This window comes from Streptomyces sp. SCUT-3 (assembly GCF_014083985.1).
Taxonomy (GTDB): domain Bacteria; phylum Actinomycetota; class Actinomycetes; order Streptomycetales; family Streptomycetaceae; genus Streptomyces_H; species Streptomyces_H thermolineatus.
On record NZ_CP046907.1, the window covers coordinates 785,448 to 841,447 of the forward strand.

Genomic DNA, 56,000 nt, shown 5'->3' on the forward strand with positions numbered 1-56,000 from the left:
CCACCCTTGCAGTGCGTTCTGATACATCCGTTGCCACTCTTCGGGACTATGCTGATCGGCATAACCGACGCCTCGATAGAGATACGGCTCCTCTTCGGGATCCCAACTTCCTCCGTTCTCACATGGTGTGAGCCCCAGCGGGTCGGTCCAGGTGTGGGGGTTGTGGACGTAGGTGGTGGGGTTAGGAGCGGGGGTGAGGCCGAGGAGGTCGGGGGTGAGGTAGCGGGCGGTTTCGGGGTCGTAGTGGCGGAAGTAGTTGTGGTGGAGGCCGGTTTCGGGGTCGAAGTACTGGCCGGGGAAGCGTAAGGGGGTGTAGGCGGTGGCGGTGCGGTTCCAGACGGTGGTGCCCCACAGGGTGGTGCGGGTGCGCCAGGCGATCTCGCCGTCCTCGTCGACGAGTTCGGTGGGGGTGCCGACCAGGTCGGTGACGATGGCGTAGAAGCGGGAGTCGATCTCAGCCTGGGAGGCGGTCGCGGCGGGAGCGGGCACGCCCGGGTCGGCGGCGGGGTCGGGGGCGTGTTCGGGGCCACGGCCCAAGGCGGCGGGGCCGGTTTTGCGTTCGGTCTGGGTGAGGGGGCGCAGGCCCTGGTGGTCCCAGGTGAGGGTGGTGGCGGGGCGGTCGGTGCCGGGGGTGTGGGTGGTCTGTTCGGCGAGGGTGGTGCCGTCCCAGGTGAAGTCGGTCTGCTCGGTGACGGTCTCGCCGTCGGGGGCGAGGCGCTGTTTGGCGATGCGGCGGCCCAGGGGGTCGTACAGGTAGCGCCAGACGGTGCCGTCGGGGGTGGTGCAGGTGGTGAGGCGGTCCTCGGCGTCCCAGGTGTAGCGCCAGGTGTCGGGCCTGCGGGACAGGCGGGTCTTCTGGCGCAGGGTGACGCGTCCGGCGGTGTCGTGCTCGTAGCGGACGCCGCCCGCGGTGCGGATGCGGGTGCCGGTGTAGGTGCGGGGGCCGACGGCCTCCTGGCCGGGCATGCCGGCGGGCCAGGCCGCCTGGGTCTGGTTGCCGGCCTCGTCGTAGGCGTAGGTCTCGGTCCAGCCGGCGGCGTGGACTGCGGTGACGCGGCCCGCTGCGTCGAGGTCGAAGCGGCGGGCGCCGTTGAGCTGATCGTCGACGCCGACGAGGTTGCCGTCGGCACGGTAGGTGTAGGCGCGGTGCTGGAGGCGGCGGTCGGCGGGGCCGGTGAGTTCCTGCTTGGTGAGGCGGCCCAGGGGGTCGAAGGCCTGGGTGAGGGTGAGTGCGTCGCCGATGTGGCGGGCGAGTTCGCGGCCGGCGGCGTCGTGGGTGAAGGTGAGGGTGCGGCCGGAGGTGGTCAGTGCGGTGCGATTGCCGGCCGCGTCGTACGTCCAGGTGCTGGTGGCGCCGGTGGGGGTGGTGCGGGCGGTGCGGCGGCCGAGGGTGTCGTAGGCGTGGGTGAGGGTGCGGCCGTTGACGGTTTCGGCGACCGGGCGGCCGAGCGCGTCGCGCTGCACGGTCAGGACGGCGTCGGGGCCGGTCGCCCGGAGGAGGGCCCCGGCCGGGTCGTGGTCGAAGGTGGTGACGGCCCCGGCGGCGTCCTTGCGGACGGTGCGGCCGAGGAGGTCCCGCTCGAAGCGGACGGTCTCGCCGGTGGGGGTGGTGCGGGCGGTGAGCTGCCCGGCGGCGTCGTGCTCGTAGGTGACCGTGCGGTCGTCGAAGTCGGTCTCGGCGACGAGGCGTCCGGCCGGGTCGTAGGTGTAGGTCCAGGTCAGGCCCTGGGGGTTGGTGACCTTGGTGAGGCGCAGCTCGGTGTCGTGCTCGAAGGCGTACCGGACGCCGTCGGGGCCGGTGCGGGCGGCGAGCAGGTCGAAGTGGGTGTACTCGAAGCGGGTGACGGCGCCCGCGGCGTCGGTGTGGCTGGTGCAGTTGCCCTCGCCGTCGTAGGTCCAGCTCTGGGTGGTGCCGTCGGGGGCGGTGCGGCGGGCGAGCCTGCCCTCGACCGTCCACTCCAGGCGGGTGACGGCGCCGAGCGGGTCGGTGACGGTGACCGGGCGGCCGAAGGCGTCGCGCTCGTAGCGGGTGACGGCGCCGAGGGGGTCGGTGATCTCCACGGGCAGGCCGGCCGCGTTGCAGCGGATCGAGATGGTGGCGCCGAGCGCGTCGGTGACGGACGCGAGGTGGCCGGTGTCGTCGTAGGTGAAGCGGGTGGTGGCTCCGGTGGGGTCGGTGACGGCGGTGCGGTTGCCGTGCTCGTCGAAGTACTGGACGGTCCGCGTGCCGTCGGGCCCGGTGACGGAGACGGGCAGGCCCTGGTGGTTGTAGCCGATGCTGGTGTAGCGGCCGTCGGGCCGGACGATCATCACCGGGCGGCTGCAGCCGTCGTAGACGTAACCGACCGTGCGGCCGAGGGGGTCGGTGACGGTCAGCGGGCGGTCGCGGTCGTCGCGGGTGGTGCGGGTGGTGGAGCCGTCCGGGGCGGTCTCGGCGACCACCTGAAGGCGGTCGTTGACCAAGTAGCGGGTGGTGTGGCCGAGGGAGTCGGTGCGGGTGGTGACCTTGTGGCCGGTCGCCGGGTCGGTGCCGTCGTAGGTGTAGGCGTTGCGCAGGTGGCCGGCTTCGCCGGTCTGGTGGACGCAGCGGTCCCGGTCGTCGTAGGCGTAGGTGTAGGACGAGCCGTTGGTGTCGGTCCAGGCGGTGATCCGGCCCGTCGCGTCGTTGGTGTAGCGGGTGGGGACGCCGGAGGAGTTGGTGACGGCGGCCAGGTGGCCGTGCTCGTCGTAGCCGAAGCGGCGGATTTCCCGGTCGCCGCCGTCGGCCGCGGCACCGGCCAGGTGCAGGGCGGTGATCCGGTCGCCCTCGGTGGTGATCCGCAGGTGGTAGCCGGCCGAGTGGACGATGCCGGTGGGGGCGCCCCGGTCGTCGTAGGTGAAGGTGAGCCACTGGGTGGAGCGGTCGGTGATCTGCTCCAGCAGGGCGATGCCGTCGCCGTCGCCGCCGGGGGCCGCGAAGTGCCAATTGCGGCCGGTCTCGGGGTCGGTGACGGTGTAGTCGCCGTACTCGTCGACGGTCAGCGGGTGCCGGTCGCCGTCCAGGGGCAGGACGGGCACGCCGGGCGCCGGGTGCGGGTAGGCGAGCAGCGAGCCGTCCTCGCGGACGAGGACGACGCCCTCCGCGTCGATCTCCAGGCGCTGGTCGGCGGTGGAGGCCCAGGTGGGGCCGAACCAGCGGCCGGTGCGGTAGGAGGACTCGAAGCAGCGGGAGAAGACCAGGGGCAGCACGGCGGGCAGGGTGAGGTCCGTCTGCGGGAGCGACATGCGGCCGGTGGCCATGTCGATCGGGTCGCCGCCGAAGAGCCTGCACCGCCACTTGCGGGCGAAGTCGCGGATCGAGGAGGCGATGCTCCTGCGGGCGGCGCCCGTCGCAGCGCCGCGGGCGGCACCGCGGGCCGCGCCCCGGGCGAGCCCGCCGGCGCCCTTGCCGCCGATGAGGTTGGAGGCGAGGAAGCCCAATGCGTCGCCGGGGTCGCTGCTCCAGCCGCTGCCGAGGACCGCCATGGGCAGGCGCTCGGGGTGGGCGGCGGTGCTCACCAGTCCGGCCAGCAGCATGGACTGGTTCTTCATCCACTCGCCGGGATGGGTGAGGTTGTAGGGGTCCATCGGGTTGAACGTGCGGATCATCTTGAGCAGTTCCGCGCCGCCCTTGAGGAAGCCGCCGGCCATGTGGAAGGTGTTGAGCTGCATGCCGACGAAGGCGTCCGTGGCGTTGGCGCCGAGGCGGTCGGTGAACTCCGGTTTGGGCGGGGCCTTGTCCAGGGCGGCCCGCACCTTGGCCTGCGCGTCGCGGGCGGCGCCGGTGCGCTGGCGGCGCGCCTCGGCGAGGAGCGCCTCGGCCTCCTCGCGGCCGGCGGTCCCGGGGTCGGTGAACCTGCCCGGCTCGGTGGGCTTGGGGCCGGGGTCCTTGCCGGCCTGCGCCTCCCGGTTGTACGTGTCGGCGGCCTTGTTGTAGGCGTCGACCTTGGCGTTGTGCGCGTCGGCGGCCTGTTTGCTGGCCTGCTGGGCCCTGTTCCAGGTGTCGATCGCGGTCTGCGCCTGGCCCTGGGCCCAGCGCACCGTGTCCGCGTAGGCGTCCAGGGCGCGGGCGGCCTCCTCGCAGGCGTCGGACGCCTTCAGCCACTCCTTGGGCTGGACGTCGAACTTGTCGCGGAAGGAGTCGGCGGCCCTGCCCTGCCAGGTGCTGGCGTCCAAGGACTTCATCCCCTGGCCGACGTTCTCGAAGGCCCGCTGGAAGTCGCGCAGGTGCTTGGCACGCGACTCGATCGCCTCCGGGCTGCCGTGGAGCAGTTCCTTGGGGTCGTCGCTCTCGCCGAGCTGCCGTTCCCGGACGTCGCCGCCCAGGCGGTTGCTGACGCCCTCGCCGAAGTCGCGGACGCCCTCCGCCAGGCTGTCGGCGCCGAGCCTCGACAGTCCGTCGGCCGCCTTGTCCGCGGTCCGGTCGACGGCCTCGCCGACGTTCCGCTTCGCCGACTCGACGGCGCCCTCGAGACTGTTCCCGAGCGAGTTGACCGTGTCGCCGAAGCCCATCAGCGCCCACCGCCCCCGTGCGCCCCGGTGCCCGGGCTCCCTGCCACGCCCTGCCCCTTGCCGGCCTGCGCGTCCGCGCCCTGGGCGCCCCCGCCCGGCACGTCCGCGACCGGCACGTCCGCGGGGGCCTCGCCCCCGGCCTGCGGCGGTCCGCTCCACTGCCATTCGGTGTCGGGGTCGAACAGCGCGTCGGGGGTGACCGTCGACGACTGGACGTCCTGCCAGGTCTGCTGCCAGGCCTGGGCGACCTCGGGCGCACCCTGCATGACGGACTCCGGGCTGTAGTCGGGATTCGCCATGTGGGAGAAGGAGTTGTCCTTCAAGGTCTCCTCCCAGGAGCGGCCCTCGATCTCCTCCTTGGACAGGTACGGGTTGCCCGCCGCGACCGTCCACACGCCCTTGAGGGTGTTCGAGGCGTACTGCTCCTGCTCGTGGTAGAGCCCCGCCGAGAGGTTGAGCCGGCCCGCGAACTCGTTGGCGTCCTGCATCAGGGAGCGCACGCCCCAGCCCCACCGGTCGCAGAAGTCGGCGAAGGTCTGCCGCAGGCCGGAGTCGCCCACCTCCAGGTCCGCCAGCTCCAGGTCGTCGAAGCCGCGCCCCAGGTTCGCCTCGATGTCGAAGCCCAGTTCCTTCAGCTCCGACATGGCCTGGTTGATGCCCTTGGTGATCCGGGCCAGCGCCTCCGGATCGACCCTGTAGCTGTCGCCGCTCACGCGCCCGCCCCCCGGATGCCCGCGTTCCGTGCGCCCGCGTCCGCGCCTTGTGCGTCCGGTGCCGCCCCGCCCGTGTCCGGTTCCGTCCCGCCGGTGTCCGGTTCCGTTCCGCCCGGGTCCAGTACAGCCCCGTCCGGCACGATGCCCGTCACCGGCGGCAGCACCATGCCGGCCGGGCTGCCCGCGTCCACCGCGATGCCGGTCGGCCCTCCGGTGCGCGGGGCCACCTGGTCGAGCAGCCGCGCGCCGTGCACGGGGACGCGGTCGGGGACGGCCTCGCCGCGGGCCTGGGCGAACCGCTCCAGCGCCGCGTCGTCGGTGAAGGCGAACAGCCAGCGGACATCGCCCGTCCGCGTGGACAGCAGTGACCCGTCGACCACCGGCACCAGCACCTCGCTGCGCCGGAACTCCCCCACCAGCGCACGCAGATCGCCCTGCCCGGTCGCTGCCAGGTCCGCCAGCCGCAGCCTCAACGCCTCGGCACTCACACCGGCCACCCCCGTAGTCCGTTGCTGCTCTTCGCACAAGCAGCTGACCACACTAGTCAGGTGACGAAGAGTCACACCACAAATTCCGTCCGTTAAAACGATCACAATCGCCGAGGCGCCGCGTCCGGCGGTGACGCGGCCCGCGGCGGAGGGGCCGCTTGGCGGTCCCTCCGACGTCCGAGGCTGCCCGGTGACCGGATCGCGCTCTTGCGGACGATTTGCGGGCGTGGGAAACAAGGGGCACACGGCGGGTGGCGGCGCGGGGACGAGGAGGTGCCGTGGGCGGTGGCGGGCGGATCGGTGGGGGCGGCGGGGGCAGATCGGCGGGGCCTTCGCCGTGGGCCCGGGAGCGGTTCGGGGAGCACGCGGCGGCGTTGGCGGCCACCGTGCCGGTGCGGCTGGCCCGCGCGCACGCGCGGGCCCGGACCACGCACGAGGCCGCCGGGCTGAGGAAACGCGGCCCCTACGGGGACGTGCTCGCCGAGGCCGTCCGCGAGGAGCTGGCCGAGCAGTCCCTCGCGCTGGGCGGTGCCGTGCGCGAGTTGCGCGGGTTCTCCTACGCAGTGATTAATGACCACGCCCTGTTCCCGTACCGGTACGCGAACCGCCCGCTGCCGCTGGGACGGGCCCGGCTGCCCGCGAGGACGTCGCAGCTGCGCAGGCGGATGTTCGCCGCGCACGGCCCGGAGCCGGACGAGGGGCTGTTCCCGCTGGACGAGACCCTGACCGGCGACGCCTACGAGCAACTGCACGAGGCGTTCGAGGAACTGGGCAGCTCCACCACCCTGGTGTCCGTCTTCTACACCGCGGATGTCGAACACGGCGTCCACACTGCTTACTGGGGCGACGCCCGCCTGGAACCGGACCGGACCTTCACCTGGTCGCACGTGGAACGGCTGCCGAACGTTGCGGCGTGACGGCTCCGGGCACGGAGCCGGCCGGGGCGGCCCGGGCCGGCTGACGGTCCGCGCATCCCCCAGCCGTTCCGGTTGTCCCCCAGCCGTTCCGGCGCGCCGCCGGGGCCGCCACGGCCACCGCTCCGGCGCTCAGACCCTGAGCGCGGGCCGCCGGTCCGCCCACGGCTGCGCCTGCTCGAGCTGCGCCGCCAGCCGCAGCATCCGGCCCTCCTCCCCCAGCCGTCCGACGAACTGGACGCCGAGGGGCAGTCCGTCCGCCGTCCAGTGGAGCGGCACGCTCATCGCGGGGCGTCCGGTGATGTTGGCGAGCTGGGTGTACGGGACCCAGCCGAGGTTGTCGTCGATGAGCCGTTCGACGATCGGGGAGAACCTGAGCAACCCGGCGCCACGGACCCTCAGCAGCGCCTCCTGTGCCGTCCGGACGGCCCGGGGCAGCTCGAACGCCCCGATGCGGGGCGGGGGCGTCGCGGTGGTCGGGGTGAGGAGGAAGTCGTAGGAGGCGTGGAACGCGGACAGCCGCCGGACGTGCAGGTGGCGGTGCTCGACGGCGCGGATCAGCTCGACGGGGCGGGTCGCGCGGCCGAGGGCGGCCATGACCAGGGTGTCGGGCTCGAAGGCGGAGTCCCCGGCCCCGGTCAGCGCCTTCGCCGCGTCGACGAAGTACGCGACGTGGGCGAACCAGGTCGTCAGGAAGTCCCGGGCGAGCGCCGCGTCGTCGTAGGGCGCCCGGTCGAGCCGTTCGACCTCGTGGCCGAGGCCGGTCAGCACCTCGGCCGCCCGGTCCGCCGCGGCGACCGCCTCGGGGTGGGGTGCGGGATTGATGGAGCTGGCGGTGCACAGGCCGATCCGGAGCCGCCCGGGATCGCGCCCGACCTCGTCCGCGAAGGGCGTGGCCTGCCGCGCCCCGAGATAGGGGGCCTCGGGGGCCGGGCCGGCCAGCACGTCCAGCATCGCCGCGGTGTCGCGGACCGAGCGGGAGATCACGCCGTCGGTCGCCGTGCCGCCGAGCGCCTCGCCGGCCGCGGGGCCGGCCGGGACCAGGCCGCGGGACGGCTTGAGGCCGAAGAGGCCGCAGGCGGAGGCGGGGATGCGGATGGACCCGCCCCCGTCGCTCGCGGCTGCGCACGGCACGATGCCGGCCGCGACCGCCGCCGCGGACCCCCCGGACGAGCCCCCGGGGGTGTGGTCGGTGTTCCAGGGGTTGCGTGCCGGGCCGAACAGGGCGGGCTCGGTGATGCCCTTGGCCCCGAACTCCGGGGTGTTGGTCTTCCCGAAGACCACGAGGCCGGCGTCCAGCCAGCGCTGCACCACGGTGGCGTTCTCCGCGGCCGGCACGGAGGCGAACGCCCGGGAGCCGTTGCTCGTCGGGTGACCGGCCAGGTCCTGCTGGAGGTCCTTCAGCAGGAAGGGGACACCCCTGAGCGGTGCGTCCGACGCCGCTCCCGGTTCCGGCTCCGGCGGCTCGACCTCGGCGACGATCGCGTTGATCGTCGGGTTGACCTCCGCCGCCCGCGCGCGGGCAGCGGCCAGGAGCTCGGCCGGCTTCACCTCGCCGGACCGGACCAGCTGCGCCAGGCCCACGGCGTCGTAGCCCGGGTAGTCGTCCATCGCTCGTCCCCTCCCGCGGCGCCGGGCCGCAGTGGCCCGCCCCGCTGACGCGTGCGCCCCGGTGCTCGCCCGGGGACGAGGAGAAACGTAGCCCATCCGGCGGTACTACCGGACGGGGTGCGGCCGGACGGGGTGCGGCCGGACGGGGTGGCCGCTGGGCGAGTGGCGAGCACGGGCGGGCGAGTGCGGGTGGGCGGATCCGGGCGGGCGGTTGCTGCGCCCGGCTCAGCGTCCCGTTCCCCCCGGGTCCCCGCCCGGGCGCACGTCGAAGCCGCCCCTGCCGTCGAAGCGCACCTCGAGGACGTCGTCGAGCCCGTCCGAGCGCTGCGGGCGGCGCAGGCGCCGGAGCGTGTCGTACACGCCCACCTCGGGCACCCGGTCCGCACCCTGCCGGGCCGCGTTGCGCCGCAGGGAACCCGGCACGTCCGGGGGGAACCAGTACGCCACCGCCCGCGCGCCGTACGCGCGGGCCGCGGCGATCAGCGGCGCCCACTCCAGCGGCGACGGGTTGGTGTTGTCCACCACCACCGACCGCCCCTGCGCGAGCGCCTCCTCCACCAGCCGCATCTGCCGGCGCTGCCGGTTGCGGGCCCGGCGGAACAGGTCCTTGCTGACCACCGCGTGCCCCGCGGAGAAGTGCCGGGCGCGGAAGGTCGACTTGCCCGACGCCTGCAGCCCGACGAGCATCGCCAGCTCCAACTGCCCCGGTCCCACCGCTGCACCGCCTCCCGCCGCACCCGCCTGCCTGCCTTCCTGCCTGCCCGCCTGCCTGCCTGCCTGCCTGCCTGCACCCATTGTCCCGCTTGCCGCACTCGCCCCGGGCCGCCGGACCGGACGGGCAAGCGCCGCCTCGATGGCCGCCCGCGGGCGGCGGACGTAGCGTGGTTCCCGGATCGCACCACCGGGACGGACGGACGCGCCCCGTCCCGGCACCCGGTTCCCGGCACGGAGGAGGTCCCATGTCCGACAGTGCCTCTCCGGCCCGCGAGGGCGCGCGGATCGTGGTCACGGGCGCGACCGGGAACGTGGGCACCGAAGTGGTGCGGGCGCTCGGCGCGGACCCCCGGGTCGCCTCGGTGCTGGGCCTGGCCCGGCGCGTGCCGCGCTGGGACCCGCCGAAGACCCGGTGGGCGGGCGCGGACATCACCCACGACGACCTGGCCGGGCACTTCCTCGGCGCCGACGCGGTGATCCACCTCGCCTGGACCTTCCAGCCCACCCACGATCCGGTCGCCACCTGGCGGAACAACGTCCTCGGGGGCGTCCGCGTCCTCGACGCCGTCGTCGCCGCCGGCGTCCCGGCGCTGGTCCACGCCTCCTCTGTGGGCGCCTACTCCCCCGGCCCCGGTGGGATCCCCGTGGACGAGTCGTGGCCCACCCACGGCTGGCCGGACACCGCCTACTGCCGGGAGAAGGCGTACCTGGAACGGGTCCTGGACTGCTTCGAGTGCGAGAACCGGGGCGTGCGGGTGGTGCGGCTGCGTCCCGGTTTCGTCTTCAAGCGGGAGGCGGCCTCCCACCAGCTGCGGCTGTTCGCGGGCCGCCTGCTGCCGCCGGGCGCCGTGCGCCCGGAACTGCTCCCCGTCCTGCCGGCCTTCGCCGGGCTGCGGTTCCAGGCCCTGCACGCGTCCGACGCCGCCGAGGCGTACCGGCTGGCCGCGCTCGGGCGGGCCCGGGGCGCGTTCAACGTCGCGGCCGGTCCCGTCGTCGACGCGGACGTGCTGGCCGACGTCCTGAACGCCCGCGCCGTCCCGTTCCCCCGCGGGCCGCTGCGCACGGCCCTGTCCGCAGCCTGGCGCCTGCGCCTGCTGCCCGCCTCGCCCCACCTGTTCGACGCGGTCGTGCACCTCCCCGTGATGGACACGGCCCGGGCCCGGGAGGAGCTGGGCTGGTCGCCCCGGTACGGCGCGCGCGAGGCCGTGGCGGAGTTCCTGGACGGGCTGCGCGGGGGCGACAGGCTGCCGACCGACCCGCTGTCCGTGGCCCGGTGACACCTGGTCCCGGCCCGGAGACACCGGGCCGGGACGGCGGCGCGCCGGCCGTGGGGCGGTGTCCCGGCCGGGGGCGGCGCGCCGGTCCCCCAGCGGTGTGCGGCGGCCCGGTCGTGGACCGGCACCGGCAGGGCGAGGCGGCGCCAGGAGCGCGGATGAACCGCTGCGGGCTGCGCCGTCTGCCCGGCAGGTTCAGTGGGCGTGGCCGTCGCCGTGGTCGTTCCCGTCCTTCTCCGTCCCCTTCTCGGCCTCTGCCGCGGGCTTCGCCCCGGCGTGGGCGGTGAACGCGGCCGTGCGGACCTTGCCGTCGTGCTTGAAGTCCAGGTAGAGGCGGTAGGTGCCGGCGGAGGGCGCCTCGACGTGGAAGGCGACGGCCGGGCCGGGCGGGGTGGTCCCGTCGCCGGGGGCGCCGTCGGGGTGGACGTGCAGGTAGGCCAGGTCCCCGGCGCGGAGCGCCACGAGGTGCCCGTAGGCGCCCAGGTACGGCTCCAGGTCGGTGACCGGCTCGCCGTCCTTCGAGACCGACAGCCGCACCTTGCCGGAGGCGCCGGGCTCCAGATCGCCGGTGAGCGTGACCTCGTAGCCGTCGACGGTGGCGGTGCGGGAGGCGGCGGGGACCGCCTTCGGCTCGTAGTCGCCGGTCACGGCCAGGTCGGCCCCCAGCGTGAGCGGCTCCGCCCCGGGTGCGTCGGGGGTGAAGTCGGCGAAGACCCGGTAGTCGCCCGCTTTCACCAGGTCCGCCGAGGTGCTCCACGTGCCGTCCTCGTCGAGGGAGGGGTGCAGGTGGCGGTAGGTGGACAGGTCGCGGGTGGTGAGGACGAGGTGCAGCTGCTTGTCGTGCACGGTCTCGAACCGGGTGACCGGCTCGCCGTCGGGCCCCAGGACGCGGAGGCTCAGGGTCCGGTCGCGTCCCGCGTCCAGGCGGTTCTCGTCCAGGGCGAGGGTGTAGCCGTTCTCGGAGACCTGCAGTCCGCCGGGGGGCTCGGTGTCCGTCTTTTTCCCTCCCTTCCCGCTCCCGGGTTCGTGGGCGGGGGCCCCGTCGGCGGTGTGGCCGGCGGGGGCCGGGGCGCCGACCGGGCCGACGGCGTTTCCGACGCCGAAGGCGCCGGCGAAGACGACGGCCACGGCGGCGCCGAAGACGCCCAGCTTCGCAGGGGTGTTCATCAGGACCTCCGGGGATTCGGGGATTCGGGGATGCGGGGTGCGGCCGTCCGGTGGGCCGCGTGGTTGCGGTGGACAGCCGGGTGCGGACGGGCGCGCACAGGGCGGTGACGGCATGCGGGGCACGGCGGGCCCGGCCCGCGGCCCATGCGGCCGAACGAGGAACACCATACCCCCCCTGGGTATGCGGGCAACCTCTTGCGCGGCATCTCCGGCCACTTGGGGAGAGGGCCCCTCCCGCCGCCCTGCGAAGTCGCGCCGACTCTCCCTCCCCGGAACGCCGTTCCGCTCCTCCTGCTTGCGGCATACCCCCGGGGGGTAATACTGTTCTCGACATACCCCCAGGGGGTACCTGTCCATCGCCACGCCCAGGAGGAACCCATGTCGTCCTGCTGTACTCCCGACGGAAGCTGCAGCACCGGTGCGACCACCACCGTCGCCCCCGGCCCCACCACCGTCTACAACGTCGCCGGCATGACCTGCGGCCACTGCAAGTCCACGCTCACCGAGGCGATCGGCGGACTGGACGGCGTCCTCGCCGTCGACGTCGAGCTCTCCACCGGCCGGGTCACCGTGACCACCGCGGGCGAGCCCGACGACGCGAGGATCGCCGCGGTCGTCGACGACGCCGGCTACGAACTCACCGGCCGGGCCTGACCCCTACCGCCCCGCGGCGTGCGGGCCCCGGCCCGTCCGGGTCCCGCACGCCGCCGTCATCCAGCCCGAGGAGCAGTGATGACCACCACCGCGACCCCCTCCACCAGCGAGGTCGAACTCGCCATCGGCGGCATGACCTGTGCCTCGTGCGCCGCCCGCATCGAGAAGAAGCTCAACCGCATGGACGGGGTGGAGGCCACCGTCAACTACGCCACCGAGAAGGCCAAGGTCACCTACCGCGAGGACATCGCGGTGGACGACCTGATCGCCACGGTGGAGGCCACCGGCTACACCGCCGCCCCGCCCGCCCCCTCCGGAGCCGACGGCCGCGAGGGCCCGGCCGGGGACGCCGCGGACCGGGAGGACGCGGAGCTGCAGCCGCTGCGCCGGCGCCTCGTCACCGCCGTGGCGCTGGCCGTGCCGGTGATCGCCCTGGCGATGGTGCCCGCCTGGCAGTTCGAGTACTGGCAGTGGCTCTCGCTGACCCTGACCGCGCCGGTGGTCACCTACGCGGCCTGGCCCTTCCACCGCGCGGCGTTCACCAACGCCCGCCACGGCGCCGCCACCATGGACACCCTGATCTCGGTGGGTACCGGCGCCGCGTTCCTGTGGTCGCTGTGGGCGCTGTTCTTCGGCACCGCGGGCGTCCCGGGAATGACCCACGGCTTCGAGTTCACCGTCGCACGCAGCGACGGGGCGGGGAACATCTACCTCGAGGCCGCCGCAGGCGTGACCGCGTTCATCCTGGCCGGGCGGTACTTCGAGGCCCGGTCCAAGCGGAAGGCCGGGGCCGCGCTGAAGGCGCTGCTGGAGCTGGGCGCCAAGGAGGTCACCGTGCTGCGCGGTGGCCGCGAGGAGCGGATCCCCACCGCGGAGCTGGCCGTCGGCGACCGGTTCGTGGTCCGGCCCGGGGAGAAGATCGCCACCGACGGCACCGTCGTCGAGGGCAGCTCGGCGGTGGACGCCTCGATGCTCACCGGCGAGTCCGTCCCCGTGGAGGTCGCGGTCGGCGACACCGTCACCGGCGCCACCCTCAACGCCGGCGGACGCCTCGTCGTCGAGGCCACCCGGGTCGGCTCGGACACCCAGCTGGCGCGGATGGCCAAGCTGGTGGAGGACGCCCAGAACGGCAAGGCCGCCGCCCAGCGGCTGGCCGACCGCATCTCCGCCGTCTTCGTGCCCGTCGTCATCGCCCTGGCCGTCGCCACCCTCGGCTTCTGGCTCGGCAGCGGCGCCGGCTGGACGGCCGCCTTCACCGCCGCCGTCGCTGTCCTGATCATCGCCTGCCCGTGCGCCCTGGGCCTGGCCACCCCGACCGCCCTGATGGTCGGCACCGGCCGCGGCGCCCAGCTGGGCATCCTCATCAAGGGCCCCGAGGTCCTGGAGACCACCCGCCGGGTGGACACCGTCGTGCTGGACAAGACCGGCACCGTCACCACCGGCCGGATGACCCTGCTGGCCGTGCACACCGCCGACGGCCAGGACGAGACCGAGGTCCTGCGGCTGGCCGGCGCCCTCGAGCACGCCTCCGAGCACCCCATCGCCCGGGCGGTGGCCGCCGGTGCCGCCGAGCGCGTCGGCGCCCTGCCCTCCCCGGAGGACTTCGCCAACGTCCCCGGGCTCGGCGTCCAGGGCGTCGTCGACGGCCACGCCGTCCTCGTCGGACGCGAGGCGCTGCTGGCCGAGTGGGCGATGGAACTGCCCGCCGCGCTGAAGCGCGCCAAGCGCGAGGCCGAGGCCGCCGGCCGGACCGTCGTCACGGTGGCCTGGGACGGGGAGGCGCGGGCCGTGCTGGAGGTCGCCGACGCCGTCAAGCCCACCAGCGCCGAGGCCGTCGCACGGCTGCGGGAACTGGGGCTGACCCCGATCCTGCTCACCGGCGACAACACCGCCGTGGCCGAGGCCGTCGCCGCCGAGGTCGGCATCGACGAGGTGATCGCCGAGGTCATGCCGCAGGACAAGGTCGACGTCGTCAAGCGCCTCCAGGCCGAAGGGCGTTCGGTGGCCATGGTCGGCGACGGCGTCAACGACGCCGCGGCCCTGGCCCAGGCCGACCTCGGCCTGGCCATGGGCACCGGCACCGACGCCGCCATCGAGGCCGGCGACCTGACCCTGGTCCGCGGCGACCTGCGCGCCGCAGCCGACGCCGTCCGGCTGGCCCGCCGCACCCTGGCCACCATCAAGTCCAACCTGTTCTGGGCCTTCGCCTACAACGTGGCCGCCCTGCCGCTGGCCGCCGCCGGGCTGCTCAACCCCATGATCGCCGGAGCCGCCATGGCGTTCTCCTCGGTCTTCGTCGTCGGCAACAGCCTGCGCCTGCGCGGCTTCCGCGCCGCCGCCTGAGCCGGGGAACGGGGCCCGGGCCCGCCACCGCCCCGACCCGATAACGGGCCGGGGCGGCCGGCCGGTCCTCCCGTGCCGTCAGGAACCGGCCCAGGAGAGGCACCGGGAGGGCGCGGGGAGGGGACGGGGCCCCGGGGGAAGCGGGCCGCGCACGGGTCCGGCACGAACGTCCCAGGTACGCGTCACCGGGCCGCGGGAACGCCTCAGGTGCGGAACCGCTTGTTCAAGTAGGCCAGGACGGCCAGGACGCGGCGGTGGCCGCTGTCGCTCGGCGTCAGGCCCAGCTTGAGGAACACGTTCCCGATGTGCTTGCTGACGGCCCGCTCCGTGACCACCAGGTGAGCCGCGATCGTGGCGTTGTCCCGCCCCTCCGCCATGAGCCGGAGCACCTCCCGCTCCCGCGGGGTGAGGCTGTCGACGGGGTCGTCCTTGCGGGCGGCGAGCAGTTCGGACACCACCTCGGGGTCCAGGGCGGTGCCCCCGGCCGCCACGCGCTCGAGGGCGTCGAGGAACTCGTCGACCCGGCCGACCCGGTCCTTGAGCAGGTAGCCGACCCCGCTCGCGCCGCCGCCCAGCAGTTCGGCGGCGTACGTCTCCTCCACGTACTGGGAGAGCACCAGGACCGGCAGCCCGGGGATCTCCGCGCGCGCCGCGAGCGCGGCCCGCAGCCCCTCGTCGCGGAAGCCCGGGGGCATCCGCACATCCAGTACGGCGACGTCGGGGCGGTGCTCCAGCAGGACGGGCAGCACCTCCGGACCGCTGGCGGCCACCGCCGCCACCTCGTGCCCGGCGGAGGTGAGGAGCAGGACGAGCCCCTCCCTCAGCAGCGCGTTGTCCTCGGCGATCACCACACGCACGGAAGCTCCACTTCGATCACGGTCGGCCCCCCGGCGGGGCTGGACATCTGCACGATGCCGTCGAGAGCGGCCGTCCGCCGCCGCACACCGAGCAGCCCGCTGCCGCGCGACTCGTCGGCGCCGCCCTTCCCCTCGTCACGCACCGAGACCCTCAACGCACGCGGAGTGCGCGCGAGTTCCACCCGAGCGCGCCGCGACCCGCTGTGCTTGGCGGCGTTGGTCAGCGACTCCGCCACCGCGAAGTAGGCGGCGGCCTCCACGGCCGCGGGCGGACGGGGACCGTCCTCGACGCCCTCCTCGGTCACCTCGACGTCCAGGCCGCTGCCGGCCGCCAGCGCCCGGACCGCGCCGACCAGCCCCCGGTCGGTCAGAATCGGCGGGTGGATCCCGCGGACCACGTGCCGGAGCTCGACGAGCGCCTCCTCGACCTGCTCCTGGGCGTCGTCGAGGAGCCTGCGGGCGGCGTCCGGGTCGGTCTCGTACGCCCGGCGGGCCAGGCCCACGCGCATGGACAGGGCGACCAGACGGGCCTGGGTGCCGTCGTGCAGGTCGCGTTCGATACGGCGCAGCTCGGCGCCGTGCGCGGCGACGGCGTCGGCGCGGGTGGCGGTCAGCTCCTCGACGCGGTCCGCGAGTTCGGCGCTGCGCCGGGCGTCCGCGGAGGGTTCCAGCAGCGCCCGCGACCAAGCGGAGTCCAGGTCGGCGAGCCGGCCGACGAGCGGCAGCACCACGGCCCGGCGCCCCAGCACCCCGCACCACACGCCGTCCACCAGGACGCCGAAGACCCACACGACGAGGGCCGCGCACGCCAGCAGCCAGCCGTACAGGAAGTGCACGGCCAGCCAGCGCAGATCGCGGTAGGTGCCCGGGTCCCCGACCGCGGTACGCACCCGCACACCGAGGTCGCCGACGAGCGGCACGTACAGCTCGGGGACGGCTTCACCGGTCCACCGCTCGACCTCGCGGCGCTTGAACCCCGCGACCCTGCGCAGCAGCAGGACGGTCTCGGGCAGCGCCCCGGCCCCGACCACCATGAGGGTTGCGACCGCGGTGAACACCAGAAGGGGCAGGAACAGCAGCGAGGCCAGCGCCAGTCCGGCCGTTCTCAACAACTGTTCCGTCGCACGCCGCTCGAGCCACGGCCTCTCATCCATGACGATCAGACTAAGCGGCCCGTTCGGAACGGGGAGGTGTGTGCGCCACCGGCAGGGGGTGTAGCCCGCTACACCCCGGATCGGGGACAGTGCCCCATCGATCCGCCCCGGCCCGGGAAGGCATCGTGGTGCCGGCGGGGCCGCCGGGCCCCACCGCACCGCACCGCACCGATGAAGGGAACGTCATGAAGGCTCTGCTCTGGGTCCTGCTCGTGGCCGCCGTCGCCGTCAACGCCTCCACCAGCTTCGCCTTCGACGGCGGCAAGCAGATCGCCATCAGCGTCGGCACCGGCATCATCGCGCTGGCCTCTGCCGCAGCCCTCTTCCTCCTGCGCCCGAAGCGCGCAAAGGCCTGACCCCGCACCACCGGAGCGCCCCCGCACCGGGACCAAGCCCCGACCCCGGCCCCGGGCGGGCGCAGATCCTGGGCAGGTTCCGGCCCCGGGCGGGCACAGGCCCCCGCCCGGCCCGCAGGCCCCGTCCCCGCAGGCCCGCCCGGCGGCCCGGCACGCCGGCACCCGCACCGCCCGCCCGCCCATCCGGTACGGGATCCGCGAGGTCAGCGCCACGCTCGGCGAGACACGGAAACGGCGCGCCGGGACCGCGGCACCCCGCGCCGGTGCCCACCACTGGACCTTCGCCCACCTGCGTGCCCCGGCCTCCGTTCCGGCTCCTCCACCGGCCACTCAAGCCACTCGGGCCACTCCGGCCGGACCACGACCGCCGTCCTGCGGGACGCCGCGCACCGGGGCGAGGCGGCGACCGAACTCGGTCACGAACGCCTGCAGAGGCACAACCCGCGGCACACGGATCTCACTCGGACAGCGGATACCGGGGGCCCGCTGCATGTGCTGCGGAAGACCGCCGGGTACGGCTCGCCCACCACCGCTCGGCGGTACCTCCGCCCGGACCGCCGCTCGTCCGAGCCGGCGAGGGCCGCGCTCAACGCACATCCCCCGGCCGGACGGGAGATGCCTGGTCCCGAGATGGTCCCGGAGGAGAAGCCTCGGCGGCATCCGCGACTCGTCAGCCGATCCGGCCTCCGGACACGCGAAAGCCCGCTGATCTGGAGTTTCCCTCCAGCCCAGCGGGCTTCCTGCACCGTCGGGACGACAGGATTTGAACCTGCGACCCCTTGACCCCCAGTCAAGTGCGCTACCAAGCTGCGCCACGTCCCGGTGCTCGTTCCCCCGGGGCTTTCCCCGGTTGACCGCGCACGAGAACAATAGCGCACTTGAGGGGGTGCTCGCAGACACCACCCGTCCGGACCGGCCACGACACCCGCCGGAGCCGGTCCGGGCGGTGCCCGCCGGCGGATCGGCCGCACCTTGCCGGCGGACCGGCGGACCCGGCCGGCGGCCCCGGGGCACGGCCGGCCGCGGCGGAAGATGAGTAGCCGTACTCATGTGTCCCGCACCGTGCCGGTGGATCCTTCCGGACATGACTGGAGCCCCTGTGCGGCAGCAGAACACCGGCGCCTTCTTCGCCCAGGCCGCGATTTCGTTCGCCGTGTCGGCGACGGCGGTGGCCGTCGGCATCTTCTTCCTCGACGTGAACGTGTGGGTCAGGGCCTTCCTCGGGCTCGGGCTGCTCTACGTGATCACGTCGGCGTTCACCCTCGCCAAGGTCGTGCGGGACAAGGAGGAGGCGCACCAGGTGGTCAGCAGGGTCGACCAGGCGAGGCTCGACAAGCTGCTCGCCGAGCACGATCCGTTCAAGGTGGACGGCTGATCCCTGCCCAGCCCTCCGACGGGGGCGCTGCGGTGCCCGGGCCGGCACCCCGGGCCGGGCCGGCCCCCGGGCCCGGCGGGGTCCGGGCACCCGCTTGACCTCAACCTTGCTTGAGGTTGAACGCTGTCGTCATGACTCCGAACACGATCACCGCCAAGGGCGTGAGCGCCCACGAGCGCACCCCTGGCAACGCTGCCCCGTCCCGCTCCTACGAGGACCTGCCGCGCCTGATGGCGCTGATGACGGGCGACGAGAAGCACGATTCCGCCGCGACCTCGACGCTGGACGTCCTGTGGGTCCTGTACGACCGCGTGCTGCGCGTGTCGCCGCAGACCGTCGACGCCCCCGACCGGGACCGCTTCCTGCTCTCGAAGGGCCACGGCCCCATGGCGTACTACGCGGTGCTCGCCGCGAAGGGATTCCTCGACGAGGAGACCCTGTCCGGCTTCGGCGCCTTCGACTCCCCGCTGGGCCACCACCCCGACCGGCTGCTGGTGCCCGGTGTCGAGATCGGGTCCGGCTCGCTCGGCCACGGCCTGGGACTGGCCGTGGGCACGGCCCTGGGACTGCGGGCCCAGGGCCTGACCGACCCACGGGTGTGGGTGCTGGCCGGCGACGCCGAGATGGACGAGGGCAGCAACCACGAGGCCGTCGCCTACGCCGGGGCGGCCGGGCTGGAGAACCTGCGCGCCGTGGTCGTCGACAACGACTCCGCGACCCACGGCTGGCGCGGCGGCCTGGCCTCCCGCTTCGAGGCCGAGGGCTGGTCCGCGGTGACCGTGGACGGCCGCGACCACGAGGCCCTGTACTCGGCGTTCACCGCCGCCCGCCCGGGCCGGCCGCACGCCGTCGTCGCCCGCGTCGAGCCGAAGCCCTCCGCGCACTGATCCCCGTCACGGCCGACCCGCGCACTCCGCCCCCTTCCGTCCCGCAGTACCCCGAGGAGAGACCTGTCATGACTACAACCGCAACCGCCCCTGCTCCCGCTGCCCCCGCCGCGTCCGCCCGTGACACCGCGCGCGAGCGGTTCGCCGCCGTGACCGGCGCGCTGCTGGACGAGGAACCGCGCCTGGCCGTCGTCCTCGCCGACATCAGCGCCGCCGCCTTCCGCGACGCCATGGAGAAGCACCCGGACCGGGTGGTCAACGTCGGCATCCGGGAGCAGTTGATGATCGGTGTCGCCGGAGGGCTGGCGCTGACCGGGATGCGGCCGGTCGTGCACACCTTCTCCAGCTTCCTGGTGGAGCGGCCCTTCGAGCAGGTCAAGCTGGACCTGAACCACCAGGGCGTGGGGGCGGTGCTGGTGAGCGCGGGCGGCTCCTACGACATGCCGACGGCCGGCCGCACCCACATGGCGCCCGGCGACGTGGCCCTGCTGGACACCCTCGACGGGTGGACGGTGCACGTACCGGGCCACCCGGACGAGGCGGAGGCGCTGCTGCGTCACGCCGTGAACGACGGAGGGGGCGACGGCCGGGTGTACCTGCGGCTGTCGCTGCAGGAGAACGCGCGGCCTCGGAGGGTGGTGCCGGGAGTCTTCGAGCCGGTGCGGGAGGGGCGCGGCGGGGTGGTCGTGGCCGTCGGGCCGATGCTCGACCCGGTGCTGGAGGCCGTGGAGGGGCTGGACGTGTCCGTGCTGTACGCCGCCACCGTCCGGCCGTTCGACGCGGCCGGCCTGCGTGCGGCGGCGGCCGGGGCGGACGCGGCCGACGTGGTGCTGGTCGAGCCCTACCTGGCGGGCACCTCCACCCGGTGGGCCGCCGCCGCGCTGGAGGACGTGCCGCACCGGGTCCTGGGGCTGGGCACGGCCCAGGAGGAGCTGCGGCACTACGGCACGATGCAGGACCACCTGGCCGCGCACGGACTGGACCCGCGCGGGCTGCGCGAACGGATCGGCGCCTTCCTGCGGCTGCGGCGGGCGTGAGGGTGTCCGCCGCCCCTAACCGCCGTACGCCCCGGCGTCGCCGTACGCGGACCATGTCCCGCCGTACGGGGTTCCTCCGGGGCCGTACGGTGCTTGCGCGGGGCCGTACGGTGCTTGCGCGAGGCCGTACGGTGCTTGCGCGGGGGCGGCGCCCCGGGGCGGCGGGGAGATCCCGTCGGCCAGTTCGCGCGCCATCGCCTTGATGGTCCCGAGCCCCTGCCTGCCCCACGGCCGGGGTTCGTGGTCCATGACCGCCGCGCTCCCGAGGACCTGCCCGTGGTGGTCGACGAGCGGCGCGCCCATGTAGGACCTGATGCCCAGCTCGTCGACGACCGGGTTCCCGGCGAAGCGCGGGTAGTCGCGGACGTCGTCCAGCACCAGGGCTTTCCGGCGCACCACGACGTACGGGCAGAATCCGTGGTCCAGGGGCACGCGCCGGCCCCGGTCCGCGGCACGCCCGGCCTGCGGGAGGCCTCCGTCGTACGGGAGGCCCGCAGGTGCCAGGATGCCGGCGAAGTACTGGTGCCGTTCGCCGACGAAGGTGACCATCGCCCAGGGCGTGCGGGCGGTCCGGGCGAGGGTGCGGGCGAAGTCGTCGAGGGCGGGGGCGGGGCGGTCCCCGAGGCCGAGCCGCCGCAGTCTCCGGGCGCGGCAGGACGCGTCGGGGTCGGCGGGGGTGAGCAGAATGTGGCCGACGGGGTCGTAGTCGGTCATGGTCGGTCGGTTCCCCCCATCGGCCGGGTGGCGTTGTCGATCAGGTGCTGGACGAGGGCTGCGAGCACGCCGGTGGCCGGGCCGGTCCGCCGCGCGTCGCAGGTCACGACGGGCACCTCGGGCCGCAGGTCCATGGCGGCGCTGACCTCCTCCGGCGTGTAGTCGTACGACCCGTCGAACCGGTTGACCGCGACGACGAAGGCGACGCCCCGGCGCTCGAAGAAGTCGACGGCGGCGAAGGAGTCCGCCAGGCGCCGGGTGTCGGCGACCACCACCGCGCCCAGGGCTCCCTCGAAGAGCTCGTCCCACATGAACCGGAAGCGTTCCTGGCCCGGTGTGCCGAACAGGTAGAGCACGTAGTGGGTGTCCAGGGTGATCCGGCCGAAGTCCATCGCCACGGTGGTGGTGGCCTTGGACTCGACCCCGGCCAGGCTGTCGGTGCCTTCGCTCGTCCGGGTCACCAGTTCCTCGGTCCGCAGGGGCTCGATCTCGCTGACCGCGCCGACGAAGGTGGTCTTGCCGACGCCGAACCCGCCGGCGACCAGGACCTTCAGCGGTGTCGGGAAGACCGTGCGGGAGGGGCCGGGAGGGGTCCGGTCGCAACGGGTCTCAGAGCCGTCGGCGAAGGCCACGAAGCACCGCCTCCAGCAGTGGTCGGTCGTCGGCGGGGGCCGTCACCGCCGGGGTCCGGGCGGTCAGCGCGCCGCAGTCCACCAGGTCGGACAGCAGGACCTTGGCGACGGCGGCGGGCAGCCTCAGGTGGGCCGCGACCTCGGCCACCGTGATGGGCCCCGCGCACAGGTCCAGCGTCCGGTCGTGGTCGGGGCCCAGGTGGGCGCGGGGCGGCCGGCCGGTGGCCATGACGAGGGTGAGCAGGTCGAAGCGGTTGGTCGGCCGGGTCCGGCCGTCGCTGACCGTGTAGGGGCGGACCAGGCGGCCGGCGTCGTCGTCGAGCCAGGGTTTCTCCTGCACGAGGGCCACGCTCACAACCCCGGTTCGTGGTGCGGGAAGGGTCCCTCGTGGGGAAGGGGCTCCTCGTGGGGGAACGGCCCCTGGCGCGGCGGGATCGACAGGTACGGCCTGACGCTCTTGACCAGCATCGCCATCTCGTAGCCGAGCACCGCGGCGTCGGCCTGCCTGGCGGCCAGCACGGCGAGGCAGGCGCCCGACCCCGCGGTGGAGACGAACAGCAGGCTGGTGTCGAGTTCCACCACCACCTGGCGCACCTCTCCCCCGCTGCCGAAGCGGGTGCCGGCGCTGCGGGCCAGCGAGTACAGGCCGGAGGCGAGGGCCGCCAGGTGGTCGGCGCCGTCGACGTCCAGGCCGTGCGCCGACCTGACGAGGCCGTCGGAGGAGAGCAGCAGGACGCTGCGGGTGTGGGGGACCCGGTGGGCCAGGCCGCTCAGCAGCCAGGTCAGGTCGGTCGCCTGCCCGGTGTGCATGTCGGTCGCCATGATGGACGTGGGTCTCCTCGGTGTAGGGGGCGGTTCGGCCGGTTCTCGGCTGCCCTGACGGGGCCCTGACGGGGCCGGGGTGCGGCCGGCCGCGGGACGCGGGTGCGGCCGGGCGCGGGGGACTCGCGGGAGCGCGGGGTGCGGGTGCGGGGTGGGGGTGTGGGGTGCGGGGTGCGGCGGGTCAAGGGGTGTCGGTGTCGGGTTCGTCGGCGAGGCTGACCCCCCTGCGGAAGGCCGCCATGAGGCCGGGGTCGTGCCCGACGTACTCCTCCGCCGGCCGGGCGGCGGGCAGTTGGTGCCGCGGCTGCGGGGCGGGGTGCTCCTGGCGCCTGCGGCGCGGCAGCCGGGGGCGGTCCCCCGTCCCCGTCCCCCGGACGGTCTCGGCGACGGGGCGGGGGGCCGGGGAGACGGCCGGGGGCCGCGGCGGGACGACGGACGGGAGCGGCCCGGGCCGGTGCGGGAGGGGCGGCGGGCCGTCGGCGGGACGGCCGCCGGTGGAGCGGCCGCCGTGCACCGGGCCGTGTTCCGGGTCCGGGTCGCCGCGCAGGACGGTGTGGAGGGTGGTGTCGTCCGGTGCGTCCAGGTGCCCGTGCCGCCCACCGGGCGGAGGCTCGAGGGTCCGGCGGCGGGAACGGCCGGTGCGGGAGGGGCGGGAAACGGCCGGTCCGGGGGCGTCCGTGCCACCGGTGGCGTCGTCGGCCGGAATGGCCCCCCTGTGCGCGGACGGCGTGTGGGGCGTGAGCGGCGCAGGCGCGGAAGGTGCGTGCCGGGGCCGGGGGCGTTCCGGGGAGGGCGGCGGTGGAGGCCGTGGCCTGCCCGGTGGTGGCCGCGGGGGCTTGTGCGGCGGTCCCGGTGTCCGTTCCCAGGAGTTCCGTCGGCAGGACCAGCACCGCCTGGGTCCCTCCGTAGATGTTGCTCTGGAGCCGTACGACCACTCCGTGGCGGCGGCCAGGGTCGCCACCACGAACAGGCCGATGCGGCCGTCCTGCACGAGTTCCGCGACGTCGACCCGGTCGGGGTCGGCCAGGAGGGCGTTCATCGTCATCCGGTCGGCGGCCGACATGCCCAGGCCCCGGTCCTCGACCTCGACGGCGAGGCCGGCGCGACCGCTTCGGTCCGCAGGAGCACCTGGGTGTGCGGGGCCGAGAACACCGTGGCGTTCTCGACCAGTTCGGCCACCAGGTGGATCACGTCCGCGACCGCGTGCCCCTGCACGGTGCCCACGATCGGCGGACCAGCTTGACCCTCGGGTACTGCTCGACCTCGGCGGTCGCCGAGCGCAGCACCTCGGTCACCGCCACCGGGCGGTCCACTGCCTGCGGGAGACCGCGCCGCCGAGGACGGCCAGGTTCTCGGCGTGCCTGCGGATGCGGGTGGCCAGGTGGTCGACGTGGAAGAGCCCCTTGAGCAGGTCGGGGTCCTCGACCTCGTTCTCCAGTGCGTCCAGCAGCTGGATCTCGCGGTGCACGAGGGACTGCAGGCGCCGCGCGAGGTTGACGAAGACCTCCACCTTCTCCTCGTGCCCGTCGTCCCGGGAGAGCGCGGCGGCCTCGATCAGGACCGCCTCCGCCGAACGGCGGGAGCGCTCCATCTCGTGGGGCGAGCAGGTCGATCTCGTCCCCCGTGGGGTACGGGACGGCCCCGGGCGGACGGGGGCGGACCTCCTCGCCCGCGCGCAGGCGGTCCAGCAGGGTGTACAGGCGGGTGCGGCCGCGCGCGCTCTCGTGGCGCAGCCCGATGCAGCGGTCGGTCAGTTCGCGGGCCTGCGCGCCGGCCACTGTGCCGCCCCACAGGACGAGGAGCGCGGCGGCCGCCGACGCGACGGCCGGCACCCCCAGGCGCAACAGCGGTCCGGTACCGGGGCCGGCGTGCAGGAGGGCGGCGAACGCGGCGGTGCAGACCAGCAGCACCAGCGCGGCGGGGAGGACGGCGAGGCGGACGAGGAGGCTGCGCAGCCCGGGGCCGGGCAGGACGGTGCGTGACGGGGTCCTCCCGTGCCGCCGTGCCGCCCGGTGCCCCGCCGGGCCGGCGGCGTCCGCGGGGCCGCGGCTCGGCTGCTCGGCGGATGGGTTGAGTGGGGACATAGCCGCCTCGGGGACGTCGGGGCCGGAAGGGAGTCGGGGAGGAACCGGTGAACAACCCGCCCGGGGTGGGCTGTTCACCGGTCGGTGACAGATCCCACACAGTAGCTTTCGGAGCGTGACGGGGAAGGTTTGGGAAGGTGAATCCGCTCCGGTGGGTGACGGCCCCGCCGCAGGTTCGAACAGGTTTCCCCGCCAGGCGAAAATCCGTGCGCATCCACGGGCCGGGGAGGGGGCCGGGGTCACGGTGGAGGCTGTGGGGGACGTGGGGCTGTGGGAGGGGCGTCGGGGAGCGGGGGGAGAATCGGGGGATGGATGCCAGCCGTGAGTCGGGGCTCGAGCCGGGCCAGGAGCCACTGCCGGACACTGCGGTGCCGGCCGTCGGGCGGCGGCCGCTGTGGTGCCGGCGGTGCCGCCGTCCGCTGACCGACCGCGTCTCGCGGATGTACGGCCTGGGACCGGAGTGCCGCGGCCCCGGGCCGCGGGTGCGGTCCCCCTGCAGCGAGGTCGAGCAGGAGACCCTGCCCGAGCCGTGAGGGCACGCCGGTGACGCGGCGGACGACGGGCCGGACGAGGCGGACGGGCGGGACGGGGCGGGCCGCCCGCGTCCGCTCAGTGGCCGGAGCCGCCTGAGCTGTCGGAGTTGCCGAAGCCGCCGGCGCGGACCGTCACGTTGACCCGTCCCCTGAGCCCGAGGACGGGCTCGGCCGTGCCGGGGAAGGTGCGGGGTACCCCGTGGTGGGCGAAGCGGGAGGGGCCGCCGAAGACGAACAGGTCCCCGCTGCGCAGTTCCACGTCCGTCCAGGGCCGGCCGCGGTTCTCGGTGTTGCCGAAGCGGAAGGTGCAGGTGTCGCCGAGGCTGAGCGAGACCACGGGGGCGGCGGAGCGCTCCTCCTTGTCCCGGTGCATGCCCATGCGGGCGCCGTCGCCGTAGAAGTTGACCAGCGCGATGTCCGGTTCGTAACGGGCCGCCTCCTCCTCCCCCAGCGTCGCGGCGACCGCACGGCGGGCCAGGGCTCCGAGCGGCGCGGGGAAGGGCTTGACCGGTGCGCCGTCGCCGTCGACCACGGTGCGGGCGTAGCCGTAGGGGTACCAGTGCCACCCCAGGCAGACGGTGCGCACCGACATCTGTCCGCCGTTCGGCATGCGCACCGTCCGCAGCCCGGCGGGGGGCTTCGCCCACTCCCGACAGGCGGCCAGCAGCCGCAACTGCTCCTGCGTGTCCAGCCAGCCGGGGACGTGCACCGCCCCGGCGCGATCTCGGCCGCCGGCAGGGGGAACAGCTCTCCGCTCATGCCCCCATGGTCCCCCGCGCCGGATTCGGCGGACGGAAGGGCGGACGGACGGTTACGTTCTGGAGCACGGGCCGGGCACGGGCACGAGCCGGCAAGGGCCGGTGAGGCCGGTGAGGCCGGTGAGGCCGGTGAGGCCGGTGAGGCCGGTGAGGCCGGTGAGGCCGGTGAGGCCGGTGAGGCCGGTGAGGCCGGTGAGGCCGGTGAGGCCGGTGAGGGCCGGATGCGGTGACGACGGGAGTGGCGATGGCAGGGGCGACGAGGGCGGCGGAAGCGGCCGGGTACGACGTGCTGGTGGTGGGCGGCTGCGGGGTGGACACCATCGTGCGGGTGGACGCGCTGCCCGTGCCGCTGGCCGACTCGGTGGGGGTGCCGCCGATCAGGGAGTGGGTTGGGCACACCGGAACCGGGGTGGCGCTGGGCTGCGACGCGCTGGGGCTGGCCACCGGGTTCGCCGACTTCATCGGCGAGGACCGCCTCGGCGACATGGTGCGCGAGCGGCTTTCCCGCAGTTCGGTGGACTTCCGTCCGCTGGTCTCCCCGCACGGCACCCGGCGGGCGGTCAACCTGGTGGACGGCGAGGGGCGGCGGATGTCGTTCTACGACGGACGCGACCCGGTGGACCTGCGCATGCCGCGCGACTTCTACCTGCCGCTGCTGCGCCGGGCCCGGCACGTCCACCTGTCGATCATGCACTTCGCCCGGTTCCTCCTGGACGACCTGGAGGGGTCGGGCACCACCGTCTCCACCGACCTGCACGACTGGGACGGGCGGGCCGCGCACCACCGGGACTTCGCTCTCCGCTCGGACCTGGTGTTCCTGTCCGCGGCGGCGATCGGCGGCCGGGTGCCCGAGGTGCTCGGCGGCATCCTGCGCGAGGGGCGGGCCCGCACGGTGGTGGCCACGGACGGCGCGAACGGCTGCTGGGTGCTGACCCGCGCGGACGTCCGCGCCGCGGACGGCCCCGGGGGCCCGGACGGCCCCGGCGGCCAGGGCGCCGGACCCCGGCACTTCCCCGCCGTGCGGCCGCCGGCCCCGGTGGTGGACAGCAACGGCGCCGGCGACGCGTTCGTCAGCGGCTTCCTCCACGGGTACCTGGCCGGGCGCCCGGTGGAGGAGTGCGCACTGCTCGGCTCGGTCTCCGGGGCCCACGCCTGCACGGGCGAGGGGACCCACGGTGCGCTGGTCGACGCGGCGGGGCTGGCGGCCGGCGCCGAGGCCGCCGGGCCCGGGTGGACCGCCGGGCCCGAATAAAACGCCGGGCAGGCCGGGGACGCCGGGGTCCGGGGCCCCGGTCACCGGGCCGGCCGAAGCAGCTGACGAGAAGAAAACCACCCGCACCGTCGCCCGCTGCGGAGACGGCGACCGGAAAGGACAGTGGACTTGGCCGTGCACGAGGACGAAGAGCAGATCCGGACCCTGATCGAGCAGTGGGCCGCGGCGGTGCACCGGGGCGACATGAACGGTGTCCTGGCGGACCGCTCCGACGACATCGTCATGTTCGACGTCCCGCCGCCCTGTGCGGGCGTCCGCGGCATCGACGCCTACCGCGAGACATGGCCGCCCTTCTTCGAGTGGCAGGCGCAAGGCGCCACGTTCGAGATCGAGTCGTTGGACGTCACCGCCGGGAACGATGTGGCCTTCGCCCACGCCCTGCTGCGCTGCGGAACCCCGGAGGACTTCGCCGAACGGCCGGAGAACCGTCTGCGGCTCACTCTCGGGCTGCGCAAGGAACACGGCCGGTGGGTCGTGGCGCACGAGCACCACTCCTTCCCCCACACCGCCGGAGGGGAGGCCGCGCCCGCCGCCGCTGCCGCTGCTGCCGCCGAGCAGGAGGTGCACGCGGTCCACCGGCAGTGGTTCGACGACACCGCCGCGAAGGACCTGGACGGGCTGATGTCCCACATCGCCGAGGACGTCGTCTCCTACGAGCACAGCGAGCCGCTTCAGCACCTCGGCGTGGAAAGCATCCGAGAAGAGTGCAGGCGCGGGCTGGAAGCAACTTCCGGGGCCGTCGGCTGGGACGTCCCGGACCTCGAGGTCCTGGTCCGGGAGGACATCGCCGTCGCCTGGGGCCTCAACCGCATGCAGGCTCAGCAGCCCGACGGCGAGACCGTCGAAACCTGGTCACGGGGCACGCGGGTGTTCCGGAGGAGAGACGGCGAGTGGGTGATGGTCCACCAGCACGTCTCCTTCCCCTTCGACCCGACGACCGGCCGGGCGAGGACCGACCTGCGCCCGTAGGGAGGACCGCAGCCCCGGGCGCCCCGGCCGAGCCGGCCACGGGACGGGCCGGGCCCGGGCGGGGCGGGACGGCTCAGGTCTCCCGCTCGGGCCGGTAGGAGTCCGGGTCCACCCCGAACGTCCAGGCCACGCCCTCGCGTGCGGTGCGGGTGGCCGGCGGCACCCGCAGCCAGTAGACGCGCGAGGTGCCGTCCGGCTCGGGGGTGGAGTTGACCACCTCCACCATCACCACCGGCTCGTCGTCGCCGAGGTCGATCCGCCACAGCACACCGGTCTCGTCCCGGTGCAGCGGTCGGGCCCCGGAGTCGGCCAGGTAGCGGTCGTAGCCGTAGTGCTCGAGCATCACCCGGCGCAGCTCGGCGTTGTCCTCGGTGCGGATGCGTTCGGGGGTGATTCCGGCGAGGTCGTCGAGGAAGCCGGCCGGTACGGGCATGCCGCGCCAGGCGTGCAGGGCGAAGCCGTCGGGGAAGGCGAGGGCGGGGCCGTCGGCGCGGTCGAGGCGCCCGGCCTCGTCCCGGTGGAGTTCGACGGGGCGTTCGGCCAGGACGGCGACCCGCTCGTAGGGCCACCACCAGCCGGCCGCGCGGGCGACGGCGGCGAGGCCGTCGAGCCGGTGGCCGGCTCCGTCGAAGGCGGCCAGCCACGGTGCGTCGTGCTGTCCCGCGACGGAGTCCAGGAGCGCCTGCCGCACGGCGGAGCGCAGGCCGCGCGCGGCCCCGGAAACCGGATCGGTGCCGGTGCCGGTGCCGGGGGCGAGGACGTCGGTGATCCCGTCACGGATGCGCAGGGTCAGGGCGGCGGTGGACTGCCACAGCCCGGCGCCGGTGAGCGCCCAGCGCTCGGCCCACCCGCCGGGGCCGAGGAAGGCCAGCAGGCGCTGTCGTTCCTCCTCCCACGGGCGGGTGCGCACCGCCTCGCGGACGCAGGGGCCGGCGGCCTGCGGGCCGGGGACCACGCCCGCGGCCTCCAGCGCGTGCCGGGCGCGCGCGACCACGGTGCCGGCGCGGTCCGCGGCGGCGTCGGCCGCAGCTGAAGATGCGGCTGAGGCCGAGGTTGCGGCGTCGGCCGCGGCTGTCGTGAGGTCGTGGCGGCCGGTGAGGAGCAGGGCCATGGCCGTGGCCTCCAGCGGCGATCCGGCCCACACGATGTGCTCGGGAGCCGCGAGGCCGGCCGCGCGGTAGGCCAGGCGGACGCCGTCCTCGGCCGCCCGCCGGGCGGCGGGCCCGGTGGCCGCGGCGACGGTGCGCCAGTGTCCGGCCGCGGCGACGAGCCGGGCGGTCTCCGGCTCTCCTGCGACCAGGTCGGGTGAAGTCGTCATGGGTTCTGGTGTCCTGCTTTCCTCGGGTGGGAGCGGTCGTGCCGCGGGGAGCGTCGGGGTGCGGCGGCAGAACGCGGGACGAAGCGGGCGGAACGGTCGGGGTTCCTGGGATCTGCCACCGCGCTCCGTCCGCCTTCCGCCCGGTCCGCCCGCCGGCGGTTCAGTCGGCGACCACGCGCACCGCGCCGGGGGTGTACTCGCGCTGGCGGACCACCCGGTACCAGCCCTTGGGCAGCGGGATCGGGGCGTGCTCCTCGTGCACCACCCGGCCGCCGTCGGGCAGGTGGAGCCAGGCGGCGCCGAAGGGGCCGGGCTCGCGCCGCAGCGCCCCCGGGCCGACGACCGCGTGGGCGTGGCCGGTGACCTCGCCCAGGGCGAGGACCAGGCGGCCGCGCGGGTCGCGCGGCTGCTGCGGCAGGTCTCCCGCGCCCTCCGGGAGTTGTTCCCCCGTCACGGGCACGATCAGGACATCGCCCTGCCGGTACATCGGCGGCTCCTCTTCGGTTCCTCTGCCGGTTCGCTCACCGGTCGGTTCGCTACGGCAGGAACGCTAGGACGGGGGTCTGACACCGCGTCGCCCGCCGTGCCCCCCGCGCACTCTGTCACCGGGCATTGCTATGAATGGCGCATGACGCAACAGCAGCACCTCACAGAGCTCCTCGGCCTCCCCGTGGTCGATTTCGCGGACGTCTCGGCCAAGGGCGACCTGCCCGCGGCGGACTCGGTCGCCTGGCGGGTGGGCGTCGACCCCTACGACGACGAGGGCGGGGAGGACTTCGAGGAGCGCTGGCGGCGTTTCCTGGGCACCGTCGACCCGGCCGGGGCGGGCGGTGGTGATCGGCCAGTGGGGCGAGCCGTACGACAACGACTCCGGCGAGGTCGTGTCGCTGCTGGTCGGCGCCCGGGACCGGCTGACCGGCCTGCGGGCGGTCTTCCTGGCCGACCTGGAGATGGAGGAGGCCGAGATCTCCTGGATCGAGCAGAGCGACGTCACCCCGGTGCTGGAGGCCTACCCCGCTCTGGAGGAGTTCGGGGTGCGGGGCGGCTCGGGGCTGCGGTTCCCCGCCGTGCGCCACGAGGCGCTGCGCCGGCTGTGGTTCGAGACCGGCGGCCTGCCCGGCGAGGTCGTGCGCGGGGTGGGCGCCTGCACCCTGCCCGCCCTGGAGTACCTGGAGATGTGGCTGGGGGTGTCCGACTACGGCGGGGACGCCGGTGTGGCGGACCTGGCTCCGCTGCTGGAGGGCGGCAGGTTCCCGCGCCTGCGCCACCTGGGGCTGCAGGACAGCGAGATCCAGGACGAGATCGCCGCCGCCGTCGCCTCCGCCCCGGTCGTGGCCCAGCTGCGCTCGCTGTCGCTGTCCATGGGCGTGCTCACCGACGCCGGCGCCGAGGCGCTGCTCACCGGCCAGCCGCTGACCCACCTGGCCGAGCTCGACCTGCACCACCACTACCTGAGCGAGCCGATGATGCAGCGGCTGCGCGAGGCGCTGGAGCCCGCGGGCGTGCGGGTGGACCTGTCCGAGTGCGAGGAGCCGGAGAGCGACGGCGACGACGGCACCGTGTGGCGGTATGTCGCCGTCTCCGAGTGACGGCGCGCGGCCGGGGCCGCCGCGTTTCGCCGTCGTCGGCAACCCGGGGAACCGGCGCGTCTCGCTCTTCGCCGAGGCCGTGCGCGGCGCGGGGCTGCCCGCGCCCAGGGTCGTGCCGTGGCGGGAGGTCCTGGACGGGCGGTACGGCTTCGCCCCGGGCGAGGTGGTGCGGCTGGACTCGCCCGGCGAGGACGCGGAGGTGGACCGGCTGCTGCGCGGCGCGGACGATCCGGCGCGGGTGGAGGGCACGGCCGTGTGGTACCGGCGCTTCACCCGCGCGGCCGCGGGCGTGGCTGCGGCGGCGCGCGGGGCGGGGGCGCGGCTGCTGGACGACCCGGACGAGCTGGCGGTGCTGTTCGACAAGCGGCGCTGCCACGCCGTCCTGGAGGCGGCCGGCGTCCCCGTCCCGGGGGCGCTGGGCGGCGACCCCGTGTCCGGCTGGCAGGACCTGGCGGGGCGGCTGCGGGAGCGGCGGCTGCGCCGGGCCTTCGTCAAGCCCGCGCACGGCTCGTCCGCCTCGGGGGTGGTGGCGCTGGAGTACGCGGGGCCGGGCCGGGTGGTCGCCACGACCTCGGTGGAGACCGGTCCGGGCGGGGCCCTGTTCAACTCCCTGCGGGTGAGGCGCGTCGAGGGGGAGGGACGGGTGGGCGCGCTGGTGGACGCCCTGGCCCCCGACGGCCTGCACGTCGAGCGGTGGCTGCCCAAAGCCTCGCAGGACGGCCGGCGGGCGGACCTGCGGGTGGTGGTCGTCGCCGGGCGGGCCACGCACGCCGTGGTGCGCACCAGCCGCCACCCCATGACCAACCTCCACCTGGGCGGCGCCCGGGGCGACCTGGACGCGGCCCGCCGCGCGGTGGAGGCCGCGGGCGGCAGCTGGGCGGGGGCGCTGGCCGTGGCCGAGCGGGCCGCGGCCTGCTTCCCCGGCACGCTGTGCGTCGGCGTGGACCTGCTGCCGGCCACGGGCTGGCGGCGGTTCGCCGTCGGCGAGGTCAACGCCTTCGGCGACCTGCTGCCCCGGCTGACCGGCCTGCCCGGCAGCGGGGCGGAAGGACTGGACACCTACGCCGCGCAGGTCGCGGCGGTCATCGGCAAGGAGCACCACCTGTGCAGCACGCACCCGTCCCGGGCACGGTCCCGGGCGTGACCCCGGACGCGGCCCCGGGCGTGATCCCGGACGTGACGCCGCGTCCGGGGCCGGACATGAACGGGATCGTCGGAAGCCACGACATCCTGCTGGTCACCCTGGACACCCTGCGGTACGACGTGGCGGCCGAGCTGGCCGCCGACGGCCGGATCCCGAACCTGGCGGCCCGCCTGCCGGGCGGGCAGTGGGAGCGGCGGCACACCCCGGGCAGTTTCACCTACGCCGCCCACCAGGCGATCCTGGCCGGCTTCCTGCCCACCGGCCTCCCCCGGGCCGCACCCGCGGCTGTTCGCGGCCCGGTTCGCGGGGAGCGAGACGACCGCGGACGGCACCTGGGTCTTCGACACCCCGGACCTGGTCTCGGGCCTGTCCGCGGCCGGGTACCGGACGGTGTGCATCGGCGGGGTGGGGTTCTTCAACAAGCAGGGGCCGCTGGGGTCGGTCCTGCCGGGGATGTTCGACGAGAGCCACTGGGAGCCGGAGTTCGGGGTGCCCTCCCCCACCTCCTTCGAGGCGCAGGTGGCGCGCGCCGAGGAGGTGGTGGCCGGACTTCCCCCCGAGCAGCGGTTGTTCCTGTTCGTCAACGTCTCGGCGCTGCACCAGCCGAACTGGTTCCACCTGCCCGGTGCCACGGCCGGGGACGGGGACACGCGCGAGAGCCACGCGGCGGCGCTGGAGTACGTCGACCGGCACGTCGGCCGGCTGTTCGCCGCGACGGGCAGCCGGCGGCCGTGCTTCGCGGTCGTCTGCTCCGACCACGGCACGGCGTACGGGGAGGACGGCTACACCGGCCACCGGCTGGGCCACGAGGTGGTGTGGACGGTGCCGTACGCGCACTTCGTCCTGGACGGGCCCGGCACGCCCGGGGCCGCCGCCGGGAGCACCGGCACCGCCGACGCCGACGACACCGCCGGAGGAGCGTCGTGACCACCACCGCCACCACCAACACCAACACCACCGCCGCCGGGGACCTCCGGCCGTACGAGAGCTACGTGTACGCCTACCCGCACAAGACGGCGTACCGGCCGCTGCGGCCGCGGCCGCGGCTGCGCGAGGTGTGGGCGGGCGAGCGGTCCGACGCGCTCTCCCTCTACCTGCACATACCGTTCTGCGAGGTGCGGTGCGGCTTCTGCAACCTGTTCACCCGGGTCGGGGCGCCGGACGGGCTGGCCGGGGCGTACCTGGACGCGCTGGAGCGGCAGGCGCGGGCGGTCCGCGAGGAGCTGGACGCGGCGTCGGCCGGAGGGGTGCGGTTCGCCACCGCGGCGTTCGGCGGGGGGACGCCGACGTTCCTGGAGGCCGGCGAGTTGTCGCGGCTGTGCGACATCGCGGAGCGGGACGCGGGCGCGGACCTGCGGGCGGTTCCGCTGTCGGTGGAGGCCTCACCGGCCACGGCCACGGCCGACCGGCTGGCGGTCCTGGCCGAGCGGGGGGCCACGCGGCTGAGCCTGGGCGTGCAGAGCTTCGTGGAGGCCGAGGCGCGGGCGGCGGTGCGGCCGCAGCGCCGGGCGGACGTGGAGGCGGCCCTGGGCCGGATCCGCGACGCGCGGTTCCCGGTGCTCAACATCGACCTGATCTACGGGATCGACGGGCAGACCGGGCGCAGCTGGCGGCAGTCGCTGGAGGCCGCGCTGGCCTGGGAGCCGGAGGAGCTGTACCTGTACCCGCTGTACGTGCGCCCGTTGACCGGCCTGGGCCGGCGGGGCCGGCCGAGTCGGAGGCCGCGTGGGACGCGCGGCGGCTGCGGCTGTACCGGGAGGGCCGGGAGCTGCTGCTGGAGCGGGGCTACGAGCAGGTGTCGATGCGGATGTTCCGCCTGCCCGGCCTCGGCGGCGCGAGCGGCGGCGGGGACGAAGCCGGGGCCGGGGCCGGGGCCGGGTCGGGGACGGGCGCGTCTCCTCCGGCGGCGGGGGCACGGAGTACTGCTGCCAGACCGACGGCATGGTGGGCCTGGGCTGCGGCGCCGCTCCTACACCTCCCGGCTGCACTACTCATTCGACTACGCGGTGGGCACGGCCCGGGTGCGCGGGATCGTCGACGACTACGTGGCCCGCCCTGCGGAGGACTTCGCCCGTGCCGAGGTGGGCTTCGCCGTCACCGGGGACGAGGCGCGCCGCAGGCACCTGGTGCAGTCGCTGCTGCAGGCGCGCGGCATGGACACGGCCGCCTACCGGGCCCGGTTCGGTTCGGACGCGTCGGACGACTTCGCCGCCGAGCTGGACGCCTTCGCCGGGCGCGGGTGGCTGGACGGCTCCTGCGGCCCGGGGCTGCTGCGGCTGTCGCCCGAGGGCCTGGCCCATCCGACGCCGTGGGCCCCGCCCTGTTCTCCCCCCGCCGTGCGTGCCGCGATGGCCGCCTACGACCCGGAGTGAGCCGTACCGCGATGGACCTGACGCTGCTGTACCGGGGCCCGCTGGCCTCGTGCGACTACGACTGCCCGTACTGCCCGTTCGCCAAGCGGCGGGACAGCCGCGAGCAGCTGCGGGCCGACAGGGAGGCCCTGGAGCGCTTCGCCGGGTGGGCGGAGGGCAGCACCGGCGACCGGCTGTCGGTGCTGTTCACGCCCTGGGGCGAGGCGCTGACCCGTTCGTGGTACCGGCGCACTGGTGCGGTTGAGCCGGCTGCCGCACGTGCGGCGGGTGGCCGTCCAGACGAACCTGAGCTGCCGCACCGGCTGGCTGGCGGAGGCCGACACCGCCACCCTGGCGCTGTGGTGCACCTACCACCCCGGGCAGGTGCCGTACGAGCGGTTCCTGGGCCGGTGCCGGGAGCTGGACGGGCTGGGGGTGCGGTACAGCGTGGGGATCGTCGGGCTCCGGAGCACCTGGAGCAGGCCCGCCGGCTGCGCGCCGACCTGCCCGAGGGCGTCTACCTGTGGGTGAACGCGGCCGAGGGGCACGTGTACACCGACGCCGAGGCGGCCCGGTGGACGGAGCTGGACCCGCTGTTCGGGTACAGCCGGCACCCGCACCGCAGCGGCGGGCTGCCGTGCCGGACGGGCGAGTCGGTGGTGTCGGTGGACGGCGACGGGCAGGGCGCCGCTGCCACTTCGTGCCGCAGGTGCTGGGCAACCTCTACGACGGCTCCTACCGGGCGGCACTGCGCCCCCGCGCCTGTCCGCTGGCGGTGTGCGACTGCCACATCGGCTACGTCCACCTGGAGTCGCTGCCGCTGTACGACGTCTTCGCGGCGGGGTCCTGGAGCGCGTCCCGGCCGGGTTCTGACGGCTCTTCCGCAGTCTCCCGGCGTTGGCCCGGGGCTCTCCTGACGGTGTCCCGGGCCACACCGACACCGTGTTGAACATGTTCAAAAACAGTCTACAGTCCTGCTCGAGCGAAGTTTTGAACACGTTCGAAAAAAGGGGTGGGTCCTGTGGACCTCACAGTGGTCAGTTATGCCGTCTACCTGCCGGTCAGCATCGGCCTGACGGTCTGGGTCGCGCGAACGCTCAGCAGGAACGGGCGGATCTTCCTGAACGACGTCTTCTCCGGGGACGAGAAGCTCGCCGACGCCGTCAACCACCTGCTGGTCGTCGGCTTCTACCTGGTCAACCTCGGCTTCGTCGCCCTGTGGATGAAGACCGAGCAGGCGGTCGCCCACACCCGCGGGGTCTTCGACGCCCTGTCGACGAAGGTCGGCACCGTGCTGCTGGTGCTCGGCCTGCACCTGAACGTCTACGTGCTCAACAAGCTGCGCCGGCGGGGGCTGATGGACAGCGAGCAGCGCCCGGTGCCGCCCCAGGGCTGGGCGGCCCCCGCCGCCCCGCGGGCCTGACGGCGGGGCGGCCCGTCATGGCCTCCTCCGCAACGGCCGGAGCCGCGCCCGCACCGGAGCCCGCGCGGAGCCCGCGCCGGCACCGGCGGGGACGCCCGGGCCCCCGCGGCTGCGGCGGCTCACCGTCCTGCACGACCCGCCTGCCCGCTGTGCCGGCACCTCGCCGGCTGGCTGCGCCGCCAACGGCAGCTCGTCCCGCTGGAGTTCGTCGCCGTGGCCTCCCCGAGGCCGCCCGGCGGTTCCCGGGGATCGACCAGCGGGCCGCCTACGGGAGATCACCGTGGTCGGCGACACCGGCGAGTTCTGGACGGGCCACCACGCCTTCGTCACCTGCCTGTGGGCCCTGGCCGAGTACCGGCCGACGGCCCACGGCTCAGCACCCCGGCCGGGCTGCCGATGGCCCGCGCCGCGACGCTCGCCGCCTCGAAGTACCGCAGCTCCGCGCAGGACCGCAGTGGCGGAGGGCGGCGGCGGGAGGGTGGCGCGCACCGGGGGCGCAGGGGAACCCCCGGTTCCGCGCCCTGCCGCCCCGCCCTGGCAGGGCTGGGGCGGCGACTCCTGGGACGGGGACTCCTGGCCCAGGACGACTGCGACGGGGCCTGCCCGGCCTCCGTTAGGCTCGGGCACCGTGAACGGAGCCAAGCCGACCGACGGAACCGGGCCGACCGACGGGGCCGGCCCAGCGGCGCGGGCGCCGGGGACCTTTCCGGAAAGGTCCCCGGCGCCCGCGCGCTGCCCAAGACCGCAAGAGCGAGCAGACCCGGGCGCTGATCCTGCACACCGCGATGCGGCTTTTCCAGGAGCGCGGCTACGACAGGACGACCATGCGCGCGGTCGCCAAGGAGGCCGGGGTCTCGGTCGGCAACGCCTACTACTACTTCGCGTCGAAGGAGTACCTGATCCAGGGCTTCTACGACCGCATGACGCACGAGCACACCGAGGCCGCCCGCAAGGCGCTGGCCGGGCACCGGGACTTCGGGGAGCGGCTGCGGATCGCGCTGGAGACCTGGCTGGACTGCGCGGAGCCGTACCACGAGTTCGCGGCCCAGTTCTTCCGCAACGCGGCCGACCCGGACAGCCCGCTCAGCCCCTTCTCCGACGAGTCCCACCCGGCCCGGGCCACCTCGGTGGACCTGTACCGCGAGGTGCTGATGGGGTCCGACCTGGCGCCGAAGCTGGACGCGGAGCTGGCCGGGCTGCTCCCGGACATCCTGTGGCTGCACCAGATGGCCGTGGTGCTGTACTGGGTCTTCGACCGCACTCCCGGGTGCGTGCGCACCCGGGAGTTCACCGCCCGGTCAGGCCCTCTGGTCGCCCGCATCACCAACCTGTCCCGGTACCGGGTCTTCCGTCCGATCGTGCGGGACGCCAAGCGGTTCATCGAGGACTTCATCGTGCCCGGCTTCGGCCGGTGGCCGGACCCGGGAACGGGAACGGGAACGGGCCGCACGTCCGGCCCCGGGGCGGCGGACGCCGGGGGGCCGGACCCCGCGGCGGGGAGGGCCGCGCCCGGGCAGAAGTGACCGGACCGCCCCGGCCCGGCCCTCGGCCGCGGCGTGCGGCGGTCACCCCCGGCCCGCTCCCGTTGCGGGCACGTCGCCCGGGCGGCGGGTCCCAGGGGCCGGCCGCGGTGTGCCGGGTGGCGCCGGGGGCCGTCGGGGGGTCCTGGGCGGCCGGGAGGCCGGCCAGCGGTGCCACCTCGGCGAGTCCGCCCAGGACGTGGTGCGCGGCACCGTAGTCCAGGTGCCGGGTGAGGGCGGTCGGTACGGCCGCGACCCGGGCTCCGGCGGCCCGGGCGGCGGCGACACCGGTGACCGAGTCCTCCACCGCCAGGCACCGCGCGGGTGCGACGCCGAGCCGGCGGGCCGCCTCCAGGTGGAGGTCGGGCGCGGGCTTGCGGCGGGCCACCTCGTCGCCGGGGACGACCGCCGTGAAGTGGCCGGCGAGGCCGTACTCGGCGAGCCAGGTCTCCACCCACGGCCGGTCCGAGGCGGAGACCAGGGCGAGCGGCATCCCGGCGCGGGTGAGGCGGTCCAGCAGTTCCGGGGCGCCGGGCAGCAGCACGACGTTTCCCGGGTTCATGTGCACCTCCCACAGTTCCCGCAGCCGCGCCAGGTGGCCCTCGACCGGGCCGGGCAGTTCGGCCAGCAGGTCCGGGTAGCCGGCCGGGCGCCCGCACACCTCGACCGCCCAGCGGTCCGCCGGCAGGGCGCGGCCGTGTTCGGAGAAGAGTGCGGAGCAGGCGAGGAAGTCGCCGCGCACCGAGTCGACGAGGGTGCCGTCCAGGTCCAGGAGCACGGCGTGCGGCGGGCCTTCGGCGCCGGGTGCGGTCACGGTCGCCCTCCCCCCGCCTCGCGGTCGCCGTCCTCCACCTCGCGCAGCACCCGGGCCGGGTTCCCGACCGCCAGCACTCCGGCCGGGACGTCCCGGGTGACCACGCTGCCGGCGCCGATGATCGCGCCGTCGCCGACGGTCACGCCGGGCAGCACGATCGCACCGCCGCCGAACCACACCGAGTTCCCGACGGTGATCGGCTGCGCGATCTCCCACATGTCCCGCCGCATTCCGGCGTCGAAGGGGTGGTCGGAGCTGTAGAACTGGCAGCGCGGCCCGATCAGCACGTCGTCGCCGAAGGTGATCGGGGCGCTGTCCAGCATCGTCACGTCCCAGTTGACGAGCGCCCGGTCGCCCAGTGCGATGTTGAGGCCGAATTCGCACAGGAAGCGCGGCATCACCCAGCACTGCTCCCCCATGCTGCCGAGGAGTTCCCCGAGCAGCGGTGCCCGGCCCTCGTGGTCCTCCAGGGCGGTCGTGTTCAGCCGGTCCAGCAGGCCGGCGCAGCGGCTGCGGTAGGGCTGCAGTTCCTTGCCGGCGGCGTTGTAGTACTGCCCGCTGGGCAGGAGCGAGGCCAGGTGGGCACGGGTCAACACGGTTGCGGTTCCTTTCCGTCGGTCGTCCTGTCCGGGTCCGGGGCGCTGCGGCGGTCCGGGGGGCCGGGGCGGGGGACGAGGGTGAGAGCGACCGGGTGGTGGTCGGAGGCAGGCGGGGCGTCCGCCTCCTGCGGCAGGGCGCGGACCACCCGGTAGTCCGCCAGGTGCGGCAGCAGCGGCGGGGAGACCAGCAGCAGGTCGATCCGGCGCCGCGCGCCGTCCCGGCCCAGGTGCCCGTAGGTGGGGGAACGGTCGCCGCAGTGCGCGCCGGCGTCCACCAGCAGGGGCTCCTCCGGCGGTCCCAGCAGCCGTGCCACCGGTTCCCGGTCGGCGTCGGTGTCGCCGGGTGCGGTCTGGTGGGCGCGTTTGTGCGGCGGGGTGCGCGTCCAGTCCGGTTCGGGGTCGCCCGGGGGCACGGTGTTGGCGTCGATGCCGAGCACCAGGGGCGGTGCCTGCGGGTCGGCCAGGTCGCGCAGGTGGTCGGCCTCGATCCGCCGGTGCAGCGTGCTGAAGGGGTCCAGGTGCGCGACTGCGAAGCGGAGCGGCCCCGGCCAGCCCGGCAGCCCGAGCAGCGTCTCTCCCCTGCCGTGCCACAGGGCCTGCGCGAAGGGCAGTTCCCTGGTCTCCAGGAGCTCCACCGACGGATCGCGGAAGACCGCCATGTCGCAGTCGGTGCGGGCCGGGAAGAGGCTGCCGGGCATCGCGAAGTCCGCGCAGGCGTCCTCGAAGAGCGCGCCGCCCCTCTCCCGCCAGTGCCACCCCTCGGTGGTGAGCAGCACCGTCGGGCGCAGTGCCCGTACCGCCGCCACCTGTGCCCGCCAGCGCCGGTCGTCGCCGCGCCGGCGCTCCAGCGCGGCCTCGTACAGGTTCCAGAAGACGATCCGGGCCGCGGGCGCAGGGGGGCCGGACGTCTTCGGTGCGCCGTCGGTCATTTGAAGCCGACCACCATCGACTCCGGCCCGGCCAGGTGGGTGGTGCGGGTGTCGCGGAACCCGGTGGCCGCCATCCACGCCCGGCAGTCGGCGCCGGTGTAGTCGTAGCCGCCGGGGACTTCCATGTGCATGATCAGGCTCAGGATCAGGCCGACGGCGTTGCGGCTGCGGGCGTCGTCGATCAGCGTCTCGTAGACGATCACCGCCCCGCCCTCGGGCAGGGCGTCGTGGGCGGCGCGCAGCAGGTGCAGTTTCCTGGGCTCGTCCCAGTTGTGCAGGATGTGGCCGAGGACCAGTACGTCGGCGCCGGGCAGCGGGTCGCGGAAGAAGTCGCCGCCGACGAAGGACACCCGGTCGGCCACGCCCAGGCGCGCGGTGTTCTCGCGGAAGCCCGCCTCGGCCGCGGGCAGGTCGAAGCCGGTGGCGTGCAGGTGGCCGTGGCGGCGCAGCAGGTGGGCGGGCAGGGTTCCCTCGGCGCAGCCGACGTCGGTCAGCGTGCGGTAGCGCTCCCAGGGGAACGCCTCGGCCATGGCCAGTGCCGAGCCGAGGCTGAGCACCGTCATGTCCCGTTGGAAGGCGCGGGTGGACTCCGCGGTGGCGTAGGTGGTGGCGTAGAAGTCGGTGCCGTCGCTCACGTCCGGACTCGGCCGCCCGGTGCGCAGCACCTCGGTGAGGTCGGCGGCGAGCTGCCCGCACTGGGCGCTGATGGAGGCGCCCAGGTAGGTGGCGGGGGTGTCGGTGCTCAGGTAGGCGGCGGCCTCCGGGCTGTTGGCGTAGGCGCCGTCCTCCCCGCGGCGCAGCAGGCCGAGGGCGACCAGGGCGTCGAAGAAGTCCCGTGCGGTGCGCGGGTGCACCCCGGTGCGCGTGCGCAGCGCGGTCTCCTCCAGCGGTCCGGCCGACAGCGCGGTGAAGACGTCCAGTTCCAGGGCGGCGGCCAGGATCCGGGTCTTCCACTGGGCCCACATCAGGTCCGTGACGGGGTGGGGGGAGGGCAGTGCCGTGGGGGCGGTCATCGCAGGGGTGTCTCCTTCACCGGGACGTGGTCGGGTGCCGGGCGCGGCGCGGCAGGGCGGGCGGGTGCGGCAGGTACGGCGGGTGCGGTGGTGCGGCGGTGCGGGGCGCGGCCAGGCGGTTGGCCGCGGCCAGCACTGCGGCGGTGAGCAGTGCCGACGCGGCGAGCGCCAGGGGGATCCCGGCGGCGCCGCCCGCGCCCGCGGCGGCGACGGCGCCGGGCAGGGCGGCGCTGCCGGCCAGGTTGAGCAGGAGCAGCACGGCGGCCACCCGCTGCCCGTCGCCCAGCGCGGTGAACGCCTGGGCCAGTACGGTCGGGAAGACCACCGAGAGCGCGAGTCCGGCCAGGGCGTACCCGGCCGGGGCCCAGTCGCCGAGCACCGTGCTCAGCAGTGCCGCGGCGCCGGCGAGCAGCCCGGTCAACGCCGGCCGGGCCGGGCTCCAGGTGCGGGTGAGCCGGGGGACGACCAGCCGGCCCACCGTCAGCCCGGCCCAGAACAGGCCGGTCAGGCCGGTGGCGCGGGAGGCGGGGTGCCCCAGGCCGGTGAGGTGGGTGGAGGCGAGCGCCGCCACCGAGCTCTCCAGTCCCGCGTACAGCAGCGAGACCGCGGCGAACACGGCGAGCAGCAGCCGTGGTCGTCGTGCCGCCGGCCCGGACGGGTCGCCCGAGCCGGCGGGCGGGGGCGGCGTCGGGGCCAGGGGGGCGCGGCGCACCGGCAGGCAGAGCGCCGTCACCAGTGCGGCGGCCGCCAGGACCGGGACCGGTCCGGTGCCGGAGGCCATCAGCAGCGGGCCGGTCACCGCGCCGGCGCCGAAGCAGGCGTGCAGCAGGTTGAGCACGGTGAGTTGGCGGTGCCCGAAGTTCTCCCCGGCGTAGGAGTTGAGCAGCAGGATCAGTCCGCCGAAGCCGAACCCGGCGGCCGTCGCCAGGGACAGCAGCAGGCCCCATCCGGTCGTTTCCGCCGTCCGCACCGCCACTGCCATGCCGCCGGTGGCCGCTGCGAACAGGCAGGTCAGTGAGGCCAGCAGGGTCCGGGCGAGGGCGCGGGCCCGGGCGCCGCCCAGGGCGAGCAGCGCCAGGAGGGCGCCCAGGTTGTAGAGCATCACCAGTTCCACGCCGCTGCCGGGTGGCAGCCCGTAGGACTCGCGCAGCAGGGGGCGCCGCCCCGGCGGCGCCGGTCACCACGCCCAGCGGCACCGACAGCACCAGCGCGGCCGCGGTCGCGGCCCGGTCGGTCCGCGGGGCGGGGCGGTGGTCAGCGGCGGTCACGCAGCGCCCTCCCTCCCAGGTGCGGGGACTCGAAGGCGGCCGTGCAGCCGTCGGAGAACGGTGCCTGCGCGAACAGGCCCAGCTCCAGCGTGTGCTGCGTCCAGCCGCTGAAGGTGCGGACGAATTCCCAGCCGCCGGCCTCCTGCGGCTGCCGTCCGCCGTGGGGCTCCTCCTCGGCCCGGACGAAGGCGGCGACGCGGCCGCCCTCGCGGGTGAGCAGCAGTCCTGCCCGTGGGCCGGCAGTGCCGGGCCGAGTGCTTCGTCGGAGTCCGGACGGGAGAGCACGCTGACCGCCGCCCAGCCGCCGGCGCGGGTGCGTTCCAGGCACAGTTTGAACCAGCCGTCCGGCCCGTACAGGCACAGCCCGCCGGCGTCGGCGAACCGCCGGCCGGCGACCGAGACCGCGGCCCAGGCCGTGAAGTCCCCGTTCAGCGGGCGCCGCAGGGCCGGTACGCCGGTGCCGCGGTGCCCGGGAGAGTGGAACAGTCGGCGCCGGCCGGTGCGGTGACCCGGATCCCGTGCCGGGTCGTCGCGAACGCCGCCGGTACGCCGTCCCGCCGCCAGCCCTCCGTCAGGCGGACGGGGGCCCGCCGGCTCCGCGGTCGGCCCGGCGGCCTCCCGCACGGGACCGGGGGCGGGGGCGGGGGCGGGGCCGGGGGCGTGGGCGTGGGCCGGCGCGGCGGGCCGGTCGGGCCCGCTCACGGGTTCGTCATCCCGCCGTTGACGCCGAGCGCCTGCCGGTGACCGCGCGGGCCGAGGCGAGGTAGGCCACCGCCCCGGCGACGTCCTCGCGGTCTGGAACTGCTGCTGCGGGATCATCGACCGCATGCGCTCCCAGCACTCCTCCTCGGTCTCGCCGGGGCGGGTGAACTCCGCGATCAGGTAGCGCCACATGTTGGAGCGGACGATGCCGGGGCAGACCGCGTTGACCGCACTCGTGCCTGGCCTCCTCCAGCGCCAGCGCCGCGGTGAAGCCGACCACGCCGAATTTGCCCGCGCAGTAGTGCGCCACCTTGCCGAAGCCGGTGCGGCCTGAGACCGAGGAGAAGTTGACGATGGATCCGCCGGAGGCGCAGCAGCGGCAGGGCGTACTTGCACGAGAAGACCCCGTCCAGGTTGCCGGCCACCACCTCGCGGAACTCCGCCAGCTCCATGTCCGCCACCGGGCACACGTGGGTGACCCCGAAGGCGTTCACCACGGTGTCCAGACGTCCGGGTTCCTCGGCGAGCCCGGTACAGCGCGCGGACCTGCGCCTCGTCGGAGGCGTTCACCCGGCGGCCCGCACGGCCAGGCCCTCCCCGGTCAGCCGCTCGGCCAGTTCCGCCGCCTCGCCGTAACCGGTGGTCTCGGTGGAGCGGTAGTGTTGTACCGGAGGGCAGCCGGTCGGTGTCCCCGACCACCACGTGTGCGCCGCGGCGGGCGAACTCCTCGACCACCGCGGCCCCGATGCCGCGGGCGCCGCCGATCACCAGGCAGACGGTGTCCCGGAGGGGTCGCGGCCTCCGGGTCCCGGCGCGGGTGCGGTGGTGCGGGCGGCACCCGCCGCCGTCCCGGGCCGTCCCGGCGGGTGGACTCAGCCATGATGTGTCGCCTCTCCTGTGCGGTGCGGTGCCGCGGCGGCGCCCTCCAGGGGTAGGCCAGCTGCGGCATGACGGTCGCGTCGAGCAGCCGGGGCAGCGCCCGGTAGTCGGCCAGGTTGCGGTCAGGCTGCTCCACCACGGCGTGGAGTTCCGGGAGTTCGCGGTCCGCTGCGGCCTCGGCGGCCTTCACCCGCCGCCGCAGCTCGGCCCGGTCGGCGGCGAAGAAGGCGGTGAAGACCGCCTCCGCCGCCCCGGCCGCCGCCAGCGGATCGGTCCCGGCTCGCGGGGAGACCCGCAGCGCGGTGGCGATCCGCTCGTCGGCGGGGAAGCCGGATTCGTCCGGCCTCCCCTCCAGGGCGGCCAGGAAGGCCCCGGGGCCGTACGGGGCGGTGCGGGCGAACTCCGGCGGCGCCCAGTCGCGTGCGACCAGCCTGGCCACCGCGGTGTCCTCGTCGATCCGGCCCAGCGGCCCGACCCGGTCCATGCGGAACGCCGAGCCGGTGTCCAGCACGGTCGGCAGCAGTTGCGGGCGGGCAGCAGCTCCACCGCCGGGCCCACGTCGGCGGCGAGCACCGGCACGCCGTGCTCCAGCGCCTCCAGCACCACCCGGCCGAGCGTCTCCCGGGACGCGGTGCTGGGAAGAGCACGTCCACCTCGGCGAAGAACTCCCCCAGCCGCTCCGGGGGCAGCAGCCCCGCCGTCCGCACCAGGCCGGGGTCGGCTCCGGCGGCGGCCACCCGCTCGCGCACCGCCTGCCCCTGCCACCGCGGGTCGTTGGGCTTGCCGGCGCACAGCAGTTCCACCGCGCCGCCGTCTCCCGGTGGGCGCGGGCGGCCACGTCCAGCACCTGGTCGAAGTTCTTCGCCAGCGACAGGGCTCCCAGGTAGCCCACCCGCAGCGTCCCCCGGCCGGTTTCGGCGCCGCCGCGCGCACCCCGTCGGGGCATCGGGTAGGCGACCGCCGAGCCGCCGCGCTCCACGGAGGGGAAGTGCCCGCGGTAGAGCGCCCGGGTGTACTCGGTGGGGAAGAGGGCCAGGTCGCCGGGCGCACCAGCGGGGCGCACAGCTCCTCCTGGAGCCAGTAGCCCGACCACAGCGCGGTGTGCACCTCCCGCACGATCCGCACGTCGGCGCCGGTGCGCTCGCGCCACAGGTGGTACAGGAAGGCGTACGGGCCCGATCCGGCGTACACCACGTCGTCCCCGGTGCCTCCTGCGGCCCGCAGCCCGGCCTGGCAGCGGGGCCAGGCGGTGAGGTCGTGCAGGTGCAGCGCGGTGCGCTGCTGGAGCAGCCGGAGCACCTGGCGGTGCATCAGGACGGCGCCGTCGTAGATCCCGACAGGTCCGGCCCGCGGTAGTCATGCGCGTGCACCCGCACAGGCGGCCACCTCCCCCGTCCGGTCGCCGCCGGTGAGCAGTTCCCGCAGGCTCGCGGGGTCCATGCCGTGCACGGCGAGCTGCCGGTCGTGCACCAGGGTGGCGATGTCGCCCCGGACGCCGTGCACGGTCGCGTCCAGCAGGTGCCGGGCGCGCAGCCGCTCGCCGAAGCCGCCCTGGACGCCGTTGTACTCCACGGTCAGCAGCCGGTCGAAGGAGCGCAGCGCCGCGACCTGGGCGGCGGTGAGCCGGGGGTCGAGCGCGGCGCAGTGCAGGTGGGCGACCTCCCCGGCCCGGTTGACCGCGTCCACCAGCACTCCGGCGTAGCCGAAGGTGACCACCGCGCGCCGCCGGTCCGGCCCCGGCGGGACGACCCAGACGGCGCCGTCCACGTCCCGTTCGCAGCCCCAGTCGGGCTGGTCGTACTGGCGTCCACCATCGAGACCAGTGGGCGGTCTCCGGGCGGGCGTGCTGGTGGCGCAGGCAGGCGTCCAGTTCGGCGGAGGTCACCGGCTCGTACACCCGCGCGCCCAGAACCAGGCCGAGCAGGTTGAAGGCGTTGTGCGCGCCGCCCCAGGCGGCCCAGTTGCGGCCGGCGAGCAGCAGCAGGTTGCGCACCCCGGTCGTGGCTTCGGTGAGCATGCTGAGCGAGTCCATGTAGTACATGGCGTCGGTGGCCACGACTTTGAGGGTGTCCTCGGCAGCGACAGGGTCAGCCCGACGCCGATGGTCTCGGCCAGCCCGACGTTGGTGTACGGCGGGCCCGCGGCGAGGCCGAAGCGGGCCGCCATGTCGGCGGTGAAGACCGCGGCGCTGCGGCCGGTCTCGGCCAGGTGGGCGGAGAGGGCCGCGCCGGCGGTGGTGGCGAAGGATGCCTTCGCGGGCGGTGCGCCGGGGGCGGCCGGCGGCTTGAAGCTGTGGGCTCCCTTGCGGGTCCGGCACACCAGCACCGCCGGGCCCTCGCCCTCCAGCAGTTTGGCCAGCGCGTCGCCGACCTCCGGAGCGGTGCCCCCACCTCGGTCACCTCCCGCGTGTAGGCGGCGAGGTAGTCGCGGTTGAGCGGCTTGGCCAGCGGTTCGATGCCCTTCCCGTTGGCGTCGACCACAGGACGAGGTTGCGCAGGCCGGCGTCGTGGGCGAAGCGCAGCGCCTCGAAGGTCGAGCCCTCCTGGAGCTCGCCGTCCCCGGCCAGGCAGACAACCTTGGTGTCCGACCCGCGGCGGGTCAGTTCCCATGCCCGGCTGACGGCCTGGGCGACGCCGACGCCCAAGCTGTAGCGCATGGTGTGGGAGAAGCCGAGGTCACGGTGGACCACCCCGGTCAGCCCGTGGTGCAGCGCGGTCAGCGGCAGGAAGGGGAACTGCCCGCGGACGTAGTGCTCGGCGTAGAAGGCCGGGCGATGTGGCCGCGCCCCACCACCAGGACGGGACCCCCCTGCTCGGCCGGCGCGTCCGCGCGGCCGGCGGGCACCAAACCGAGGTCGAAGCAGGCGCGGACGATGCCCAGGGAGGACAGGCAGCTCTCCAGGTTGCCGGACCCGGCTATCTCGTGCATCCGGCGCAGCACCTGCGCGCTGTCCCGGTACAGCCGCTCGGGCACCGCGCGGGCCAGCGCCCGCAGTTCGGTGAGCAGGTCGGTCGGCGCGGGCCGCGGGTCCGTGCCCGTGTCCGTGTCCGTGTCCGTGACGGTCCGCAGGGCGGCCAGTTCCGCCTCGACCACTGCCCTCTCGTGGGGCGGCAGGGTCGGCAGCACGGCGGTGGCGCGCTCCTCGCAACGGCGCAGCAGCCCGCTCACCGGGCGTCCCCGAGGACCTCGTCCACGGCCTCGCCCAGGACGGAGAGCAGTTCGTCGATGTCGGCGTCCTCGCTGGTGAAGGCGGGCGCCATCACCACCCAGTCGTCCTGGCCGCGGATGATCAGGCCGCGCCGGAGGCAGGCGGCCGCCACCTTGGCGCCCGCCTCCGGGTCCGGCCCGTCCGGCGGCAGCAGCGTCACGCCGAAGAGCAGCCCCGCCCCGCGGATCCGGCCGCGCCCGCCCAGCACCCGTCGCAGCCCGGCGTCCATCCGTGCGGAGAGCCGGGCGACGGCGCCCAGCGCGTCGATCTGCTCGAACATGTCCAGCGCGGCGACCCCGGCGGCGGCCGACACCGGGTTGGCGGCATAGGTGTGCGACGGTGCGAACGCCCGGGAGCCCGCCTCCCCGTCCAGCACCGGGGCGATCCGGTCGCCGATCAGTACCCCGGCCAGCGGCGCGTAGCCGCCGGAGATGCCCTTGCCGACGCAGATCAGGTCCGGCGTCGTCCCGAAGGTGTCCGCCGCGAAGGGGGCGCCGGTGCGGCCGAAACCGGTCACGATCTCGTCGAAGACCAGTGTCACGTCGTACCGGTCGCAGACCTCCCGCAGGGCGGGCAGGTAGTCCGGCGGGGCACCGCCATCCCGCGGAGGTGGATCACCGGCTCGACCACCAGTGCGGCCACCGAGTCCGGCCCCTCGGCCTCGACGGTGCGGGCGATCAGCTCGGCCGCCGCCGCACCGGACCGCTCGTGGGGCACGCCGAGGAACGCCTCCACGCAGTCCGGCGGCCACACGTGCACCACCCCGGGCAGGCCCGGGCCGAAGCGGGCGACGTCCGGGCGGCCGGTGACCGACAGCGAGCCGAAGGTCGCCCCGTGGTAGCCGTGGTAGTGGCTGAGCACCTTCACCTTGCCCTGCCGGCCCTGCTCGTGGTGGTACAGCCGGGCGAGCCGGATGGCGGCCTCCACGCTCTCCGAGCCGCCGTTGACCAGCTTGGCCGCGACGATGCCGTCCGGCGCCAGGCGGACCAGGCGCTCGGCCAGTTCCAGGGCATGGGGGTTGGTGCCGTGCAGGGGCGGGTGGAAGGCCATCGTCTGCACCTGCTTGGCCACCGCGGAGGTGATCGGCTCGGCACCGTAGCCGAAGCAGGTCACGAAGACCCCGGAGAGCCCGTCCAGGTACGTGCGGCCCTCGGTGTCGGTCAACCGCACCCCGGAGGCGGAGGAGAACAGGACGGACTGGTCGGAATACGGCACCTCGAAACAGTAGGACGAGATGTCGGCCGGCCACGTGATGTTTTCGGGCATGGCTTTCACGCCTTTCTCGAGCAGGTCGGACCGGCGCCGCGATGGTATTTCCGGACGGCGCCGAAGAAAGCGGAAAACAGCCGGTCGCCACTGCGGCGCACGCGCCGCAGCAGGACAATTAATTCCCGGACTTCTTTCCCGGGAAATTCCACCGGTTCCCCGGACGGCGCACAGGGGCAGCCGTTCCGGGAGGACAGGTCCTCAGCCGCCGGTGAGCAGGGCGTGCGCCCCTGCGCGCCGCAGCGGCGAGAGGAGTTCGAAATAACGCGCCCAGGCGGGGCTGAGGATGTCGCGGACAAGGACGTCCTTGGCGATGTCCACGATCACCGGTGCCGCGGCCGCGTACAGCAGCGGCATCAGCAGCCGGTGCTCGCCCTCGGCGAGCAGGCCCTCGGCCCGGCATTCCGCGATGAACCCGGCCAGCAGTGCCGGCCCCGCCCGGTCACCCGGGGCCGGCACGCTCAGGCACAGTTCGGCCGCCCAGGCCAGGTCCAGCAGCCGGTCGCCGGCCCGGGCGTTGTCGAAGTCCAGCACGGCCGTGACGCCGTCCGGACCCAGCAGGAAATGGTGCCGGTGCAGGTCCGCGTGGACCACCGCGTCGGCGACCGGGGCCGGGGCGTCCGCCAGCAGGTGCGCGGCTCCCAGCAGTTCGCGCAGCGCCCCGGCGACCAGGCGCCCCCACGGGTCCGGGCGGGCCTCGGCGGCCGGCAGCAGCCCGGTCGCCTCCTCCAGCGCCAGGTGCGGATCCTCCTGGTCCACCAGCGGGTTCACCGGCATCCGGGCCAGTTCCTCGACCGTCCTCGCGGGCAGGGCGTCCAGCGTCCGCCTCAACCGCAGCGCGGTGCCCAGCACCGCCCGTACGGCGTCGGGGCCGGAGTGGTGCGGGGAGGTGCCCGGACAGCGGGGCAGTACCTCGCACACCACCCCGTCGCGCCAAGCCGCGGCCTCGCCGCGGACGGTCGGCAGGACCTCCGCCGCCGGCACGCCCGCGGCACGGCAGCGCGCGACCAGGTCGCGTTTGAGCGGGTAGAAGCCGGCGGGTCTGGCCGCGTCCGGGTTGAGCTGCGCCTTGAGCACGAACGCGCGGCCGCCGGTCTCGTACTCCCACAGCCCCGCGGTGTGGGTCAGGGGCTGCTCGCCCCCGCTCGTCAGCGGGCGGAGTCCTCCGGGGTGCGCCACTCCCCATTCGGATGCCAGTAGGCCGGCCACCCAGGTGGCGCTGCCCGGTTCCAGGGCGGACATTCCGGTTCCCCTCTCGTACCGCACGGTCGAAGGCATTCACGACGAAGACCGGAGCGCGAATGCGGCGATTCACAAAGAGGTGCACGTGGGAGAGAATTCCGCTCACCCGGTCGACGACGCTACCAGACGTCGCGGCCCCGCGGTGAACGAAAGTCCGCCGACTTCACCGGACCACCGGGGGCCGGGAGGAGACCGCCGGGTTTTCGGCCGGGGAATGGCCGAAAAGCAGACCGATTGCATTTCGTGGCCGAAAGGCGTCGCACTGTGCGCCGAAATCGGCCGGCGGAAGCGTCCGCCGGGCCGCGCACGACGGACCTTCCGGGACGTTCGGGGAATACGCGGGGCCGGGGATCCGCCCGTTCCGCGACGGCCGAGGGAGCGCCTCCGCGTGCTTCGCCGGCCCCGCGGGGCTCGTTTCTGAGCGGTTTGCCGTCCCGGGGCCCGTGCGGCCGGTGCGACGGCCCGCGCGGCCGACGGGGCGTGCGGCCGACGGGGCACGGGACGCGGGGCGCGGGGAAGGGTGGCGCAGCACAGCCGCGGCGGCCGTCCGGTGCCGGACGGCCGCCGCGGCTGTGCGGTACGGGCCCTACAGGGGCAGCAGGTCGGGGCGCTTGGCCACGACGTGGTCGCCGGAGGACTCCCCGCGCAGCCTGCGGCCGATCCACGGCACCAGGTGCTCGCGGCCCCAGCGCAGGTTCTCCCTGCGCACCTCGGAGGCCGGGCGGACGGCGGGCTCGGGCCACGCCTCGTCCGGGTCCGAGGGCACGTCGATGCCGAGGACCTGGGCGGCCCTGAGGGCGACCCGGGTGTGGCCCTCGGGCGAGAGGTGGAGGCGGTCGTTGCTCCAGGCCCGCCGGTCCTGGACCGAGCGCAGCGACCACAGGTCGAGGACCGGGCACTGGTGACGGTCGGCGATGGCCCGCACGTGGGCGGTGTAGGTCGCGATCTTGCCGCGCAGGTGACGCAGCACGGGGGTGCCGCGGGTGTCGAAGCCGGTGCACAGCAGGACGGTACCGACCTCGGGCGACAGCCGGGCCACCGCGGCCTCCAGCCGCTCGGCGACGTCGTCCGGGTCGCTGCCGGACGCAGGATGTCGTTGCCCCCCGCGCAGAAGGTCACCAAATCGGGGGCGAGATCCACCGCGCGCGGGAGCTGGTCCTCGACGATCTGGTCGAGCAGCTTGCCGCGCACCGCGAGGTTGGCGTAGCGGAACCCCCCGTCCGGCGACCGGCTGCCGAGCAGGGCCGCGAGCCGGTCGGCCCATCCGATGAACGTGCCGTCGGGCGGGGTCTCCGACACCTTCGGTGAAGCTGTCCCCAGTGCCGCGTACGACCCGATGGCGCCCGGGGCGCCCTTGCGAAGTGTTGTCGAATCGTCTGCCACGGAAGACATACTTCACTCCGTCAAGTGACCTACGCCACCGTAAGTAGGGGTTGACGGGGGGTGATGTTCTTCACTCGCACCCGTGCGGGCGAACGGCCGTCACGAACTGGCGTCACGGACAGCCGTCACGAACGGGCGTCCCGCCCGCCCGTCAGGCCTTTCTCAGGTGGACCACGGCGGCGTCCAGGGGGCCGTGCAGCGGGATGCGCAGGCCGCGGTGGGCCAGGAGGGCCCCGCTGTGCAGCTCCCCGGTGGCGGCGTCCCGGTAGAGCGCGTCCCGGTCCAGGCCGCGCAGGCGCAGCGGCGGGACGGGGGTGCCGAACCGCTGGGCGTGCCGCCAGGCCAGGACGGCCGTCTCGCCGCCGTCGCCCCTGCGGTACTGCACGGCGCTGAAGCCGTCCCCGCCCGGGCCGTCGGCGCCCGCGCAGCCCGCTCCGGTGCCGTCCGCGGGCGCGCGCAGCCGGTGCAGCTCACCGTGCTGGACCAGGTGCCGGATGCGCTTGTAGAGGGCCACCAGGTCGCGGGCCTCGGCCAGTTCCTGGCCGCTCCAGGAGGTCAGGTCCCCGCCGACGCCCAGCACTCCGGCCATGGCGCTGACGAACCGGAAGCGCAGGTTGGACGGGCGCCGGTTGAGCGTGGTGTCGGTGCTGTCGGCGGCCAGGGACGTCATGACGCGGGCCGGGTGGAGCTGGCTGAGGCCGTGCTGGATCGCCAGCCGGTCCAGCGGGTCGGTGCTCTCGGAGACCTGCACGCGGTCGGCGCGGGCCAGGATGCCCAGGTCGGTGCGGCCGCCCCCGCCGGAGCAGGACTCGAACGTCACCCCGGGTGGGCCTCGCGCAGCCGGTCGAGCAGTTCGTACAGCCCCTCGACGTGTTCGGCGTCCAGCCGTTCGGGCCAGGGGTCGCCGGGGCGGCCGGGGTCGGTGGAGCAGCGGCCGAGGTCCCACCGGACGTGGTCGACCGGTGCGTCGCGCAGCAGGGCGTCCAGTCGCTCCCACAGGTGGCGGCGGACCTCGGGGCGGCCCAGGTCGAGCAGGAGCCGGCCGCGGTGCGCCGTGGGGCGGCGCCCCGCGCGCTGCTGCACCCAGTCGGGGTGCTCCCGGTGCAGCCGGCCGCCGGGGGCGACCGCCTCCGGCTCCAGGCGGAGGCCGAACCGCATGCCCAGGTCGTGCACCTCCCCGGCCAGCGGCTCCAGCCCCTCGGGCAGGCGGGCCCGGCCGGGCGTCAGGTCGCGGGCAGGCAGCCGTCGACGACGAACAGCTCCACGCCGATGTCGGCCGCCCGGCGGACGAGTCCGCCCGGGCCGGCCGCTCCGCTGCCGCCCGGCCCCCGCGCGTCGTACAGGACCGGGCTCAGCCGGTCGGCGCCGGGGACGACGTGGGCGAGCTGCCAGGCGTGCCAGGCGCGGCTGGCCGCCCCGAAGCCGCCGCCGGTGCGCAGGCCGGCGAAGACCGGGGTGGTCCAGGACCGTCCGGGGTCCAGGCGCACGACGCCGGCGTCGTCGTGCCCGGCGCCGCCGGTGGCCTGGACGGTGCCGTCGGGCAGCCGGTCCACGCAGATCCGCCAGGAGCCGGACCAGGCCAGGGCCGCGCTGAACACCCCCGTGCTCCTCCCCCGCCGCGCCGTCGTCCAGGGCGATCCAGGGCAGAAACTGGTGTCCGGTGTGGCCGCGTCGGCTGCCGATCCGCTTCTCGCCCGGCGTCAGCGGGGTGCGCACCAGGCGGCTCTCGGCGGCCCAGCGGCCGTGCAGGTGGGACAGGCGCCAGCGGTCCCGTGGGCAGGGTCCAGGTCGCGGAGTCGGCGCGCAGCACCTCGACGGGGACGGCGCCGGGGCCGCCGAGGTGCCGCAGGCGCACCCAGCGCTCCAGGACGTCGGAGCCGGTGCGCATCCGGTAGTGCAGGGTGAGGCGGACGCGGTGCACGCGGTCGCGGAAGTGCAGGCGCAGCAGGCCGCCGGCGGCGTCGGCGCCCTCGTGGGCCCACTCCACGCCCGGGCGGCGGCGCTGCGCAGGGCGAGCGCGGGGCGGGCGAACCGGGGGCCGCCCTCGACGGGGTACTCCTCGCGCCCGTCGAGGGCGGACTCGAACGGCCAGTCCCCGGGCAGCGGTTCGGCGGCCAGCCGCTCGGCGTCGTCCAGGGTGATCGGCGGACCCCAGTACAGGTGGAGCAGTTCGTCGCGGTCGGTGAGCCGCAGCGCGTAGGAGCTCGAGGGGCCCGAGAGGACCCACAGCCGCCCGTCCCCTCCCGTCCTGACCACACCGCCCATGGTGCTGGCGGGAGGAGGCGCGCGGCAAGGGCGCACCCCGCACATACCGCGCGGTATGAATGGGCGGGCGGCTGTCGTATGGTCGGATCCGGCCGGTACGGCGGTGACGAGCACCGCCGGCCGCCCCGAGAGAGGCAAGGAGCGCCGGTGACCCAGCAGACGCCCGAGACCGCCCCGAGCGGGACCTTGACGACCGAGACCCTGCTGACCGGAGTGCGCAACTTCCGTGACGTGGGCGGCCTCCCGGCCGCCGACGGGCGCAGGGTCCGGCACGGACGGCTCTACCGCAGCGGCCACCTGGCCCACGCGACGGATGAGGACGCGGCGTTCCTGGCCTCGCTGAACCTGCACACCGTCTTCGACTTCCGCAACGCCGCCGACATCCGGCTCGAGGGGCCGGACGTCCTCCCCGAGGGCGTGGGCTACGTCAACATGCCGCTGTCCGACCCGGCGCAGGGGGCGGAGTTCTGGCGCGTCGTGCGCAACGGGGACATCGGGGCGCTGCGCGAGCAGCTCGCCGACGGCAGGGCGGTGCGGCGGATGGTCACCTCCTACCGCCACACGATCCTGCACCGCACCGCCGAGCACAGCAGGCTGCTGCACGCCCTGGCCGAGAACACCCTGCCCGCGCTGCTGCACTGCGCGGCGGGCAAGGACCGGGCGGGCCTGTCGGTGGCGGTCACCCTGATGGCGGTCGGCGTGGACCGCGAGGCGGTGGAGCACGACTACCTCGAGAGCAACGCCGTGCACCGCCGCTACGCGGTGCGGCGCGACGACGACGCCGAGCCGGCCACCACCCCGGAGGTCATGGAGCTGCTCAGCCCCCTGTTCGAGGCCCGCTCCGAGTACCTGGCCGAGGCGTTCCGCACCATCGACGAGACCTGGGGGACGGTGGACCGCTACCTCGGAGAGGGCCTCGGGGTCGCCCCCGCCACCCGGGAGCTGCTGCGCGAGCGGCTGCTCACCGAGGACTGACGGCCGCCCCGGGGGAACCGGCGCGGGGCCCGTCCGGCGGCGGACGGGCCCCGGCCAGGGCTACTGGGCGCCGAGCAGGTAGAAGATCGCGAAGAAGAAGAACACGATGAAGTGCACGGCCACCAGGTAGATGAAGACCCGCACGGTCATGCCCATGGGGGCCTTGTACTGCTCGTCCGACGCCGGGACCGGGCGGCCGGGCCGGGCGTCGGGGGCGGGGCGGGGGGCGGGCTGCCCGTCTGCGGGTTGCTGGTCTGCGGGGCGTTCGGCGCGGGCCGGTTCGACGGACACGGTGAGGGTTCCCTCCGGGTGGGCCGGCCTGGGCCGGGGTGCGGGCGGCAGGACCGTCCGGGCCGCCCCGGCCGGCGGGTGCGGGCGGGGCGGCGGACGCGGTCGGTGCGGGCGGGGTGGTCAGTGCGGGCGGCGGGGCGGGGTGCCGGCGCCCAGGCACAGCTCCGCCGTCCCGCTCTGCAGCAGGGTGTGGACGAACATGAAGTCGACGCCGTCGTGCGAGGCGGCGGTGAGGCGGTGCGGGGTCAGCGAGTCGTAGTGGGCCGCGTCCCCCGGTGCGAGTTCGTGGACCGCCTCGCCCAGCACCAGCCGCAGCCTGCCGCGGGTGACGCACAGCCACTCCTCGCCCGGGTGCACGCGCACGATGTCGCGCTGCGGGCCGGACGGGACGTGGACCCGCAGGGCCTGCATGGCGCGGCCGGGCCCGCCCGCGCGCCAGTAGGTCCAGCCGCCCGCGTCGGCGGCCTCCATCCGGTCGGCGCGGAGGACCGGTTCGGCCTCGGGGGCGGTCTCCCCCAGCAGGTCCGAGACGGTGGTGCCGTAGACCCGGGCGAGGGAGAGCAGGACGGGCAGGGAGGGCTGGCGCTGCCCGGTCTCCAGCCTGGACAGGTGGGCGGGCGAGAGGCCCACCCGCCGGGCGGCCGCTTCCAGGGTGACGCCGCCGCGCCGCCGCAGTTCGCGCAGCCGGGGCGCGACGGCGGGCAGCGGGTCGTGGGTCCCGGCGTCCTCCATGTGTGAGGTCATGCCTCCGGTATAGAGATTTTTTGCCCGAGAGGCAAGGTTCTTGCCTCTCGGGCAAAAACAGGAGGGACGCCCGGGCCCCGTCCGGGACCCGGGCCCCTGGGCCCCCGGTCCCCGGACGGGCGCCGTTCCCTACTTCTCCCGGACGACCACGAAGTCGGCCAGGGCCACCAGGTTGCGGCGCACCTGCTCGGGCATGTCGACCCGGTGCAGGGCCTCGATGGCCGTGGCGTGCTGGCGGCGGGCCTCCTCGGAGGTCCACTCCCGTCCGCCGGCCTTCTCGATCAGCGCGGCGCGGTGGGCGAACTCGGCCTCGTCCAGGTCGCCGTTCTCCGTCTCCTCGGCGTCGGCGGCCAGCAGCCGCGCCAGCTCCTCCGACGCCTCGCCGCCGGCTGCCAGCGCGGCGACGACGGGCAGGGACTTCTTGCGCTGCCGCAGGTCGGACCAGGTCTGCTTGCCGGTGGTGGCCGGCTCCCCCAGATGCCCAGCAGGTCGTCGACCGCCTGGAACGCCAGCCCCAGGTGGTGCCCGTAGTCCTCCAGGGCGTCGGCGACGGTGTCGTCGGCGCCGCCGAGGACCGCCCCGACCGAGACCGCGCAGGCCAGCAGCGCGCCGGTCTTGTTGCCCTCCATCTCCAGGCACTCCTCGACCGTGACCCGGTCGCGGTGCTCGTAGGAGATGTCCTGGGCCTGCCCGTCGATGAGCTTGCGGGCGGCGACGGTCAGGCGGCGCAGCGCGCGGGCTCCCTCGACGGTCCCCAGCTCCAGCAGCACCTCGTTGGCCAGGGCGAACAGGGCGTCGCCGACCAGGATGGCCTGGGCCGGGCCGTGCACCTTCCACACCGTGTCGCGGTGGCGGCGCTGCTCGTCGCCGTCCATCAGGTCGTCGTGCAGCAGGGAGAAGTTGTGCACCAGCTCCACGGCGACGGCGCCGGGGACGCCGACCTCGGGGGCGGCCCCGGCCGCCTCGGCGGACAGCAGGGCGAGCGCCGGGCGCACCGCCTTGCCGCCGTCGCCGTGCGCGGGGCGCCCGTCTGCGTCGATCCAGCCGAAGTGGTAGGCCGCCACCGCGTCCATGGGGGCCGCCAGCCGGGCCACGGCCTGCTTGAGCAGGGGCGTGGACAGGGTGCGTCCGCGTTCGAGGAGGGAAGCGACGCTTCTGTCCTCGAGGACCTCGGTCGCCTCGTCGTTGGCCGGACTCACGTTCTCTCCTCCTGCTGTG

Annotated in this window: 49 protein-coding genes, 1 tRNA gene and 10 pseudogenes (2 of these 60 cut by a window edge); 21 read left to right on the forward strand and 39 right to left on the reverse strand. The window is 75.1% G+C overall.

Features of this window, described 5'->3' with window-relative positions:
- The 3 genes in view from GQS52_RS03475 to GQS52_RS03485 are tightly spaced (each overlapping or abutting the next) and all read right to left on the reverse strand, a layout consistent with a single transcriptional unit that may run on beyond the window.
- On the reverse strand, window positions 1-4,530 hold the 5' portion of the coding sequence (locus tag GQS52_RS03475) for a putative T7SS-secreted protein (RefSeq protein WP_182311605.1). Its footprint begins 285 nt before the window's first position; only the first 4,530 of its 4,815 coding nucleotides appear in the window; it begins with the start codon at window positions 4,528-4,530; the stop codon falls past the left edge of the window.
- Window positions 4,530-5,243 carry a hypothetical protein gene (locus GQS52_RS03480; RefSeq protein WP_182311606.1) on the reverse strand — a complete coding sequence of 238 codons (714 nt, stop codon included), beginning with the start codon at window positions 5,241-5,243 and terminating at the stop codon, window positions 4,530-4,532. The genes GQS52_RS03475 and GQS52_RS03480 overlap by 1 nt, the downstream gene beginning before the upstream one ends.
- Window positions 5,240-5,740 (reverse strand): SseB family protein, encoded by a 501-nt coding sequence (locus GQS52_RS03485; RefSeq protein WP_259370549.1) that lies wholly within the window; start codon window positions 5,738-5,740, stop codon window positions 5,240-5,242. Before GQS52_RS03485 ends, GQS52_RS03480 begins: the two co-directional genes overlap by 4 nt.
- A 365-nt stretch (window positions 5,741-6,105) precedes the next feature.
- Between GQS52_RS03485 and GQS52_RS03490 the strand changes: the two genes are divergently transcribed.
- Window positions 6,106-6,648 carry a hypothetical protein gene (locus tag GQS52_RS03490; RefSeq protein ID WP_259370550.1) on the forward strand — a complete coding sequence of 181 codons (543 nt, stop codon included), beginning with the start codon at window positions 6,106-6,108 and terminating at the stop codon, window positions 6,646-6,648.
- A 129-nt stretch (window positions 6,649-6,777) separates the two neighbouring features.
- On the opposite strand, the gene GQS52_RS03495 is transcribed toward GQS52_RS03490, so the two are convergent.
- Both GQS52_RS03495 and GQS52_RS03500 read right to left on the reverse strand, forming a co-directional pair.
- On the reverse strand, window positions 6,778-8,256 hold the full coding sequence (locus GQS52_RS03495) for an amidase (RefSeq protein WP_182311607.1): 1,479 nt from the start codon (window positions 8,254-8,256) through the stop codon (window positions 6,778-6,780).
- A gap of 225 nt (window positions 8,257-8,481) precedes the next feature.
- Complete coding sequence (locus tag GQS52_RS03500; protein ID WP_259370551.1) at window positions 8,482-8,970, reverse strand: ATP-binding protein; 489 nt, start codon at window positions 8,968-8,970, stop codon at window positions 8,482-8,484.
- Between the two features lie 245 nt (window positions 8,971-9,215).
- Here GQS52_RS03500 and GQS52_RS03505 point away from each other — a divergent pair, with 245 nt between their 5' ends.
- Entirely contained in the window at window positions 9,216-10,247 is a 1,032-nt protein-coding gene (locus GQS52_RS03505; RefSeq protein WP_182311609.1) for an NAD-dependent epimerase/dehydratase family protein, read from the forward strand.
- A gap of 192 nt (window positions 10,248-10,439) precedes the next feature.
- Here GQS52_RS03505 and GQS52_RS03510 read toward each other — a convergent pair whose 3' ends face one another.
- A complete protein-coding gene (locus GQS52_RS03510; RefSeq protein ID WP_182311610.1) occupies window positions 10,440-11,411 on the reverse strand; it encodes a hypothetical protein in 972 nt (323 codons plus the stop codon).
- Window positions 11,412-11,789: 378 nt separating this feature from the next.
- On the opposite strand from GQS52_RS03510, the gene GQS52_RS03515 reads away from it, so the two are divergent.
- The gene (locus GQS52_RS03515) at window positions 11,790-12,065 is read left to right on the forward strand and encodes a heavy-metal-associated domain-containing protein (RefSeq protein ID WP_182311611.1); all 276 of its coding nucleotides are present in this window, start codon (window positions 11,790-11,792) and stop codon (window positions 12,063-12,065) included.
- 78 nt (window positions 12,066-12,143) lie between these two features.
- The gene (locus GQS52_RS03520; protein WP_182311612.1) at window positions 12,144-14,408 is read left to right on the forward strand and encodes a heavy metal translocating P-type ATPase; all 2,265 of its coding nucleotides are present in this window, start codon (window positions 12,144-12,146) and stop codon (window positions 14,406-14,408) included.
- Window positions 14,409-14,611: 203 nt separating this feature from the next.
- On the opposite strand, the gene GQS52_RS03525 is transcribed toward GQS52_RS03520, so the two are convergent.
- Complete coding sequence (locus GQS52_RS03525; RefSeq protein ID WP_182311613.1) at window positions 14,612-15,265, reverse strand: response regulator transcription factor; 654 nt, start codon at window positions 15,263-15,265, stop codon at window positions 14,612-14,614.
- Entirely contained in the window at window positions 15,253-16,419 is a 1,167-nt protein-coding gene (locus GQS52_RS03530; protein WP_182311614.1) for a histidine kinase, read from the reverse strand. The genes GQS52_RS03525 and GQS52_RS03530 overlap by 13 nt, the downstream gene beginning before the upstream one ends.
- Before the next feature lie 185 nt (window positions 16,420-16,604).
- Here GQS52_RS03530 and GQS52_RS03535 point away from each other — a divergent pair, with 185 nt between their 5' ends.
- Window positions 16,605-16,775, forward strand: coding sequence for a hypothetical protein (locus GQS52_RS03535; protein WP_182311615.1), 171 nt, complete (start codon window positions 16,605-16,607; stop codon window positions 16,773-16,775).
- A 748-nt stretch (window positions 16,776-17,523) separates the two neighbouring features.
- Here GQS52_RS03535 and GQS52_RS03540 read toward each other — a convergent pair.
- Window positions 17,524-17,597, reverse strand: a tRNA-Pro gene (locus GQS52_RS03540).
- A gap of 262 nt (window positions 17,598-17,859) precedes the next feature.
- Here GQS52_RS03540 and GQS52_RS03545 point away from each other — a divergent pair.
- The 3 genes from GQS52_RS03545 to GQS52_RS03555 all read left to right on the forward strand — a co-directional run bounded on the left by GQS52_RS03545 (window position 17,860) and on the right by GQS52_RS03555 (window position 20,074).
- The gene (locus GQS52_RS03545; protein WP_182311616.1) at window positions 17,860-18,150 is read left to right on the forward strand and encodes a YiaA/YiaB family inner membrane protein; all 291 of its coding nucleotides are present in this window, start codon (window positions 17,860-17,862) and stop codon (window positions 18,148-18,150) included.
- 230 nt (window positions 18,151-18,380) lie between these two features.
- Complete coding sequence (locus GQS52_RS03550; protein ID WP_259371029.1) at window positions 18,381-19,037, forward strand: transketolase; 657 nt, start codon at window positions 18,381-18,383, stop codon at window positions 19,035-19,037.
- A 68-nt stretch (window positions 19,038-19,105) separates the two neighbouring features.
- On the forward strand, window positions 19,106-20,074 hold the full coding sequence (locus tag GQS52_RS03555) for a transketolase (protein WP_182311618.1): 969 nt from the start codon (window positions 19,106-19,108) through the stop codon (window positions 20,072-20,074).
- A gap of 15 nt (window positions 20,075-20,089) precedes the next feature.
- On the opposite strand, the gene GQS52_RS03560 is transcribed toward GQS52_RS03555, so the two are convergent.
- From GQS52_RS03560 to GQS52_RS03590, 7 genes are all read right to left on the reverse strand, one after another.
- Window positions 20,090-20,788, reverse strand: coding sequence for a GAF domain-containing protein (locus GQS52_RS03560; RefSeq protein ID WP_182311619.1), 699 nt, complete (start codon window positions 20,786-20,788; stop codon window positions 20,090-20,092).
- Window positions 20,785-21,342 (reverse strand): ATP/GTP-binding protein, encoded by a 558-nt coding sequence (locus GQS52_RS03565; protein WP_259371030.1) that lies wholly within the window; start codon window positions 21,340-21,342, stop codon window positions 20,785-20,787. Before GQS52_RS03565 ends, GQS52_RS03560 begins: the two co-directional genes overlap by 4 nt.
- A gap of 55 nt (window positions 21,343-21,397) precedes the next feature.
- A complete protein-coding gene (locus GQS52_RS03570; protein WP_182311621.1) occupies window positions 21,398-21,775 on the reverse strand; it encodes a DUF742 domain-containing protein in 378 nt (125 codons plus the stop codon).
- Window positions 21,772-22,242, reverse strand: coding sequence for a roadblock/LC7 domain-containing protein (locus GQS52_RS03575; RefSeq protein ID WP_182311622.1), 471 nt, complete (start codon window positions 22,240-22,242; stop codon window positions 21,772-21,774). Before GQS52_RS03575 ends, GQS52_RS03570 begins: the two co-directional genes overlap by 4 nt.
- Window positions 22,243-22,423: 181 nt before the next feature.
- The gene (locus tag GQS52_RS03580) at window positions 22,424-23,305 is read right to left on the reverse strand and encodes a hypothetical protein (RefSeq protein WP_182311623.1); all 882 of its coding nucleotides are present in this window, start codon (window positions 23,303-23,305) and stop codon (window positions 22,424-22,426) included.
- Window positions 23,284-23,466, reverse strand: a complete 183-nt coding sequence (locus GQS52_RS03585; RefSeq protein WP_182311624.1) for a hypothetical protein — start codon at window positions 23,464-23,466, stop codon at window positions 23,284-23,286. The genes GQS52_RS03580 and GQS52_RS03585 overlap by 22 nt, the downstream gene beginning before the upstream one ends.
- A 67-nt stretch (window positions 23,467-23,533) precedes the next feature.
- Complete coding sequence (locus GQS52_RS03590) at window positions 23,534-23,833, reverse strand: hypothetical protein (RefSeq protein ID WP_182311625.1); 300 nt, start codon at window positions 23,831-23,833, stop codon at window positions 23,534-23,536.
- Between the two features lie 133 nt (window positions 23,834-23,966).
- Here GQS52_RS03590 and GQS52_RS03595 point away from each other — a divergent pair, with 133 nt between their 5' ends.
- Window positions 23,967-24,224 (forward strand): hypothetical protein, encoded by a 258-nt coding sequence (locus tag GQS52_RS03595; protein WP_182311626.1) that lies wholly within the window; start codon window positions 23,967-23,969, stop codon window positions 24,222-24,224.
- Between the two features lie 410 nt (window positions 24,225-24,634).
- Entirely contained in the window at window positions 24,635-24,859 is a 225-nt protein-coding gene (locus GQS52_RS03600; RefSeq protein WP_182311627.1) for a DUF6011 domain-containing protein, read from the forward strand.
- A 76-nt stretch (window positions 24,860-24,935) separates the two neighbouring features.
- On the opposite strand, the pseudogene GQS52_RS03605 reads toward GQS52_RS03600, so the two are convergent.
- Window positions 24,936-25,618 (reverse strand): annotated as a pseudogene (locus GQS52_RS03605) (alpha-ketoglutarate-dependent dioxygenase AlkB).
- Window positions 25,619-25,861: 243 nt separating this feature from the next.
- Between GQS52_RS03605 and GQS52_RS03610 the strand changes: the two are divergent.
- From GQS52_RS03610 to GQS52_RS27355, 3 genes and pseudogenes are all read left to right on the forward strand, one after another.
- The gene (locus GQS52_RS03610) at window positions 25,862-26,869 is read left to right on the forward strand and encodes a PfkB family carbohydrate kinase (protein WP_182311628.1); all 1,008 of its coding nucleotides are present in this window, start codon (window positions 25,862-25,864) and stop codon (window positions 26,867-26,869) included.
- A gap of 135 nt (window positions 26,870-27,004) precedes the next feature.
- A pseudogene (locus tag GQS52_RS27350) lies at window positions 27,005-27,397 on the forward strand (SgcJ/EcaC family oxidoreductase); the annotation flags it as partial.
- Between the two features lie 54 nt (window positions 27,398-27,451).
- On the forward strand, window positions 27,452-27,859 hold the full coding sequence (locus GQS52_RS27355; protein WP_259371031.1) for a nuclear transport factor 2 family protein: 408 nt from the start codon (window positions 27,452-27,454) through the stop codon (window positions 27,857-27,859).
- A 73-nt stretch (window positions 27,860-27,932) separates the two neighbouring features.
- On the opposite strand, the gene GQS52_RS03620 is transcribed toward GQS52_RS27355, so the two are convergent.
- On the reverse strand, window positions 27,933-29,177 hold the full coding sequence (locus tag GQS52_RS03620; protein ID WP_259370552.1) for a DUF6745 domain-containing protein: 1,245 nt from the start codon (window positions 29,175-29,177) through the stop codon (window positions 27,933-27,935).
- A 160-nt stretch (window positions 29,178-29,337) separates the two neighbouring features.
- Entirely contained in the window at window positions 29,338-29,664 is a 327-nt protein-coding gene (locus tag GQS52_RS03625; RefSeq protein ID WP_182311629.1) for a hypothetical protein, read from the reverse strand.
- Between the two features lie 141 nt (window positions 29,665-29,805).
- On the opposite strand from GQS52_RS03625, the pseudogene GQS52_RS03630 reads away from it, so the two are divergent.
- The 7 genes and pseudogenes from GQS52_RS03630 (at window position 29,806) to GQS52_RS27360 (ending at window position 37,207) form a co-directional block, all read left to right on the forward strand.
- Window positions 29,806-30,766, forward strand: a pseudogene (locus tag GQS52_RS03630) (STM4015 family protein).
- Complete coding sequence (locus GQS52_RS03635) at window positions 30,747-31,910, forward strand: STM4014 family protein (protein WP_182311630.1); 1,164 nt, start codon at window positions 30,747-30,749, stop codon at window positions 31,908-31,910. The pseudogene GQS52_RS03630 and the gene GQS52_RS03635 overlap by 20 nt, the downstream one beginning before the upstream one ends.
- 56 nt (window positions 31,911-31,966) lie before the next feature.
- Window positions 31,967-32,837: pseudogene (locus tag GQS52_RS03640) on the forward strand (STM4013/SEN3800 family hydrolase).
- Window positions 32,834-34,282 (forward strand): annotated as a pseudogene (locus tag GQS52_RS03645) (STM4012 family radical SAM protein). Before GQS52_RS03640 ends, GQS52_RS03645 begins: the two co-directional pseudogenes overlap by 4 nt.
- An 11-nt stretch (window positions 34,283-34,293) precedes the next feature.
- Window positions 34,294-35,134: pseudogene (locus GQS52_RS03650) on the forward strand (STM4011 family radical SAM protein).
- A 148-nt stretch (window positions 35,135-35,282) separates the two neighbouring features.
- Window positions 35,283-35,684, forward strand: a complete 402-nt coding sequence (locus tag GQS52_RS03655; protein ID WP_182311631.1) for a hypothetical protein — start codon at window positions 35,283-35,285, stop codon at window positions 35,682-35,684.
- Between the two features lie 785 nt (window positions 35,685-36,469).
- Window positions 36,470-37,207 (forward strand): TetR family transcriptional regulator, encoded by a 738-nt coding sequence (locus GQS52_RS27360; protein ID WP_259370553.1) that lies wholly within the window; start codon window positions 36,470-36,472, stop codon window positions 37,205-37,207.
- Window positions 37,208-37,457: 250 nt separating this feature from the next.
- On the opposite strand, the pseudogene GQS52_RS27365 reads toward GQS52_RS27360, so the two are convergent.
- The 16 genes and pseudogenes from GQS52_RS27365 to GQS52_RS03720 all read right to left on the reverse strand — a co-directional run.
- A pseudogene (locus tag GQS52_RS27365) lies at window positions 37,458-38,018 on the reverse strand (HAD family phosphatase); the annotation flags it as partial.
- Window positions 38,015-38,611 carry a sugar O-acetyltransferase gene (locus tag GQS52_RS03670; RefSeq protein WP_259370554.1) on the reverse strand — a complete coding sequence of 199 codons (597 nt, stop codon included), beginning with the start codon at window positions 38,609-38,611 and terminating at the stop codon, window positions 38,015-38,017. The pseudogene GQS52_RS27365 and the gene GQS52_RS03670, both read right to left, overlap by 4 nt.
- Window positions 38,608-39,546 carry an endonuclease/exonuclease/phosphatase family protein gene (locus GQS52_RS03675; protein ID WP_182311634.1) on the reverse strand — a complete coding sequence of 313 codons (939 nt, stop codon included), beginning with the start codon at window positions 39,544-39,546 and terminating at the stop codon, window positions 38,608-38,610. The genes GQS52_RS03670 and GQS52_RS03675 overlap by 4 nt, the downstream gene beginning before the upstream one ends.
- Window positions 39,543-40,559, reverse strand: a complete 1,017-nt coding sequence (locus tag GQS52_RS03680) for a methyltransferase (protein WP_182311635.1) — start codon at window positions 40,557-40,559, stop codon at window positions 39,543-39,545. Before GQS52_RS03680 ends, GQS52_RS03675 begins: the two co-directional genes overlap by 4 nt.
- 16 nt (window positions 40,560-40,575) lie before the next feature.
- Window positions 40,576-41,712: an MFS transporter gene (locus GQS52_RS03685; RefSeq protein ID WP_346268269.1), complete on the reverse strand. Its 1,137-nt coding sequence runs from the start codon at window positions 41,710-41,712 to the stop codon at window positions 40,576-40,578.
- 101 nt (window positions 41,713-41,813) lie between these two features.
- Window positions 41,814-42,155 carry a hypothetical protein gene (locus tag GQS52_RS03690; protein ID WP_182311637.1) on the reverse strand — a complete coding sequence of 114 codons (342 nt, stop codon included), beginning with the start codon at window positions 42,153-42,155 and terminating at the stop codon, window positions 41,814-41,816.
- A 381-nt stretch (window positions 42,156-42,536) separates the two neighbouring features.
- On the reverse strand, window positions 42,537-42,668 hold the full coding sequence (locus tag GQS52_RS27370; protein WP_259371215.1) for a hypothetical protein: 132 nt from the start codon (window positions 42,666-42,668) through the stop codon (window positions 42,537-42,539).
- Between the two features lie 462 nt (window positions 42,669-43,130).
- Entirely contained in the window at window positions 43,131-43,919 is a 789-nt protein-coding gene (locus GQS52_RS27375; protein WP_259370555.1) for a hypothetical protein, read from the reverse strand.
- Between the two features lie 845 nt (window positions 43,920-44,764).
- Window positions 44,765-45,175, reverse strand: a complete 411-nt coding sequence (locus tag GQS52_RS27380) for a hypothetical protein (RefSeq protein ID WP_259370556.1) — start codon at window positions 45,173-45,175, stop codon at window positions 44,765-44,767.
- 628 nt (window positions 45,176-45,803) lie between these two features.
- On the reverse strand, window positions 45,804-46,097 hold the full coding sequence (locus GQS52_RS27385) for a hypothetical protein (RefSeq protein ID WP_259370557.1): 294 nt from the start codon (window positions 46,095-46,097) through the stop codon (window positions 45,804-45,806).
- Between the two features lie 26 nt (window positions 46,098-46,123).
- A complete protein-coding gene (locus GQS52_RS27390; RefSeq protein ID WP_259370558.1) occupies window positions 46,124-46,576 on the reverse strand; it encodes a hypothetical protein in 453 nt (150 codons plus the stop codon).
- Window positions 46,573-47,157, reverse strand: a complete 585-nt coding sequence (locus GQS52_RS27395) for an aminotransferase class III-fold pyridoxal phosphate-dependent enzyme (protein WP_259370559.1) — start codon at window positions 47,155-47,157, stop codon at window positions 46,573-46,575. The genes GQS52_RS27390 and GQS52_RS27395 overlap by 4 nt, the downstream gene beginning before the upstream one ends.
- The gene (locus GQS52_RS27400; RefSeq protein WP_259370560.1) at window positions 47,154-47,831 is read right to left on the reverse strand and encodes an aminotransferase class III-fold pyridoxal phosphate-dependent enzyme; all 678 of its coding nucleotides are present in this window, start codon (window positions 47,829-47,831) and stop codon (window positions 47,154-47,156) included. Before GQS52_RS27400 ends, GQS52_RS27395 begins: the two co-directional genes overlap by 4 nt.
- Window positions 47,832-48,083: 252 nt before the next feature.
- Entirely contained in the window at window positions 48,084-49,124 is a 1,041-nt protein-coding gene (locus tag GQS52_RS03710; protein ID WP_182311638.1) for a phosphotransferase, read from the reverse strand.
- Window positions 49,125-49,710: 586 nt separating this feature from the next.
- Window positions 49,711-50,516, reverse strand: a pseudogene (locus GQS52_RS28185) (SGNH/GDSL hydrolase family protein).
- Window positions 50,517-50,658: 142 nt separating this feature from the next.
- A pseudogene (locus GQS52_RS03720) lies at window positions 50,659-52,763 on the reverse strand (alpha-galactosidase).
- Window positions 52,764-52,919: 156 nt separating this feature from the next.
- Here GQS52_RS03720 and GQS52_RS03725 point away from each other — a divergent pair.
- Window positions 52,920-53,747: a tyrosine-protein phosphatase gene (locus tag GQS52_RS03725; protein ID WP_259370561.1), complete on the forward strand. Its 828-nt coding sequence runs from the start codon at window positions 52,920-52,922 to the stop codon at window positions 53,745-53,747.
- Window positions 53,748-53,807: 60 nt separating this feature from the next.
- On the opposite strand, the gene GQS52_RS27415 is transcribed toward GQS52_RS03725, so the two are convergent.
- The 4 genes and pseudogenes from GQS52_RS27415 to hpnE form a co-directional block, all read right to left on the reverse strand.
- Window positions 53,808-54,038 carry a DUF6126 family protein gene (locus GQS52_RS27415; RefSeq protein ID WP_182311641.1) on the reverse strand — a complete coding sequence of 77 codons (231 nt, stop codon included), beginning with the start codon at window positions 54,036-54,038 and terminating at the stop codon, window positions 53,808-53,810.
- Between the two features lie 120 nt (window positions 54,039-54,158).
- On the reverse strand, window positions 54,159-54,782 hold the full coding sequence (locus tag GQS52_RS03735; RefSeq protein ID WP_182311642.1) for an XRE family transcriptional regulator: 624 nt from the start codon (window positions 54,780-54,782) through the stop codon (window positions 54,159-54,161).
- A gap of 129 nt (window positions 54,783-54,911) precedes the next feature.
- Window positions 54,912-55,981: pseudogene (locus GQS52_RS03740) on the reverse strand (polyprenyl synthetase family protein).
- On the reverse strand, window positions 55,978-56,000 hold the 3' end of the coding sequence (gene hpnE / locus GQS52_RS03745; protein WP_182311643.1) for a hydroxysqualene dehydroxylase HpnE. 1,444 nt of this gene lie beyond the right edge of the window; 23 of the gene's 1,467 nt are visible here — the last part of the coding sequence; its start codon lies off the right edge, out of view — the gene reads right to left on this strand; its stop codon occupies window positions 55,978-55,980. Before hpnE ends, GQS52_RS03740 begins: the two are co-directional and overlap by 4 nt.

Coding starts and splice junctions, on each gene's coding strand:
- GQS52_RS03610 (WP_182311628.1), top strand. CDS start 25,862: ATGGCAGGGGCGACGAGGGCGGCGGAAGCGGCCGGGTACGACGTGCTG.
- GQS52_RS03545 (WP_182311616.1), top strand. CDS start 17,860: ATGACTGGAGCCCCTGTGCGGCAGCAGAACACCGGCGCCTTCTTCGCC.
- GQS52_RS27360 (WP_259370553.1), top strand. CDS start 36,470: ATGCGGCTTTTCCAGGAGCGCGGCTACGACAGGACGACCATGCGCGCG.
- GQS52_RS03505 (WP_182311609.1), top strand. CDS start 9,216: ATGTCCGACAGTGCCTCTCCGGCCCGCGAGGGCGCGCGGATCGTGGTC.
- GQS52_RS03515 (WP_182311611.1), top strand. CDS start 11,790: ATGTCGTCCTGCTGTACTCCCGACGGAAGCTGCAGCACCGGTGCGACC.
- GQS52_RS03625 (WP_182311629.1), bottom strand. CDS start 29,664: ATGTACCGGCAGGGCGATGTCCTGATCGTGCCCGTGACGGGGGAACAA.
- GQS52_RS03735 (WP_182311642.1), bottom strand. CDS start 54,782: ATGACCTCACACATGGAGGACGCCGGGACCCACGACCCGCTGCCCGCC.
- GQS52_RS03530 (WP_182311614.1), bottom strand. CDS start 16,419: ATGGATGAGAGGCCGTGGCTCGAGCGGCGTGCGACGGAACAGTTGTTG.
- GQS52_RS03600 (WP_182311627.1), top strand. CDS start 24,635: ATGGATGCCAGCCGTGAGTCGGGGCTCGAGCCGGGCCAGGAGCCACTG.
- GQS52_RS03510 (WP_182311610.1), bottom strand. CDS start 11,411: ATGAACACCCCTGCGAAGCTGGGCGTCTTCGGCGCCGCCGTGGCCGTC.
- GQS52_RS03635 (WP_182311630.1), top strand. CDS start 30,747: ATGTCGCCGTCTCCGAGTGACGGCGCGCGGCCGGGGCCGCCGCGTTTC.
- GQS52_RS03535 (WP_182311615.1), top strand. CDS start 16,605: ATGAAGGCTCTGCTCTGGGTCCTGCTCGTGGCCGCCGTCGCCGTCAAC.
- GQS52_RS03560 (WP_182311619.1), bottom strand. CDS start 20,788: ATGACCGACTACGACCCCGTCGGCCACATTCTGCTCACCCCCGCCGAC.
- GQS52_RS03520 (WP_182311612.1), top strand. CDS start 12,144: ATGACCACCACCGCGACCCCCTCCACCAGCGAGGTCGAACTCGCCATC.
- GQS52_RS03550 (WP_259371029.1), top strand. CDS start 18,381: ATGGCGCTGATGACGGGCGACGAGAAGCACGATTCCGCCGCGACCTCG.
- GQS52_RS03495 (WP_182311607.1), bottom strand. CDS start 8,256: ATGGACGACTACCCGGGCTACGACGCCGTGGGCCTGGCGCAGCTGGTC.
- GQS52_RS03710 (WP_182311638.1), bottom strand. CDS start 49,124: ATGTCCGCCCTGGAACCGGGCAGCGCCACCTGGGTGGCCGGCCTACTG.
- GQS52_RS03675 (WP_182311634.1), bottom strand. CDS start 39,546: ATGACCGACGGCGCACCGAAGACGTCCGGCCCCCCTGCGCCCGCGGCC.
- GQS52_RS03620 (WP_259370552.1), bottom strand. CDS start 29,177: ATGACGACTTCACCCGACCTGGTCGCAGGAGAGCCGGAGACCGCCCGG.
- GQS52_RS03575 (WP_182311622.1), bottom strand. CDS start 22,242: ATGGCGACCGACATGCACACCGGGCAGGCGACCGACCTGACCTGGCTG.
- GQS52_RS03580 (WP_182311623.1), bottom strand. CDS start 23,305: ATGTCGGCCGCCGACCGGATGACGATGAACGCCCTCCTGGCCGACCCC.
- GQS52_RS03680 (WP_182311635.1), bottom strand. CDS start 40,559: ATGACCGCCCCCACGGCACTGCCCTCCCCCCACCCCGTCACGGACCTG.
- GQS52_RS03590 (WP_182311625.1), bottom strand. CDS start 23,833: ATGGAGCGCTCCCGCCGTTCGGCGGAGGCGGTCCTGATCGAGGCCGCC.
- GQS52_RS03555 (WP_182311618.1), top strand. CDS start 19,106: ATGACTACAACCGCAACCGCCCCTGCTCCCGCTGCCCCCGCCGCGTCC.